46 protein-coding genes, 1 pseudogene and 1 riboswitch (1 of these 48 only partly in view) are annotated in these 57390 nt (G+C 75.0%); of the genes and pseudogenes, 28 read left to right on the top strand and 19 right to left on the bottom strand.

All coding sequences use genetic code 11. The features are described 5' to 3' along the window. The 3 genes and pseudogenes from ABGB16_RS11190 to ABGB16_RS11180 form a co-directional block, all read right to left on the bottom strand. A pseudogene (locus tag ABGB16_RS11190) lies at positions 1-216 on the bottom strand (hypothetical protein); its annotated part reaches 63 nt to the left of the window's first position; the annotation flags it as partial. A gap of 389 nt (positions 217-605) precedes the next feature. Beyond that, a complete protein-coding gene (locus ABGB16_RS11185; RefSeq protein WP_347667921.1) occupies positions 606-2774 on the bottom strand; it encodes a YbjN domain-containing protein in 2169 nt (722 codons plus the stop codon). After that, positions 2771-3250 carry a YbjN domain-containing protein gene (locus tag ABGB16_RS11180; RefSeq protein WP_347667920.1) on the bottom strand — a complete coding sequence of 160 codons (480 nt, stop codon included), beginning with the start codon at positions 3248-3250 and terminating at the stop codon, positions 2771-2773. Before ABGB16_RS11180 ends, ABGB16_RS11185 begins: the two co-directional genes overlap by 4 nt. Positions 3251-3362: 112 nt before the next feature. Between ABGB16_RS11180 and ABGB16_RS11175 the strand changes: the two genes are divergently transcribed. Next, positions 3363-5822, top strand: a complete 2460-nt coding sequence (locus ABGB16_RS11175; protein ID WP_347667919.1) for a DNA translocase FtsK 4TM domain-containing protein — start codon at positions 3363-3365, stop codon at positions 5820-5822. Positions 5823-5886: 64 nt separating this feature from the next. Here the strand turns inward: ABGB16_RS11175 and ABGB16_RS11170 are convergent, their stop codons facing one another. Both ABGB16_RS11170 and ABGB16_RS11165 read right to left on the bottom strand, forming a co-directional pair. Continuing rightward, positions 5887-6132 carry a hypothetical protein gene (locus ABGB16_RS11170; RefSeq protein ID WP_347667918.1) on the bottom strand — a complete coding sequence of 82 codons (246 nt, stop codon included), beginning with the start codon at positions 6130-6132 and terminating at the stop codon, positions 5887-5889. A 92-nt stretch (positions 6133-6224) separates the two neighbouring features. Then, complete coding sequence (locus ABGB16_RS11165) at positions 6225-6539, bottom strand: SMR family transporter (protein ID WP_347667917.1); 315 nt, start codon at positions 6537-6539, stop codon at positions 6225-6227. Positions 6540-6600: 61 nt separating this feature from the next. Continuing rightward, positions 6601-6665: riboswitch (guanidine-III (ykkC-III) riboswitch) on the bottom strand. Between the two features lie 272 nt (positions 6666-6937). On the opposite strand from ABGB16_RS11165, the gene ABGB16_RS11160 reads away from it, so the two are divergent. The 7 genes from ABGB16_RS11160 to ABGB16_RS11130 all read left to right on the top strand — a co-directional run bounded on the left by ABGB16_RS11160 (position 6938) and on the right by ABGB16_RS11130 (position 13388). Then, positions 6938-7861, top strand: coding sequence for an ornithine cyclodeaminase family protein (locus ABGB16_RS11160; RefSeq protein ID WP_347667916.1), 924 nt, complete (start codon positions 6938-6940; stop codon positions 7859-7861). Positions 7862-8079: 218 nt separating this feature from the next. Then, positions 8080-9567 (top strand): 30S ribosomal protein S12 methylthiotransferase RimO, encoded by a 1488-nt coding sequence (rimO, locus tag ABGB16_RS11155; protein ID WP_347667931.1) that lies wholly within the window; start codon positions 8080-8082, stop codon positions 9565-9567. A gap of 77 nt (positions 9568-9644) precedes the next feature. Continuing rightward, entirely contained in the window at positions 9645-10235 is a 591-nt protein-coding gene (gene pgsA, locus ABGB16_RS11150) for a CDP-diacylglycerol--glycerol-3-phosphate 3-phosphatidyltransferase (RefSeq protein ID WP_347667930.1), read from the top strand. A 51-nt stretch (positions 10236-10286) separates the two neighbouring features. Next, on the top strand, positions 10287-10868 hold the full coding sequence (locus tag ABGB16_RS11145; protein ID WP_347667915.1) for a CinA family protein: 582 nt from the start codon (positions 10287-10289) through the stop codon (positions 10866-10868). A gap of 158 nt (positions 10869-11026) precedes the next feature. Then, on the top strand, positions 11027-11485 hold the full coding sequence (locus tag ABGB16_RS11140) for a helix-turn-helix transcriptional regulator (protein WP_347667914.1): 459 nt from the start codon (positions 11027-11029) through the stop codon (positions 11483-11485). A 224-nt stretch (positions 11486-11709) separates the two neighbouring features. Next, the gene (locus tag ABGB16_RS11135; protein WP_347667913.1) at positions 11710-12579 is read left to right on the top strand and encodes a PspA/IM30 family protein; all 870 of its coding nucleotides are present in this window, start codon (positions 11710-11712) and stop codon (positions 12577-12579) included. Positions 12580-12602: 23 nt separating this feature from the next. Next, positions 12603-13388: a hypothetical protein gene (locus ABGB16_RS11130; RefSeq protein WP_347667912.1), complete on the top strand. Its 786-nt coding sequence runs from the start codon at positions 12603-12605 to the stop codon at positions 13386-13388. A gap of 30 nt (positions 13389-13418) precedes the next feature. Here the strand turns inward: ABGB16_RS11130 and ABGB16_RS11125 are convergent, their stop codons facing one another. The 5 genes from ABGB16_RS11125 to ABGB16_RS11105 all read right to left on the bottom strand — a co-directional run bounded on the left by ABGB16_RS11125 (position 13419) and on the right by ABGB16_RS11105 (position 24537). Continuing rightward, positions 13419-17090, bottom strand: coding sequence for a multicopper oxidase domain-containing protein (locus tag ABGB16_RS11125; RefSeq protein WP_347667911.1), 3672 nt, complete (start codon positions 17088-17090; stop codon positions 13419-13421). Between the two features lie 661 nt (positions 17091-17751). Beyond that, positions 17752-18564 carry a zinc finger domain-containing protein gene (locus tag ABGB16_RS11120; RefSeq protein WP_347667910.1) on the bottom strand — a complete coding sequence of 271 codons (813 nt, stop codon included), beginning with the start codon at positions 18562-18564 and terminating at the stop codon, positions 17752-17754. Between the two features lie 39 nt (positions 18565-18603). After that, complete coding sequence (locus ABGB16_RS11115; RefSeq protein ID WP_347667909.1) at positions 18604-18858, bottom strand: CPCC family cysteine-rich protein; 255 nt, start codon at positions 18856-18858, stop codon at positions 18604-18606. Between the two features lie 61 nt (positions 18859-18919). Continuing rightward, complete coding sequence (locus tag ABGB16_RS11110) at positions 18920-19708, bottom strand: SAM-dependent chlorinase/fluorinase (RefSeq protein WP_347667908.1); 789 nt, start codon at positions 19706-19708, stop codon at positions 18920-18922. A gap of 275 nt (positions 19709-19983) precedes the next feature. Next, on the bottom strand, positions 19984-24537 hold the full coding sequence (locus tag ABGB16_RS11105) for an ATP-dependent helicase (protein WP_347667929.1): 4554 nt from the start codon (positions 24535-24537) through the stop codon (positions 19984-19986). Positions 24538-24797: 260 nt separating this feature from the next. Here ABGB16_RS11105 and ABGB16_RS11100 point away from each other — a divergent pair, with 260 nt between their 5' ends. The 4 genes from ABGB16_RS11100 (at position 24798) to ABGB16_RS11085 (ending at position 28897) form a co-directional block, all read left to right on the top strand. Next, complete coding sequence (locus tag ABGB16_RS11100; RefSeq protein WP_347667907.1) at positions 24798-25181, top strand: hypothetical protein; 384 nt, start codon at positions 24798-24800, stop codon at positions 25179-25181. A 235-nt stretch (positions 25182-25416) separates the two neighbouring features. Next, positions 25417-26784 (top strand): hemolysin family protein, encoded by a 1368-nt coding sequence (locus tag ABGB16_RS11095; RefSeq protein WP_347667906.1) that lies wholly within the window; start codon positions 25417-25419, stop codon positions 26782-26784. Further along, positions 26781-27848 carry a hemolysin family protein gene (locus tag ABGB16_RS11090; RefSeq protein ID WP_347667905.1) on the top strand — a complete coding sequence of 356 codons (1068 nt, stop codon included), beginning with the start codon at positions 26781-26783 and terminating at the stop codon, positions 27846-27848. Before ABGB16_RS11095 ends, ABGB16_RS11090 begins: the two co-directional genes overlap by 4 nt. A gap of 125 nt (positions 27849-27973) precedes the next feature. Then, on the top strand, positions 27974-28897 hold the full coding sequence (locus tag ABGB16_RS11085) for a sporulation protein (RefSeq protein WP_347667904.1): 924 nt from the start codon (positions 27974-27976) through the stop codon (positions 28895-28897). Between the two features lie 183 nt (positions 28898-29080). Here ABGB16_RS11085 and leuE read toward each other — a convergent pair whose 3' ends face one another. Further along, a complete protein-coding gene (gene leuE, locus ABGB16_RS11080; RefSeq protein ID WP_347667903.1) occupies positions 29081-29749 on the bottom strand; it encodes a leucine efflux protein LeuE in 669 nt (222 codons plus the stop codon). Continuing rightward, positions 29746-30990, bottom strand: a complete 1245-nt coding sequence (locus ABGB16_RS11075; RefSeq protein WP_347667902.1) for a bifunctional pyridoxamine 5'-phosphate oxidase family protein/GNAT family N-acetyltransferase — start codon at positions 30988-30990, stop codon at positions 29746-29748. Before ABGB16_RS11075 ends, leuE begins: the two co-directional genes overlap by 4 nt. A gap of 38 nt (positions 30991-31028) precedes the next feature. On the opposite strand from ABGB16_RS11075, the gene ABGB16_RS11070 reads away from it, so the two are divergent. From ABGB16_RS11070 to rny, 8 genes are all read left to right on the top strand, one after another. After that, on the top strand, positions 31029-32366 hold the full coding sequence (locus tag ABGB16_RS11070) for an aminotransferase class I/II-fold pyridoxal phosphate-dependent enzyme (RefSeq protein WP_347667901.1): 1338 nt from the start codon (positions 31029-31031) through the stop codon (positions 32364-32366). A 229-nt stretch (positions 32367-32595) separates the two neighbouring features. Next, a complete protein-coding gene (locus tag ABGB16_RS11065; protein ID WP_347667900.1) occupies positions 32596-33297 on the top strand; it encodes a UdgX family uracil-DNA binding protein in 702 nt (233 codons plus the stop codon). Positions 33298-33390: 93 nt separating this feature from the next. After that, positions 33391-34533, top strand: a complete 1143-nt coding sequence (locus ABGB16_RS11060) for an acyl-CoA dehydrogenase family protein (protein WP_347667899.1) — start codon at positions 33391-33393, stop codon at positions 34531-34533. 92 nt (positions 34534-34625) lie between these two features. After that, a complete protein-coding gene (locus ABGB16_RS11055; protein WP_347667898.1) occupies positions 34626-35999 on the top strand; it encodes an MFS transporter in 1374 nt (457 codons plus the stop codon). Positions 36000-36003: 4 nt separating this feature from the next. Then, complete coding sequence (locus ABGB16_RS11050; RefSeq protein ID WP_347667897.1) at positions 36004-36204, top strand: DUF3046 domain-containing protein; 201 nt, start codon at positions 36004-36006, stop codon at positions 36202-36204. Between the two features lie 184 nt (positions 36205-36388). Further along, complete coding sequence (gene recA, locus ABGB16_RS11045) at positions 36389-37435, top strand: recombinase RecA (protein ID WP_347667896.1); 1047 nt, start codon at positions 36389-36391, stop codon at positions 37433-37435. A gap of 14 nt (positions 37436-37449) precedes the next feature. Continuing rightward, positions 37450-38154: a regulatory protein RecX gene (locus ABGB16_RS11040; RefSeq protein WP_347667895.1), complete on the top strand. Its 705-nt coding sequence runs from the start codon at positions 37450-37452 to the stop codon at positions 38152-38154. A gap of 856 nt (positions 38155-39010) precedes the next feature. Beyond that, on the top strand, positions 39011-40777 hold the full coding sequence (gene rny / locus ABGB16_RS11035) for a ribonuclease Y (RefSeq protein ID WP_347667894.1): 1767 nt from the start codon (positions 39011-39013) through the stop codon (positions 40775-40777). A 61-nt stretch (positions 40778-40838) separates the two neighbouring features. Here rny and ABGB16_RS11030 read toward each other — a convergent pair whose 3' ends face one another. Genes ABGB16_RS11030 through ABGB16_RS11015 form a run of 4 tightly spaced genes read right to left on the bottom strand, consistent with a single transcriptional unit; the run spans position 40839 to position 44240 of the window. Continuing rightward, positions 40839-41807 carry an amino acid ABC transporter permease gene (locus ABGB16_RS11030; protein WP_347667893.1) on the bottom strand — a complete coding sequence of 323 codons (969 nt, stop codon included), beginning with the start codon at positions 41805-41807 and terminating at the stop codon, positions 40839-40841. After that, entirely contained in the window at positions 41804-42511 is a 708-nt protein-coding gene (locus tag ABGB16_RS11025; RefSeq protein WP_347667892.1) for an amino acid ABC transporter permease, read from the bottom strand. Before ABGB16_RS11025 ends, ABGB16_RS11030 begins: the two co-directional genes overlap by 4 nt. Before the next feature lie 39 nt (positions 42512-42550). Beyond that, positions 42551-43426, bottom strand: a complete 876-nt coding sequence (locus ABGB16_RS11020; protein ID WP_347667891.1) for a glutamate ABC transporter substrate-binding protein — start codon at positions 43424-43426, stop codon at positions 42551-42553. A 58-nt stretch (positions 43427-43484) separates the two neighbouring features. Then, positions 43485-44240 carry an amino acid ABC transporter ATP-binding protein gene (locus ABGB16_RS11015; protein WP_347667890.1) on the bottom strand — a complete coding sequence of 252 codons (756 nt, stop codon included), beginning with the start codon at positions 44238-44240 and terminating at the stop codon, positions 43485-43487. Between the two features lie 197 nt (positions 44241-44437). Between ABGB16_RS11015 and selD the strand changes: the two genes are divergently transcribed. Both selD and ABGB16_RS11005 read left to right on the top strand, forming a co-directional pair. Further along, positions 44438-45427: a selenide, water dikinase SelD gene (gene selD, locus ABGB16_RS11010; RefSeq protein ID WP_347667889.1), complete on the top strand. Its 990-nt coding sequence runs from the start codon at positions 44438-44440 to the stop codon at positions 45425-45427. Between the two features lie 290 nt (positions 45428-45717). Beyond that, positions 45718-46197, top strand: coding sequence for a hypothetical protein (locus tag ABGB16_RS11005; RefSeq protein WP_347667888.1), 480 nt, complete (start codon positions 45718-45720; stop codon positions 46195-46197). A 141-nt stretch (positions 46198-46338) separates the two neighbouring features. On the opposite strand, the gene ABGB16_RS11000 is transcribed toward ABGB16_RS11005, so the two are convergent. Next, on the bottom strand, positions 46339-46572 hold the full coding sequence (locus tag ABGB16_RS11000) for a DUF2277 family protein (RefSeq protein ID WP_347667887.1): 234 nt from the start codon (positions 46570-46572) through the stop codon (positions 46339-46341). 52 nt (positions 46573-46624) lie between these two features. Between ABGB16_RS11000 and miaB the strand changes: the two genes are divergently transcribed. Continuing rightward, complete coding sequence (miaB, locus tag ABGB16_RS10995; protein WP_347667886.1) at positions 46625-48229, top strand: tRNA (N6-isopentenyl adenosine(37)-C2)-methylthiotransferase MiaB; 1605 nt, start codon at positions 46625-46627, stop codon at positions 48227-48229. A 167-nt stretch (positions 48230-48396) separates the two neighbouring features. On the opposite strand, the gene ABGB16_RS10990 is transcribed toward miaB, so the two are convergent. Then, positions 48397-49605: a DUF349 domain-containing protein gene (locus ABGB16_RS10990; RefSeq protein WP_347667885.1), complete on the bottom strand. Its 1209-nt coding sequence runs from the start codon at positions 49603-49605 to the stop codon at positions 48397-48399. 163 nt (positions 49606-49768) lie between these two features. On the opposite strand from ABGB16_RS10990, the gene ABGB16_RS10985 reads away from it, so the two are divergent. From ABGB16_RS10985 to dapF, 3 genes are read left to right on the top strand one after another with little or no spacing between them, the layout of a single operon-like run. Next, positions 49769-50527, top strand: coding sequence for a hypothetical protein (locus ABGB16_RS10985; protein ID WP_347667884.1), 759 nt, complete (start codon positions 49769-49771; stop codon positions 50525-50527). After that, a complete protein-coding gene (miaA, locus tag ABGB16_RS10980; protein WP_347667883.1) occupies positions 50524-51435 on the top strand; it encodes a tRNA (adenosine(37)-N6)-dimethylallyltransferase MiaA in 912 nt (303 codons plus the stop codon). Before ABGB16_RS10985 ends, miaA begins: the two co-directional genes overlap by 4 nt. A gap of 7 nt (positions 51436-51442) precedes the next feature. After that, positions 51443-52297 (top strand): diaminopimelate epimerase, encoded by an 855-nt coding sequence (gene dapF, locus ABGB16_RS10975; RefSeq protein WP_347667882.1) that lies wholly within the window; start codon positions 51443-51445, stop codon positions 52295-52297. Positions 52298-52431: 134 nt separating this feature from the next. Here dapF and ABGB16_RS10970 read toward each other — a convergent pair whose 3' ends face one another. After that, the gene (locus ABGB16_RS10970) at positions 52432-53904 is read right to left on the bottom strand and encodes an NAD-dependent malic enzyme (RefSeq protein WP_347667881.1); all 1473 of its coding nucleotides are present in this window, start codon (positions 53902-53904) and stop codon (positions 52432-52434) included. A 199-nt stretch (positions 53905-54103) separates the two neighbouring features. Here ABGB16_RS10970 and hflX point away from each other — a divergent pair, with 199 nt between their 5' ends. Together hflX and ABGB16_RS10960 are read left to right on the top strand one after the other, a co-directional pair. Further along, on the top strand, positions 54104-55552 hold the full coding sequence (hflX, locus tag ABGB16_RS10965) for a GTPase HflX (protein WP_347667880.1): 1449 nt from the start codon (positions 54104-54106) through the stop codon (positions 55550-55552). Positions 55553-55660: 108 nt separating this feature from the next. Beyond that, on the top strand, positions 55661-57319 hold the full coding sequence (locus tag ABGB16_RS10960; protein WP_347667879.1) for a hypothetical protein: 1659 nt from the start codon (positions 55661-55663) through the stop codon (positions 57317-57319). Positions 57320-57390: the final 71 nt, after the last annotated feature.

Here is a 57390-nt window from a genome sequence, read left to right as displayed (position 1 = left end):
GGGGTACGCCGACACCTGCACAGTCTGGGCGGCGTCGGTCAGCGGCATGTCCTGCCACCCGTCGACCTGCTTCAGGCCCTTCAGGAAAGCGGTCGTCGAGTACTGCGGGTCGGTGCCCCAACCCGACGACGGGCGCTGCTGGAACAGGCCCAGCGAGTCGTGGTCGTTGCGGTCACCCAGGTGTCCCAGGTTATTCAACGACCGGCGGCCCGCCGTCATTCCGGGCCCAGGTCACCCCAACCCGCGGGGTGCCTTCCTCGGTCGTGCACCGGTGTTCAACGCCCCACCCCGGCCCCGATTCCGCCCTGCCGGCCCCCGGCCATACCCGAAACCGGACACATCGTGCATCAGGGTGTGGGCGGACGGGCAAGATCCGGACAACTTCCAGGAAGTTGTGGCCTCGAAAAGGTGAGGAGGCAACAGTTTCCAGGAAAGTGCGCGGATCTTGAAGCGGACGCGGCGGAGCGAAGCGGACGCGCGGAGCGAAACGAACGCGCGGAGCGAAGCGGACGCGCGGACCGAAGCGGACATGCGGGTCTTGACCCGGGCGCCCAACGGCCCACCCCCCGAGCGTCAGGCGGGCCGGCGTCGGTGCCCCGGGCCGGTCAGGGGAGGGCGGCGACCGCCTCGGCGTACGCGACGCCGGTGGCGACGGCCGCGGTCACCAGGACGTCGAGCTGCGCCGGGGCCACCCCGTGGGCCAGGTCGGTGGTCACGTCGCCGGCCAGCACCAGTTCGCCGTCGCCGGGGTCGTGCACGTACGCCTTCGGCAGCAGCCGGTCGTGGTTCCAGGCGTTGCAGAACGCGTACGCCTCGGCGCGCCGCCCCGCCGGCAGCCGCCGGGTGGCCAGCACCCGGGCGTGCAGGATGTCGCCGCGCTCGCCGGCCCGCCGGAACTCGACGACCGCCGGGTCCCACCGCCCGACGACGGCGCCGCCCCGCACCGTCCAGGCGTCGCCGCGCCGGTCCAGCGCGGTGGTGATCATGGCGACGGTCAGTGCGCCCAGCTCGTCGGCGGCCAACCCGTCGCCCCCGTCGGCGTCGTGCCCGTCGCCCCAGCCGGCGGCCAACCCGTCACCCCAGTCGGCGTCGCGCCCGTCGCCCCCGCGGATGTCCCGCCCGTCGCGCCCGTCGCCCCCGCGGATGTCCCGCCCGTCGCGCCCGTCGCCCCCGCGGATGTCCCGCCCGTCGCCCCCGTCGCCTCCGCCGACGTCCCGCCCGTCGCCCCCGGCGGCGCTCCTGTCGGTGCCGTCCAGGGCCTGGGGGCCGTCGTCGGGGTCGGGCGGCAGCGGGACCGGGTCGCCGGCCGGCCGCTCGGCCAGCCAGGCGGCGATCCGGCCGGACTGGTGACCCGTGCCGTTGCGGGCGTCGAAGCTGCCGGCGAGGCCGGTCGCCACCTCGGCCAGGAGCCCACCGAGCCGGGCCACCTCGACGTCCTCGGCCGGGCGGCCGGCGTGCGCGGGACGGTGGATCCGCCGGCTGCCCCGGCCCGCCTCGGCGGCCAGCGCGCAGAGCAGCGCCCCCGCGGCGGCGAACTCCATCGCCGCGAGGTCGTCGGACGGCTGGTCGAGCCGGGGCAACTGCTCGGCCAGGATGTCCAGCCCCCGGTCCAGGTGCCCGCCCAGCGCGCAGAACCGCAGGTGCGCGGCGAGGTACGGGAAGGCGTTCCGCTCCCGCCGGTGCCGCCGGTACGCCGCGACGTGCGCCCGGGCGGCCCGCTCCGGCTCCCCGGCGCGCAGCAGCGGCAGCAGCGCCCCGGCCAGCGCCCGCTCGGGCTGGTCGGTGCAGTACGCCGCCCCGGGGTCGGCCCCGCCGGCCCCGCCCGATTCGGCGGAGTCGCCGGGCCGGCCCGAGCCGCCGGCCCCGCCCGCTTCGGCGGAGTCGCCGGGCCGGCCCGAGCCGCCGGTTCCGCCCGAGCCGCCGGTTCCGCCCGAGCCGCCGGTTCCGCCCGAGCCGCCGGTTCCGCCCGAGCCGCCGGTCCCGCCCGAGCCGCCGGTCCCGCCCGAGCCGCCGGCCCCTCCGGACCCGCCCGGCCCGCCCGGCCCGCCCGGCTCCCCGAATACCGGGCGCAGCTCGGCCAGCGCGGCGGCCCACTCGCCCCAGCCGGACAGCAGCTCGGCGCGGCGGGACGGGGCGCAGCCCGGACAGCCGGCGGCCGGGTCGGCCGGGGCGGCGCGCCAGCGTTCGTACCAGCGGCGGGCGGCCGGCTCGTCGCCCAGGTGGTCGGCCAGCCGGCAGCGCAGCTCGGCCACCAGGCCGCCGACCTCCCCGGCCCCGCCGGGCGTCCGGACGTCGTCCGCACCGGGCTCCCGACGGCCGGCCGGGCCGGGCCCGGGAGAGCCGTCGCCCCGCCCCGGAGTGCCGCCCGTCCCGGCGTGTGCCAGGTCGTCCAGCGTGGACCGTGCCTGGTCCAGCCCGACGCGGGGGGTGGCGAAGACCGCCTCGACCGCCAGGCGCCGGTAGCGACGCAGCTCCCCGCCCCGCTCGCCGGCCAGCTCGGGCGCCCGGTCGAGCAGCTCCCGGCAGCGGCGCAGCGGCTCGAACAGCCGCCACCGCGCGCCCTGCCGCAGGTACGCGTCGAGCAGCACGAGCCGGGCGGCCAACCCGGACCGGACGTCGCCGGCCGCGTCCGCGGCGGAGGCGATCCGTTCCAGCTCGACGACGCGCGGCTGGCCGTCGGGCAGGTCCCCGGCGGCGGCGAGGTCGTCGGCGGGCTCCCGGCCACCCCGGGCCCGCCCGGTCCGCCCGCGTGGCTGCCCCGGCGCTGCCGTCACGGCCGCGCCCCGCCCGCCAGTTGGCCGACGGCGGCGGCGAGCTGGCAGCCGGTCGAGATGCCGCAGTCGAGCAGTTGGTCGAGCTGGTGCGGGGTCACCCCGCGCTCCAGGTCGGCGATCACCTCGCCGCACACCAGCGCCCGCCCGTCGTCGTCGACGTGCACGAACGCCTTCGGCCAGTACCGGTCGTGGTTCCACGCGTTGCAGAAGGCGTGCAGGGTGGGGACGAACTCGATCGGGAAGGTCGGCGCGGCCACCGTGCGGACCTGCAGGATCTCGCCGGCCTCGCCGAGGCGCAGGAACCAGATGAGCGCGTCCTCCCAGCGGCCCAGCAGCCGCCCCTGCTCGTCCACGGAGACGGCGTACCCCCGGGTGTCCAGCACGGCGGCGATCAGCTCGCCGGTCAACGGCCGCAGCGCGCGCGGGTGCCCGGCCAGGGGAGCGTCCGATCCGTCCGCGAAACCGGGCGACGCCATCGGGCATCCCTTCTGAGGCGAATAACACAACCGGCGGCGTCATCCGTGCTGCGACACGCGGACACGACCCGGAAAGCGACGATCCGGCGGTTCCCGCCGTTACGGTGACTCTATGGCGGGCCGTACCTCTCAGGCGAGCCGGCGGCGCGGCGCGTCGCCGCGCGGCACCACGAACAGCCGCGCCCGCCAGCCTGCGAAGAAGACCACGAAGGCCGCCCCCCGGCGGCGCACCGCCGCCGCCCGGCCCGGCCCGGCCTTCGGGGTCGGCCGTGCGGTCGGCGCGGTGTGGATGGGGCTCGCGCACGGCGTCGGGTGGGCCGTCCGGGCCGCCGGCCGGCAGGCCGCCTCCGCCCGCGACCTCGACCCGGAGCACCGCCGCGACGGCGCCGGCCTGCTGCTGCTCGGCCTGGCCATCCTCAGCGCGGTGGGCATCTGGTTCTCCGGCGCCGGCCCGGTCGGGGCCCGGCTCGCGGACACCGTCCGGCTCTTCCTCGGCGCGATCTCCGTCGTGGTGCCGGTGCTGCTGTCGATCGGCGCGTGGCGGCTGATGCGCACCCCGGGCGACCCCGAGCACCGGGGGCGGGGCGTGGTCGGCTGGGGGTCCATGCTGGTCGCCACCGCGGCGATGCTGCACATCGGGCAGAACCCGGTCGACGCGGTCCAGCGCGACTACGCCGGGGGCCTGATCGGCGCGGGCGTGGGCAACCTGCTGGAGGCCGCGGTCACCGCCTGGGTGGCCGTGCCGTTGCTGATCCTGTTGCTGGTCTTCGGCCTGCTCGTGGTCACCGCCACCCCGATCAACAAGATCCCCGAGCGGCTCGGGCTGCTGGCCGGCGCCGTGGTCGGCCCGTCGCCGGCCGCCGAGGAGGCCGCGCCGGCCGAGAAGCCGGCCCGCCGCCGCCCGGCCAGGCGCGCCGCGCCGCCGCTGCCCGATCCCGACGACTTCGACGCGGGGTACGAGGGCGTCGACCTGCAGGAAACCGTGGTGCTGCCCCGTAAGGCCCCGGCGAAGGTGCCCGCCACCCGCAAGCCCGTCGAGCCGCCGGAGCACTCGCCCGCGCCCACACGGGCCGAGCAGCTGGCGCTCACCGGGCTGTCCGGCGACTACACGCTGCCGCCGGCCAACATGCTCGGCAGCGGCGCCGCGCCGAAGACCCGGAGCAAGGCCAACGACGAGATCATCGCCGCGCTCACCGGCGTGTTCGACCAGTTCGGGGTGGACGCCGAGGTCACCGGCTTCACCCGGGGCCCGACGGTGACCCGGTACGAGGTCGAGCTGGGCCCGGGCGTCAAGGTCGAGCGGATCACCCAGCTCTCCCGCAACATCGCGTACGCCGTGAAGTCGCCGGACGTACGGATCCTCAGCCCGATCCCGGGCAAGAGCGCGGTCGGCGTGGAGATCCCGAACACCGACCCGGAGAACGTGGCGCTCGGCGACGTGCTGCGCTCCCGGGCGGCCACCAGCGACCACCATCCGATGCTGGTCGCCCTCGGCAAGGACATCGAGGGCGGCTTCGTGGTGGCCAACCTCGCGAAGATGCCGCACATCCTCATCGCGGGGGCCACCGGCGCCGGCAAGTCGAGCTGCCTCAACACCCTGCTGGTGTCGATCCTCACCCGGGCCACCCCGGACGAGGTGCGGCTGCTGCTGATCGACCCGAAGCGGGTCGAGATGACGTCGTACGAGGGCATCCCGCACCTGGTCACCCCGATCGTGACCAACGCCAAGAAGGCGGCCGACTCGCTGGAGTGGGTCGTCCGCGAGATGGACATGCGCTACGACGACCTCGCCGCCAACGGGGTCCGACACATCGACGACTTCAACCGCAAGGTGCGCAACGGCGAGATCAAGGCCCCGCCGGGCAGCGAGCGGGAGATGCGGCCGTACCCGTACCTGCTGGTGATCGTGGACGAGCTGGCCGACCTGATGATGGTCGCCCCGCGCGACGTGGAGGACTCGGTCGTCCGGATCACCCAGCTCGCCCGGGCCGCCGGCATCCACCTGGTGCTGGCCACCCAGCGCCCCTCGGTCGACGTGGTCACCGGCCTGATCAAGGCCAACGTGCCGTCCCGGCTGGCGTTCGCCACCTCGTCGCTGGCCGACTCGCGGGTCATCCTGGACCAGCCGGGTGCGGAGAAGCTGCTCGGCCGCGGCGACGGCCTGTTCCTGCCGATGGGCGCGTCGAAGCCGATCCGCATCCAGGGCGCCTGGGTGACCGAGCGCGAGATCGCCGACGTGGTGAAGTTCTGCAAGGACCAGCGCGAGCCGGAGTTCCGCCCGGACGTGCTCGCCCCGGCCAACGACGGCAAGAAGAAGATCGACGAGGACATCGGCGACGACCTCGACCTGCTCGTGCAGGCGGTGGAGCTGGTGGTCACCTCGCAGTTCGGCTCGACGTCGATGCTCCAGCGCAAGCTGCGGGTCGGCTTCGCCAAGGCGGGCCGGCTGATGGACCTGATGGAGACCCGGGGCGTGGTCGGGCCGTCCGAGGGATCCAAGGCCCGCGACGTGCTGGTCAAGCCGGACGAGTTGGAGGAGGTCCTGGCCGGCCTGCACGGCGGCGAGGACTGACGCGCCCGGCGTACGCGACGAGGCCCGCCGGAGCTCCGGCGGGCCTCGCGGGTTGGGGCGGGGGTCAGGAGTTGAGGATCGCGGCGGTCAGCGCGATGCCGATGACGGCCCCGACGACGCTCGCGGCGGCGGCGTACCAGCCGAGCGGCTTGTCGCCCATGACCGCGCCGACGATGCCGAGGACGACGCCGACGATCCCGAAGAGCACCGGCGCCAGGAACACCGCCACGACGGCGAAGACGAAACCGAGGATGGTGCAGATCCGGGCGGCGTTGCCGCGCGGACGGGCGGTGCTGTGCATGTCGGCCATGACGTCCTCCGTGGTGAGAGCCTCGACGGTGCGTTCGGCCGCTCTCTACCCATTACCGTCGGCGACTACGCATACCGCCCGACCGGGCACGGTCAGTGGAAGACCTTCAACCCGATGACGCCCGCCACGACCAGCAGGAGGCAGGCGATCCGGGGCAGGCTGGCGGGCTCGTGCAGCGCCAGCATGCCGACTCCGGCGGTGCCGACCGCGCCGATGCCCACCCACACCGCGTATCCCGTGCCGACCGGGATCTCGCGCAACGCGTACGCCAGGCCGGCCATGCTGGCGACGAGGGTGACCGCGAAGACGGCCGAGGGGAGCGGCCGGGTGAACCCGGCGCTGCGGTCGAGGGCGACCGCCCACGCGGTTTCGAGAAGTCCGGAGACCACCAGCACGATCCAGGCCATGACGTCACCTCTGCGCGAGCGCCCGGACCGCCGGGGCCGGGACGAGTGGGAACCGCTGTCCACGCGGGCGTCTTGGCCTGACCGGGTACGCCCACCCTCGTCCGGGGCGACCCGCCGACCGCTCGCCGAGCGCCTCGGGCCACCGCCGGCGACGGTAGCACGGAGCGGTTGCCGGGTCCGGCGGCCGCGGCACCGGTGTGTGCATGTCGCCGACATGGTGGGGTCCGGGCGGGCAGGAAGGCGCCATGTCGGCGACATGGCGCCGAGCGGCACCCCGGGGCGCCTGGGCCGGATGGCCGTGCGCTCGGGCGGCACCGGTGGGACCCGGTCGGCGACGCCGGTGAGGCCGGCCACCCGGCGTTGACGTGAAGTTCACTTCAAGTAGCAGTATTGCCGTCATGACGTTGCTCATCTCCGACCGGGACGTCGCCGCCGCCCTGGACGCCGCCACCACCGTCGAGGCGATGCGTGACGCCCTGCTGGCCGCCCACGCCGGCCGCCTGGTCGCGCCGCCCCGGGCGTCCGCCGCGCTGGGCGGGGGCCGGATGGTCCTCACCGCCGGGCACCTCACCGGCGAGTGGTACGGCTACCGCTCGTACGACACGTTCGGGCACCCGGACGCCGAGCAGCTGGTCGTCCTGCACGACGGGCGGACCGGCGCGGTGCGGGCGGTCGCCGTCGGCGAGGAACTGGGCTCCCGGCGCACCGGCGGGCTGGGCGGCGTGGCCCTGGCGGCCCTGGCCCGCCCCGACGCGGCGACGCTCGGCGTGATCGGCTCCGGCGCCCAGGCGTGGACGCAGGTCTGGGCCGCCGCGGCGGTGCGCCCGCTGCGGGAGGTGACCGTGCACAGCCGCTCGGCCGCCCGGCGGGAGGCGTTCGCCGCCCGGGTCCGCGCCGAGCTGGGCGTGCCGGCCCGGGCCGTGGGCACCGCGCGGGCCGCCGTGGCCGGCCGCGACGTCGTGGTGCTCGCCACCACCAGCCCCACGCCGGTGCTGGCGGCCGCCGACCTCGCCCCGGGCGCGCACGTCAACGCCGTCGGCTTCAAGCAAATCGACCGGCACGAGTTCGGCCCCGACCTGCTGGACCGGGCGGAGGTCCTGGTCACCGACTCGCCGGCCCAGGCCGCCGCGTACGACCCGCCGATGCTCGCCGCGCTGCCGCCGTACGCCGACCGGCTGCGCGACCTGGGCGCGGTGCTGGCCGGCGCGGTCCCCGGCCGTACCCGGGCCGACCAGGTGTCGGTCTTCTGCTCCACCGGCCTGGCCGGCACGGAGGTCTTCCTGCTCGACCGCCTGGTCCGGGTCGCCGCCGTCCGGCGCTGACCGCCGCGGCCCCGACCCGGCGACCGCCTGTCCGGCGCTGACCGCCGCGGCCCCGACCCGGCGACCGCCTGTCCGGCGGGTGGCGGCGCGCGGGCGCGGCGGGTGACGCCGCCACCGCCGTTGCGGGATGCCGCCGCCGCGCCCGGTACCCTCGGAGGGTGCCTGCCACCCCCGCTTCCGACAACTCCAGCTCGGCGCGTCTGGCGCCGCGCCGCGACCTGGAGCCGTCGCCCGCCGCCGGCGGCCGCCGCGTCGCCCTGCTGACCCTGGGCTGCGCCCGTAACGAGGTCGACTCGGAGGAGCTGGCCGCGCGGCTGCACGCCGACGGCTGGCAGGTGACCACCGACGGCGAGGGCGCCGACGTGGTGGTCGTCAACACCTGCGGCTTCGTGGAGAAGGCCAAGCAGGACTCGATCCAGACGCTGCTCGCCGCCGCCGACACCGGCGCCAAGGTGGTCGCCGCCGGCTGCATGGCCGAGCGCTACGGCCGGGAGCTGGCCGACAGCCTGCCCGAGGCGCAGGCGGTGCTGAGCTTCGACGACTACCCGGACATCTCGGCCCGGCTGGGCGCCGTCGCCGCCGGCGAGGCGTTCGTCGCGCACACCCCGCGCGACCGGCGGGAGCTGCTGCCGCTGACCCCGGTCGCCCGTCGGGACAGCGCCGTGTCGCTGCCCGGCCACGGCACTGCGCGGCCGGCCGCCGAGACCGACGAGCACACCCCCGCCCACCTGCGTCAGGTGCTGCGGCGCCGGCTCGACACCGGCCCGGTGGCGTCGCTCAAGCTGGCCAGCGGCTGCGACCGGCGCTGCTCCTTCTGCGCGATCCCCGCGTTCCGCGGCGCCTTTGTCTCCCGTACGCCGGACGAGCTGCTCGCCGAGGCGGAGTGGCTGGCCAAGACCGGCGTCCGTGAGCTGGTGCTGGTCAGCGAGAACTCCACCTCGTACGGCAAGGACCTGGGCGACCCCCGGGCGCTGGAGAAGCTGCTGCCCCAGCTCGCCGCGATCGACGGCATCGTCCGGGTCCGGGCCAGCTACCTCCAGCCGGCCGAGACGCGGCCCGGCCTGGTCGAGGTGATCGCCACCACGCCCGGCGTCGCGCCGTACTTCGACCTGTCGTTCCAGCACTCCAGCGAGGCGGTGCTGCGCCGGATGCGCCGCTTCGGCTCCACGGACCGCTTCCTGGAGCTGCTGGCCTCCGCCCGCGCCCTGGCCCCGGAGGCCGGCGCGCGGAGCAACTTCATCGTCGGTTTCCCCGCCGAGACCCGCGCCGACGTCGACGAGCTGGTCCGCTTCCTCACCGACGCCCGGCTCGACGCGATCGGCGTTTTCGACTACAGCGACGAGGACGGCACCGAGGCGGCCGACCTGCCCGGCAAGGTCTCCGCCGCCACCGTCAAGCGCCGGTACGACAAGGTCAGCGCGCTCGCCGACGAGCTGTGCTCGCAGCGGGCCGAGGAGCGGCTCGGCTCGACGGTCGAGGTGCTCGTCGACACGGTCGACGACGGCGTGGTCGAGGGGCGGGCGGCCCACCAGGCCCCCGAGGTCGACGGCTCGACGACCCTGGTCGCCCCGGCCGGCGGCGGGGTGGACCTGGCCGCGCTGCGCCCCGGCGATCTGGTCCGCGCCACGGTCACCGCCACCGAAGGGGTGGATCTGATCGCGGTCCCGGATGAGATGATCTCCGCCGCGCCCGGCGCGACGCGGTGACGGCGGGCTCTGAGCGGGCGGGGGAGGCGCGTGGTGCGGTGCCAGGTTCGCCACGGCGGGCCGACGAGGGCACGGGCGTGACCGGGGCGGCGGAGCCGACGCCGGCCCCGGTGGCCGCCCAGGTGCCGGTGCTCAACGCGGCCAACGCGCTGACCCTGCTGCGGCTGGTGCTCGTACCGGTCTTCGCGGCCTCGGTGGTCGTCTCCGCGATGACCCACGCCGGCTGGCGGACCGTCGCCTGCCTGATCTTCGCGGTGGCGTCGGTCACCGACCTCGTCGACGGCTGGATCGCCCGCCGGTTCGGCCTGGTGACCTCCGTCGGCAAGGTCGCCGATCCGATCGCCGACAAGGCGCTCACCGGCGCCGCCCTGCTGCTGCTGTCCTGGTACGACCGGCTGCCCTGGTGGGTGACGGCGGTGATCCTCGTCCGCGAGCTGGGCATCACGGCCCTGCGGTTCTGGGTGATCCGGCACGGGGTGATCGCCGCCAGCCGGGGCGGGAAGGTCAAGACGGCACTGCAGATCCTGGCCATCGCCTGGTACCTGTGGCCGATGCCGGCCGCCCTGGCCGTCGTGGGCCCCTGGATCATGGCCGCCGCGGTGGCCGTGACGGTCGTCACCGGCTTCGACTACGTCGCCCAGGCCCTCCGCCTCCGCCGCAGGCCGTGATCTCGCCGGCAGGATGAGTAGGGCCCGCGGGCGCGGGGAAGGGATCGCGGCATGGACACGGAGACGGACGCGAACGGCCGGCGGCCGGTCGGCAACCCGGCCGCCGGGGTGGTGCACACCCTCGCCGAGCGGCGCGAGACGCTGGCCACCGTGGAGTCGCTCACCGGCGGCCTGCTCTCGGCCGCGGTGGTGGAGATCGCCGGGGTGAGCGGCGTCTACCGGGGCGGCCTGGTCGTCTACGCCACCGAGCTGAAGTCGGAGCTGGCCGGCGTACCGGCGGACCTGCTGGCCGACCGCGGGCCGGTCGACCCGGACGTGGCGCTCGCCCTGGCCGAGGGTGGGCGGCGGCGCTGCGGCGCGGACTGGGGGCTGGCCACCACGGGGGTGGCGGGGCCGCAGCCGCAGGACGGCAAGCCCGTCGGGCTGGTCTACGTCGCCGTGGCCGGGCCGGGCGGCGCCGAGGTCCGCCGGCTCGACCTCGACGGCGGCCGGGACCACATCCGCTCCGCGGCGGTGATCGAGGCGTTCCGACTGCTCACCGAGCGGATCGGCGCCGCGGATGCCCTGCCGGCGCCCGGCCCCGGGGTGACCGCCGAGGGCGGCGCGGAGCCGGCCGGGACGGGACGGCGCTGAGCGGGCCCGGCCAGATGGGCGGGCGGGGTGGGATGTCACGGAGCCCGGCAACGGGTACGGTTGCGGGAAGGTTCCGACGCGTGACGTCGACCGGCGCGGTCCGCCGCGCCCGGCGCGACGGCGGCAACGGAGAGGTGAGACCCGTCAGGGGAGGTGCGATGGTCCTGCTACGCCGGGTGATCGGTGACGCATTGCGGGCGCGCCGGCAGGGGCAGCAGCGCACCCTGCGCGAGGTCTCCTCCGCGGCGAACGTCAGCCTGGGCTACCTGTCCGAGATCGAGCGCGGCCAGAAGGAGCCCTCCAGCGAGCTGCTGGCCGCCATCTGCGACGCCCTCGGCGCCCGCCTCTCCGAGCTGCTGCGCGAGGTCAGCGACACGGTCGCGCTCGCCGAGCAGATGCCCGGGGTGCTGGTGCCGGTGCAGGGCGAGCCGGCGGAGTCCGCCGCGTCGGGCCCCGTCGCCCGCGCGGCCGTCCCCAAGCCGGCCAACCGGGGCGTCCGCCAGGTCACCTCCGGCAACGGCCCGGTGGTCACCGTGCACCAGGAATCGACGCTGAAGGCCACCCTGCGCAGCAAGCGGGTCCGGCCCAGCGACCGCGACGTCGTCTGCGCCGCCTGACGGTCGCCGCGTTCCCCCTCCCGACCCGCGCCGGCCGGCGTACGAGGCCGTGGCCGGGGTCTTCCGGGCCGCGTACTGTTGATCAGACGATGGCGCTCGGCGCCGCGCGGCGTACGGATGCCGGGGTGGCGCCCGGCTGCGACGATGGGATCACTGCCGCGCGACCGCCCGCCGGACCGCCCGGCATCGGGGGCGGCGCGACTAGCTGAGGGGATACCGCGGAGATGGCGAACCCGTTCGTCAAGGGCTGGAAATACCTGATGGCGCTGTTCGGGGCCCGGATCGACGAGCACGCCGACCCGAAGGTCCAGATCCAGCAGGCCATCGAGGAGGCGCAGCGCCAGCACCAGACCCTCGTCCAGCAGGCGGCGGCCGTGATCGGCAACCAGCGCCAGCTGGAGATGAAGCTGTCCCGCCAGATGTCCGAGGTCGAGCGGCTCCAGGGCAACGCCCGGCAGGCCCTGGTCCTCGCCGACCAGGCCCGGGCCCGGGGCGACGAGGCGGAGGCCAGCCGGTACGAGCAGTCGGCCCAGGTGCTGGCCACCCAGCTCGTCGCCGCCGAGCAGGCCGCCGAGGACCTGAAGACCCTGCACGACCAGGCGCTCGGCGCCGCCGCCCAGGCCCGCCGGGCCGTGGAGAACAACTCGATGATCCTCCAGCAGAAGCTGGCCGAGCGCACCAAGCTGCTCAGCCAGCTGGAGCAGGCCAAGATGCAGGAGAGCGTGGCCCGCTCGCTGGAGTCGATGTCGGCGCTCACCGCCCCCGGCACCACCCCCTCGCTTGACGAGGTGCGGGACCGGATCGAGAAGCGCTACGCCACCGCGATGGGCCGGGCCGAGCTGGCCGGCAACTCCGTCGAGGGCCGGATGCTGGAGATCCAGAAGGCGACCCTGGACTCGGCCGGCTCGTCCCGGCTGGAGCAGATCCGGGCGAGCATGGCCGGCGAGCAGCTCGCCGGCCGGCAGGACCGCCCGGCCGTGCCGCAGGGCCAGCCCGCGCCGGCCGCCGACCCGGCCGCCGCGGCCCGGCTCGACCAGCTCCGGGCCAGCCTGGGCCAGGAGCGCCCGACCGGGGACACCAGCGCCGCCGGCTGAGCGGCCGCAGACAGGAGGCAGGGGTGGCGGACGAGCGGGCACGACACTTCCGTCGGCTGCGCCGGCTGCGGCGCTCCGCCCGCCGGTGGAGCGTCCTCGCGGGCGGGTTGACCGGCACGGCCGCGGTGCTGACCCCGTACGCGGGGCTCGGGCTGCCGGACGCGGCCTGGGCCGGCGCCGCGGGCAGCACCCTGGTGCTGGCCGCCTGGCGCTGGGTGGACCTGCGCGCCCTCGCCGCCCGCCCCGCGCCCCCGGCGCTGGACCCGGCCGAGGCCGCCGCCCGGTCCCGGGCCCGCCTCGTCGCCGCCGTCGAGCGGCTCCCGGCCGGCCCCGGGGTGTTGGCCGAGGTACGCCGGGCCCGGTCCCGGCTGGCCCTGCGCGGCACCAGCGCGGCCGAGCCGTGGGCCCGGCTGGACCGGGCCGCCCTCACCCTCGGCGGGATGGCCGGCCGGCTGGGCGGGCTCGCCGAGCCGGCCGTGCGGGAGGCCGCCGACGCCGACCGGTCCCTGCGCGAGCTGGCCGGGCGGGTGGCCAGCGTCGAGCGGGCCCTGCGGCTCGCCCCGGCCGACGCCCGCGCCCCCCTCGCCGAGGCGCACCGCGAGCTGGCCGCCCAGCTGGAGAGCGGGGTGGCCGCGTACGAGCGGCTGGTGGTCGCCGCTGCCGGGTACCTGGCCGAGGACGCCCGCCCCAGCGGCGAGCACGTCGCCGCGACCCGGCTCGCGGAGGCCACCGACCTGCTGCACGGGGTGGCCTCGGCGCTGGCCGAGCTGCGCGCCGTCGGGGATCCGCTGCGCGCGCCCACCCGCTGAAGTCGCCCGCCGCGGTCACCGACACTCCGCTCAGTCCGGGGTGGTCACGGTAACCGCCCGCCCGTACGCCGAGGTGCCGACGACGTTGAACGCGCGCACCCGGTAGTGGTACGTCACGCCCCGGGCCAGCCCGGTGTTGGTGAACCCGCGCCCGCGCACCGTGAACGTGGCGACCTCCCGGGCGAACGCCGGGTCGAGGGCGCGCTGCACCACGAACCCGGAGCCGGGGCCACCCGGGGCGTCCGCCGCCCACGTCAGCGCCACGGTCGCGGTGTCCGGGCCGGGTGTGCCCGCCATGGCGGCCAGGGCCGTCGGCGGGGCCGGTCGGGGCGGGGTGGTCACGGAGGCGACCGTCGACCACGGCGACGCCGCCCCCAGGTACGTCGTGCGCACCCGGTAGTAGTACGTGGTGTCCGGCGCGACCACGGCGTCCAGGTGCTGCTCGTGCACCCCGACGGCGGTGGTGGCCGGTCCGCTGGTGAACGTCGGGTTGGTGGCCCGCTGCACGTCCACGCCCGTGGCGAAGGAGCGGTTGGCCCAGCGCAGCCCCACCCGCAGCGGAGCGGTCGGCGGGATCACGGCGGCCAGCCCGTGCGGCGCGGCCAGCCGCACCGCCGCGGGCACCCCGTTGGACCAGGCGGAGCAGCCCACCTCGTTCTCCGCCCGGATCCGGTAGTGGTACGTCACCCCGGGGGTGACGCTCGCGTCGGTGTGGCGGGTCGCCGCGGCGGCCACGGTGATCGTGGTGACCCCCTCGGTGAACGCGGGGTCGGTGGCCCGTTGCAGCAGGTGGCTGGCCGCCGGCGGGCGTCCGCCGCCGCCGGTCCAGGTCAGCGCGATGGCCGGCAGGACGGTCGCCGAGCCGGGTACGGGCGTGGCGGTCAGCCCGGTCGGGGCCTTCGGGGCGACCCGCAGCACCAGCGGCCGGCTCATGCCCTGGTCCCGGTGGCCGCCGAGCTGGCTGTGCCAGCGGTACTCCCACCCCATGTTGACCAGCTGGTTCACCACCGACGCGGGCCGACCGTCGACGGGGCTCACCGTGGTCGAGCCGATCCGGGCGCCGGCCGGCCGGGTCGGGTCGAGCAGCCGGACGCTGTCGCCGAGCTTGAACGGCAGGACGGGCGCGACGGGCCGCAGCGCGACGATCACGTCCTCCCGGGGGTTGACCCGGACCGTCTCCTTCCAGCCCAGCTCGTTCGGCTCGGGCGGGCGGATGCGGCCGTCCCAGCCGACCCGGTTGACCACCTGCACGTCGCAGCCGCCCACGTGCACCGGGTGGGTCTGCCGGGCGTTGCCGCTGATCCGCCAGAGCTGCGTGCCATCGGCGGGCGCGCCGACGGTTACCGACTCCTCGGCGACCACCAGGGTCTCGGTGGCCGGGTCGACCGGGCCGAGCGGCAGCGTCGCCGGGCCGAGGGGCCCCGCGTGCGGGTGGGCGACGCCCAGCCGGCCGGCGGCCCGCCCGTACGCCGGCTCGAAGACCTGCTGCACCGCCTTGACGTGCAGCGGCAGGGTCACCGGGGCGGTCGCCCCGGCCGGGGTGAAGGTGACCGTCGTGGCGTGCGCCGGCACCAGCGTCTCCCGGGCCGTGCGGGTGCCGAACGCCCGGTCGTACGCCGGCTGGGGCACGATCGGCGGGCGCTGGCTGGCCGCGTACGCGCCGGGCAGCCGCTCCGCGAGCCGGTCCACGTCGTACGGCTCGGCCGGCTCGCCGGCGACCCGGAACTGCAGCAGGGTGCGGGTGTTCGGCCCGTACCCGGGCAGCGTGCCGGGCAACCCGCCGACGCCGGTGCGGTCCGGCGCCCCGGTGTGCTGGTCGTACCTCGGGTCGAAGCGGGGCAGCGGGGCGGGACAGTCGTTGTACAGGATGAGCGTGGCCCCGGGCGGTACGGCCGAGAAGTCGACGACCACGTCGGCCCGCTCACCGGGGGCGAGCAGCAGGGCGTGCCCGTCGACGTTGAGCACGGTCGGGTCCTGCCGGTCGTACCGGTAGCCCACCGGGCGGCTCGGCAGCACCACGGGCGCCGGCAGCAGCCCGCACTCGTTGCCCACCTGGACGAACGCCGGCCCGGCGGCGCGCGGGTCGGGCACCCCGCCGTCCCGGCCGTCGGCCGGCCAGCCGGGGGGCCGGTCGGGGGAGCGGACGGCGTCCACCATGGGCACCTCGCCCGCGTCGGCGTCGCGCAGCCGGCCGTCCGGATCCCACATCGTCCCGTCGGAGCGGGCCCGGTAGAGCTGGAGGTTGAGGCTGCGGTCCGCGCAGGCGTTCAGGATCCGGAACCGGTACGCCTTCGGCGCCACCGTCAGGTACGGGTACGCGACGCCGTTGACCAGCGGCGTGTCCCCGTACGCCTCGGGCACCGCCGACGGGTGCGGCACGCCCGGCCGCAGCGGCGGCTCGTCGGGCGCGGCGACCGGGTCGTGGTACGGGTTCGGCACCGGGGCGGGTCCCGCCACCGCCTCGTCGGTCAGCGGGGCACGCGCCCACGGGCCGTAGTCCCAGCGGCCGGTCGGGTTGGTGCCCGCCGGCCGGTACGGGTTCTGCCGAGGCTGGTACACGTGCGGGTGCCACAGGCTGCCGAGGGCTCCCCACCGGTCCCGGTCCCAGGTCGGGTCCTGGGCGGCGAGCTGGGTGTCGTCCGGCACGAACGTCTTGTCCTCGACGACCAGCGGCAGCTGTTCGGCGGGGAGTACCCCGTCGGCGACGAGCTGTTCCTCGGCCGGGTCGGTGAGCAGGTAGAGCGCGAGCTGACCGGAGTGGACGGTCAGCCGGGACAGGCCGAGCGTGTTGTCGTGCAGCCACATCAGGCGGCCGCTCTGCTCGTTCGGGTAGTACAGCGTGGTCGCTCCGGGCCCCGGACGCGGCATGTCCGGGACGTGGGTCAGCCCCACCCCCGTCGGGTACGGGGTGATCTCCTGCGGCGGGGTGACCCACTGCCAGGGGTTGCCGGCGCTCGTCCAGCCGGTCTGCCCGCCGTACAGGTGCAGGACCGCCCGGTTCTGCGGGTACGGCGCCGGGCCGTCCAGCGGGCCGGCGCCGGCCCCGTCCAGGGTCGGATCGACCGGCAGGAACAGGTCGCCCGCTCGGCCGGTGGGCAGCTGGTTGATGAACTTGATCCGCACCGGCCGCCCGCGCCGGGCCATGATCACTGGTCCCAGGTGGTACGGCCGCTCCGGCGGGCGCACGGTGTTGTGCCCGGAGTCGTCGGTGCCGAGATTGAGCTGCCGGTAGCCGCGTAGCCGGGTCGCCGGCAGGTCCCGGTGCAGGCGCTGGGCGTACTCCTGGAGGCCGATCTCGTAGTAGTCGCAGCCCGGCCAGGTGATCGTGTCCGGCACCGCCACCGGCAGGTACCCGCCGAGGTCGGTGCGGCCGGCCTCGCCGGGCAGCGGGAGCGCGTCGACGAACTTGCGGATGCCGGTGCCGGGAACGACCCCGCCCCGCCCGTCCGGCACGGGCAGCGGGCTGCTGGCGAAGTTGGGCACCGGGCCGAAGCAGCGCGGAACCTCGGCCGGGTCCAGGGTGGTCGCGTCGGTGGCGTCTCCGGCGGCCCGGGCGGCGTCCTCGGCGGTCCGGGCGGCGTCCTCGGCGGCCCGGGTGGCGTCTCCGGCGGTCCGGGCGGTCGGCACCGTCGGTACCGCCTCCCGGCCGGCGCGGAGGACACGCTCCGTCCAGCTGGAGCGCAGTCTGCGGAACAGGACCATGGCCCTCCCCCGGGTCGGGGCGCTCCGGCCGCTGTCCCAGATGGGAACGGCCGGCCGCGCCCGGCGGGCTGCGACGATCGGTGAGCACTCAACCGCAGCATGCGACGCCGGGCGGGTGGTTAGGAATTACCCAATCGTCCCATTCTGGACCTGCTCGTGTCCGATGTCCGACGCCACCGCTTCGGGCCACGTCGCCAGACCAGCCCCAGTCGCTGCGCCCGCCGCCTCACGGTGTCGAATCGAGCCGCTCTCGATGTCCCGCGATCCGGTCCACGCCGGGTCACCCTGCGTAACGGTCGGCGGCATTTATCACGGACGGTGGCAACCGTGCGGGGTGGGCGAATCTTGTTTGCCTCCTTTGCTCTGCACCCGCCGAGGCAACCCCGGCGTGACCAGGCCCGACCGCGGTGGACCTGCCGCAGGCGGGCACAGCCGCCACTACTCAGCGTCCTTGTTGCGTGGATGAGTGCAGAGCAAAGTGGCTATGACTTGTCGTTGCTGCCGGGCGAGCGGTGACGCCGGGTGACGGCGGCCCGAGCGGTCAGGGTCGAGCCCGGGGGCGGGCCCGGGGGCGGGCCGGGCGGTCAGGGTCGGGCCCGGGGTCGGGCCCGGGGTCGGGCCCGGGGTCGCGCCCGGGGGCGGGCCGGGTGGGCAGGGCGGGTCAGGACGGCGGGGCGGGTTGGCAGACCGGGCACCAGTAGGTCACCCGATCGCCCAACTCCTCCTTGCGGATCGCCGTGCCGCACCGGCGGCACGGCTGCGCCCGCCGGCCGTACACGTAGTTGGTCTGCCCGCGGTGCAGCGACCCCGTGGTGCTCTGCGCCCACCGCCCCCGGTTCGCGGCCAGCAGTCTCTGCGCGAGGGCGACCGTGCCGGCCAGGTCCTGTACCGCGCCGACCGGGGTCCACGGTGAGATCCCGCGCAGGAAGAGCACCTCGCACTTGTACAGGTTGCCCACGCCGGCCAGGTTGCGCTGGTCGAGCAGTGCCTCACCGATCGGCGCCCCGGGGTGGGCGGCGAGCCGCCGGACCGCCTCGGCCGGGTCCCAGTCGGCGCCGAGCAGGTCCGGCCCGAGGTGCCCGACCAGCGTGTGCTCCTCGGCCGTCGGCACCAGGGCCAGCTCGTGCAGGTGGTAGCCCACGGCGACCGCGCCGGCGGTGCGCAGCACCGCCCGGATCAGCTGCGCCGGCCGGGCGGCCCAGCGCTCGCCCGGGGCGTACGCGCGCCAGGCGCCGTCCATGCGCAGGTGCGAGTGCAGCGTCCAGTCGGTGACGTCGGCGGGGCCGACCGGTCCCGGAGCGGCCAGCCGGAGCAGCAGGTGCTTGCCCCGGCTGGTCGACGCCCGGACCGTCCAGCCCGTCAGGTCGGTGGCGGCCAGCCGCGGCACCCGGAAGTCCGAGCCGGTCAGCCGGGCCCCGCCGAGGGCGCGCTCCAGCACGCGGGCGGTGTTCCAGACGGTGTCGCCTTCGGGCACCCCGTCATTGTCTCCCCGAACGTGGACCGGCTGCCCGGGTCAGGGGCGCTCCTCGGGGCGCGGCGGGCGCACCATGTCCTGGTAGCGGGGGTGGCTGGCGCCGTAGATCGCGAAGTTGAGCCGGGCGTGGGACAGGCTCAGGTCGCCGTTCGGGCCGCCCCGGACCACGTCGGCGTCGGCGTCGCCCTGGCCGTCGTCGGTCCAGAAACAAACCGGGCATGTGCCGCCGCCGGTCAGGTAGAGGCAACAGGGGCAGGCCGAGGGAACCCATTGATCACCCACCTGGTCAAGCATTCCACAATCACCCGGACGGCAGCAGCCCGGCCCGGTGGCCGGTCCGGACCGGCCGGAAGGGTCAGCCGAGCGCCGTGACCGGCACGAGGTCGCCCGGGGCCACCGCGAGCACGTCCGCCGCCCGGCCCCCGTTCACCGCGACGGCGACCAGGCCGGCGGAGTCGACGTACACGACCAGCTCGCCGGGCGGCGCGTCGCCGAACGTCCGCCCGTGCGCCGCCGGCCGCCCCGCTGCCGAGAGTCGGCCCGACAGCGGCGCCAGCAGGCTCCCGGGCGCCGCGAGCTGTACGTTGCCGAAGTGGTCGACGGTCAGCACCTCGGCGGCGAAGCCGTCGGCGGTGGCCCGCACCACCGGCTCGGGGAGCCGGACCAGCGTGGCGGGGTCGACGGCCGGACCGGCGTCGGCCAGCGGCGCGCCGAGGGCCAGCCGGGCCGCCACCGGGGCGAACACGTCGCGGCCGTGGAAGGTGCGGAACACCTCCGTCGCCAGCCACCGCGGGTTGGTCAGCTCGACGGCATCGGTGACCCCGCCCAGCGCGGCGGCGGCGTCCAGCAGCAGCCCGTTGTCCGGCCCGACCAGCACGCCGCCCGGGGCGGCCACGGCGATCCCGCGCCGGCTGGTGCCGACCCCGGGGTCCACCACCGCGACGTGTACGCCCGTCGGCAGGTACGGCACGGCCTGGGCGAGCACCGCCGCGCCCCGGCGTACGTCGGCCGGCGGGACCAGGTGGGTCACGTCGATCACCCGGGCGTCCGGCGCGATGCGCCCGATCACCCCGTGGCAGGCCGCCACGAACCCGTCGGTGAGTCCGTAGTCCGTCGTCAACGAGATCCACGCGGTGGCACCCATGCCGGGCACCCTAGTCGCCCGGCCGGCGCCCCGCTGCGGGCCATGGCCCCGGCCGGCTGCCGGGACCATGGCGCCCAGCGACAACAGGCCGCCCCACCAGACGCCCGCCGCGTCGACGTCGAGCTGACCGAGGCGGGCCGGGCCGCCTGGCGCGCCAGCGGCGCGGTGCCGACGCCGCCGGCGGGCCGTCAGCCGCGCAGGCGCAGGCCGCGGGGCGTCAGCCGCGCAGGCGCAGGCCGCGGGGCGTCAGCCGCGTAGACGCAGGCCGCGGGGCGTCAGCCGCGCAGGCGCAGGCCGCGGGGCGTCGGCCGGAAGCCGGCGGCGGTCAGCGCGTCGCGCAGCGGGGAGGAGGCGACCGCCTCCCCGTCGGCCCGCTCCACCGACATCGCGCCGAGCGCGCCGGAGTGCACCGCGTCGGCGAGGGCCTTGCCGGCCGTGGCGAGGGCGTCGGGGTCGGCGGTGAACGACAGGATCGTCCGCCCGCCCCGCTCGACGTAGAGCACCAGGTCGCCGCCGGCCAGCACCACCAGGGCACCCGCCTTGCGGCCGGCCCGGTGCCCGCTCGCCGGGGCGGCCCCGTCGCCGGAGTCGACCGCCCGCTCCGGCCAGGGCAGCGCGGCCCCGTACGGGTTGGCGGGGTCGGTGGCGGCGAGCACCACCGGCGCCGCGCCCCGGCCCCGGCCGCCCTCGGCGGGGTCGGCGAGGGCGCGGAGGCGGTCCACCGCCCCGGGCACCGCGAACTGGGCCGCGCCCAGCCCCTCGACGAAGTAGCCGCGCCGGGCCGCGCCGCGCTCCTCCAGCGCGGCCAGCACCGGGTAGACGGCGGCGAACCCGCCGCTCACCTGCTCGGCCGCGACCGCGCCCCGGGTCACCACCCCGTGCCGTTCCAGCAGCACGTCGGCGAGCGCGGCGGCCCGCCGGGTCGGGTCGAGGTCGCGCTCCGGCAGCCGGGACCAGCGGCCGGCCACGGTGGGCGGGCCGCTGCGACTGGGCAGCGCGAGGCGGCCGGGGCGGCGGTAGCGGGTACGCGGCGCGGACGGCCGGGACCGGTGCGCCCCGCCGCCGCCGAGCGCCGCGCGCAGCGGGGCGAGGGTGTCGTTGGTGAGGTGCCCGGCCCAGACGAGGTCCCAGATCGCGGCGGCGAGGGCGGCGTCGTCGGTCGAGGCGACCCGATCGGACAGCGACCGGAAGAACAGCGCCTGCCCGTCGGCGAGCGCGTCGAGCACCGCCTCGTGCAGCGGGGTGCGGGCGAGCGCGTCGTCCGGCGGGGGAAGCAGCAGCGGCGCCGCGTCGGCGTACGCCAGGGTGACCCAGCCGTCCCCGCCGGAGATCGCGCCGGAGCCGGCCCACACCACCTCGCCGCTGGCGCACAGCTCGTCGAGCTGGGCGGGGGAGTAGTCGGCGACGCGGCCGGGCAGCACGAGGCGTTCCAGCGCGGACGCCGGCACGGCCGCGCCCTGCAACTGCTCGACGGCGGCGGCCAGCGCCTCCACGCCCCGGGCCGACGAGCCGACCTGCTGCCAGCGGGGCAGGAACGCCGCCAGGGCCCGGGGCGGCACGGGCTCGATCTCCCGCCGCAGCGCGGCCAGGGACCGGCGGCGCAGCAGCCGCAGCACCTCGGCGTCGCACCACTGGGCGCCCACCGTGTCGGGGGCGAACTCGCCGGACACGACCCGCCCGGCGGCGGCGAGCCGGCGCAGCGCCTGCTCGACGACGGCCACCCCGAGGCCGAACCGGGCGGCGCAGGTGGCGGCGGCGAATGGGCCGTGGGTACGGGCGTACCGGGCGACCAGGTCGCCGAGCGGGTCGGCCACCGGCGCCAGGTACGCCTCGGCCACCCCGACGGGCAGCGCCACGCCGAGCGCGTCGCGCAGCCGGGCGGCGTCCTCCACGACGACCCAGCGATCCTCGCCGGCCACCCGCACCCGCAGCACCCGCCGGGCGGCCTCCAGCTCGGCGAGCCAGCCGATTGGCGCGCCGCGCACGGCCAGCTCGGCCTCGGACAGGTCGCCGAGCGTGCGCAGCAGCTCGATCACGTCCTCGGCGTCGCGGGGGCGACGCTGCTCGGTGAGCCAGCGCAACTGCCGCTCGGTCTCGGCCAGCACGGCCGGATCGAGCAACTCGCGCAGGTCGACCCGGCCCAGCAGCTCGCCGAGCAGCGCCGAGTCCAGCGCCAGGGCGGCGGCCCGCCGCTCCGCGAGGGGCGCGTCACCCTCGTACAGGAACGCGCCGACGTACCCGAACAGCAGCGAACGGGCGAACGGCGACGGCCGGTCGGTCTCCACCTCGACCAGGCGCACCCGACGGGCGGCCAGGTCGCGCATCAGGCCGGCGAGCGCGGGCTGGTCGAAGACGTCCTGGAGGCACTCCCGGGCGGCCTCCAGGGTGACCGGGAAGTCGGCGTACTCGCGGGCGACGTCGAGCAGTTGGGCCGCCCGCTGACGCTGCTGCCACAGCGGCTGGCGGCGGCGCGGATCCCGGCGGGGCAGCAGCAGAGACCGGGCCGCGCACTCGCGGAACCGGGCGGCGAACAGCGCGGACGTGCCGACCGACTCCTCGACCAGCTGGGCGATCTCGTCGGGGTCGAAGGCGATCACGTCCGCGCCGGGCGGCTCCTCGGCCGTGTCCGGCAGCCGCACCACGATGCCGTCGTCGGAGGACATCACCTGGGCGTCCACGCCGTACCGCTCGGCGAGCCGCCGGCCGATCGCCAACGCCCAGGGGGCGTTCACCCGGGCGCCGAGCACCGAGTGCACGGCGAGCCGCCAGTCGCCCAGCTCGTCGCGGAACCGCTCCACCACCACCGTCCGGTCGTCGGGCAGGGACCGGGTCGCGGCCTGCTGCTCCCGCAGGTACGCCATCAGGTTGCCGGCGGCCCAGTCGTCCAGCCCGCCGGCGCGCAGCGCGGCGACCGCCGCCTCGTCGCCCTGGCGGAGCAGGCCGCGCACCCGCGCGCCGATGGCCCGGCCCAGCTCCACCGGCCGGCCGGGCTGGTCGCCCTTCCAGAACGGCATCCGGGCGGCCTGGCCGGGGGCGGGAGACACCAGCACCCGGTCGGGGGTGATGTCCTCGATCCGCCACGACGACGAACCGAGCAGGAAGACGTCTCCGACCCGGGACTCGTAGACCATCTCCTCGTCCAGCTCGCCGACCCGGGCGGCCCGCTCCGCGCCGGCCAGGAAGACGCCGAACAGGCCCCGGTCGGGGATGGTGCCGCCGCTGGTCACCGCGAGCCGCTGGGCGCCGGGGCGGCCGGTGAGCACGTCGGCGGCGCGGTCCCAGACCAGCCGGGGGCGCAGCTCGGCGAACGCGGTCGACGGGTACCGGCCGGAGAGCATGTCCAGCACGGCGTGCAGGGCGGAGTCGGGCAGCTCGGCGAACGGCGCGGCCCGGCGCACCACGGCGGCCAGATCGCCGACCCGCCACGGCTCCAGCGCGACCATGGCGACGACCTGCTGGGCGAGCACGTCGAGCGGGTTGCGCGGGTGGCGCAGCTCCTCGATGGCGCCGTCGGCCATCCGCTCGGCGACGACCGCGCAGGAGAGCAGGTCGCCCCGGTGCTTGGGGAAGACCACCCCCCGGGAGACGGCGCCCACCTGGTGCCCGGCGCGCCCGACGCGTTGCAGGCCGGCGGCGACGCTGGGCGGCGCCTCGATCTGCACCACCAGGTCGACCGCGCCCATGTCGATGCCCAGCTCCAGGCTGGAGGTGGCCACCACGGCGGGCAGTTGCCCCGACTTCAGTGCCTCCTCGATGTGCCGGCGCTCCTCCCGGGACACGCTGCCGTGGTGCGCGCGGGCGATCACCGGTGGCGCGCCGGCCGTCGCGCCGGACTGGGCCATCACCTCGGCCGGCGGCCGGGCCGGGGCCGGGGGGCGCTCCCCGGCCAGCTCCTCGGCGGCCAGCTCGTTGAGCCGGGCGCACAGCCGCTCGGCGCCGCGCCGCGAGTTGGTGAAGACGATGGTCGAGCGGTGGGCCCGGACGAGCGAGAAGACCCGCTCCTCGACCGCCGGCCAGATCGAGGGCCGGCGGGGGCCGTCGAGGTCGCCTGCGGGCGCCTCCTGCTCGTCGAGGCGGGTCATGTCCTCCACCGGGACCTGGACGCTGACCTCGATCGTCTTCGGGGTGGCGGGCTGGACCACGTCGACCGGGCGGGCCCCGCCGAGGAACCGGGCGCAGGCGTCGACCGGGCGGACGGTGGCGGACAGGCCGATCCGCTGCGCCGGGGCGGGCAACAGCTCGTCGAGCCGCTCCAGGGACAGCGCCAGGTGTGCCCCGCGCTTCGTCCCGGCCACCGCGTGGACCTCGTCGACGATCACCGTCTCGACGCCGCGCAGCGAGTCCCGCGCGGCGGAGGTGAGCAGCAGGAACAGCGACTCGGGTGTGGTGATGAGGATGTCCGGCGGGGTGCGCGCGAAGGCCCGTCGCTCGTCGGCGGGGGTGTCCCCGGTGCGCATCCCGACGGTGATGTCCGGCGGCGCGACGCCCAGCCGGCTGGCGGCCTGCCGGATGCCGGCAAGGGGCGCGCGCAGATTGCGCTCGACGTCGACGGCGAGGGCCTTGAGCGGGCTGACGTAGAGCACCCGGCACCGCTGCCGGGCCTCGGCCGGGGGCGGTGCCTGGGCGAGCCGGTCCAGCGACCAGAGGAACGCGGCGAGCGTCTTGCCGGAGCCCGTGGGGGCGACGACCAGTGCGTTCCGGCCAGCCGCCACGGATCGCCAGGCGCCGGCCTGGGCGGCGGTGGGTGCGGCGAAGGCCGCGCCGAACCACTCGCGCGTCGCCGCGCCGAACCCGGCGAGCGCCTTCGCGGCGCCGGTCGCGCCGGGCACCCCCGCCGCGCTGGCCGCGCCGGGCACCCCCGCCGCGTCGGTCGCGCCGGGCCCGTCCGTCAATTCCGCCACCCGCCAATCCTGCCTCGCGGATGCGACACTCCGCCCCGCCGGGCGCGCCACCTGGCGGGCGTTTTAACCGTCTGGTACGTACATGAGATGTAAAGGGCGCTACAGCCGTTACGTCTTACTTAACAGCTTGCTTGTGCTCGGCAACATAAAGTAACTTCACCCGCAGCGCGAGGTGCGGAGGAGGGGCCATGGGCGAGGAGCGAGGCTGCGGGCCCGGCACCGACGTGCTCATCCGCAAGGTCGACGGTCACCTCGCCGCGCTCCGCGCCGGCCTGCAGGGCCCCGAGTTGGAGCTCGCCGAACGGCTCGCCTTCTGCCTGCGCGAGCTGGTCCGGCAGACCGCCCACTCCAGCGCGGCCGACCGCGGCCAGGTCCGCGCCGCGGTGCACTACTTCGTGCTGCGCCGGGAGAGCCGGGGCCGGTTGCTCTCCGTACGCTCCCTGGCTGCCGCCCAGCGCGTGGTCAACAAGGTGGTGCTCCAGCTCGGCCGTCCCGACCTGCTCGTGGAGGTGGGCCGCGACCACCCGCTCCTGGAGCCGGCGCTGCCGGCCGGCGACGTCTCCGCGCGGTGACCGACCCGGGCCGCCGCCCGTCCCGGATGCCCCTTCGGAGGGCACCGGTGCGAGGGTGCCCTTCCGTGCCGGAGGTGTTGACCAGGGGCCCTTCCCTCCTCCTTCAGCGAAAGCTCAGCCGACGCCGATAAAATGGCCGCATGATCGACTCCTCTGCCCAGGAGGGCAGCAGTAGCCAGCCGGGTCAGCCCCGGCATCCCCACGACCCGACGACCCCGGGAGCCCTGAGCGACCCGTGCTGATCGTCGTCGGACTCGTTCTCATCGTCGTTCTCACCGCCGCCACCGGTTACTTCGTGGCCCAGGAGTTCGGCTATGTCGCCGTGGACCGCGGCCGGCTCAGGCAGCTGGCCGACGGTGGCGACCAGGCCGCCGCCCGGGCCCTGGAGGTGACCGGCCGCCTCTCGTTCATGCTCTCCGGCGCGCAGCTCGGCATCACGGTGACCGCGCTGCTCGTCGGTTACGCCGCCGAGCCGTACCTGGGCGAGGGGCTGGCCGACCTGCTCGGCGTTGCCGGGGTCCCCACCGCGGTGGCCCTACCGCTGTCGGTCGCGCTGGCCCTGGTCATCGCGACCGTCGTGCAGATGGTCCTCGGCGAGCTGGCCCCGAAGAACCTGGCCATCGCCCGCCCCGAGCCGCTGGCCCGGGCGCTGGCCCGGTCGACCCTGATCTACCTGCGGATCGCCGGGCCGGTGATCACGCTGTTCGACAAGGCTGCCGTGCGGCTGCTGCGCCGGGTCGGCATCGAGCCGATCGAGGAGCTGCCCAGCGGCGCCACCCCGGAGGACCTGGAGCAGATCATCGCCGAGTCCCGCGACGAGGGGCACCTCGACGCGGAGATGTCCACCCTGCTCGACCGGGGGCTCGACTTCCGGGAGCTGACCGCCGGGGAGGCCATGGTGCCCCGGGTCGACGTGCACACCGTCCGGGCGGACGAGCCGCTGAGCCGGGTGGTCGAGCTGCTCGACACCGGGCACTCCCGCTTCCCCGTACGCGGCGCCGAGGGCGTCGACGACCTGGTCGGCGTGGTCGGCATCGCCGACGTGCTGGCCGTACGCCCGGCGGAGCGCGCGACCACCCCGGTCAGCGCGGTGGCCGTACCCCCGCTGCTGGTGCCGGAGACCCTGCCGCTGCCGACGGTGCTGGACCGGCTCCGGGTCGGGCACCGGCAGCTCGCCTGCGTCGTCGACGAGTACGGCGGTTTCGCGGGCGTGATCACGCTGGAGGACATCGCCGAGGAACTGGTCGGCCCGATCCGCGACGAGGACGACCCGCCGGAGCGGGCCCCCGCCCGGCAGGACGACGGGTCGTGGGTGGTCCCCGCGCGCTGGCGGATCGACGAGGTCGCCGACAGCACGGGCATCGCCCTGCCCGAGGCGCCCGAGTACGACACCCTGTCCGGCCTGGTCATGCGGGAGCTGGGCCGGGTGCCCGAGGTCGGCGACCGGCTGGAGATCGCGTTGCCGGTCGACGGCGAGGCCGAGGTCGAGCCGCGCGCCCTCGTCGAGGTGCTCGCGGTGGACCGGCACGTGGCCGACTCGGTCCGGCTCCAGCTCACCGGCGCCGCGGCCGGTGCGGGCGGGCACGAGGAGGAGGCCGCATGAGCCCGGGTGTGGCGCTGTTCGTCTCCGTGGTGCTGCTCGCGCTGAACGGGTTCTTCGTGGCCGCCGAGTTCGCGCTGGTGGCCAGCAAGCGGTACCGGCTGGAGCAGGCGGTCGCCACCGGCGGCGGCCGGGGCGCCCGCGCGGCGCTGGACGGCGTACGCGAGCTGTCCCTGATGCTGGCCGGCGCGCAGCTCGGGATCACGCTGTGCACGCTGGGCCTGGGTGCGCTCGCCGAGCCGGCGATCGAACACCTGCTCAGCCCGGTGCTGCACGCCGTGGGGCTGCCCGAGGCGGCCAGCCACGTCGTGGCCCTGGTCTTCGCCCTGGCGCTGGTCACCTTCCTGCACCTCGTGGTCGGCGAGATGGCCCCGAAGTCGTGGGCGATCACCGACGCGGAGCGCTCGGCGAGCCTGCTTGCGCTGCCGTTCCGGGCCTTCGCCCGGGTCGCCCGGCCGGTGCTGTCGATGCTGAACGCGCTGGCCAACGCGATCCTGCGGCTGGTCCGGGTACGCCCGCAGGACCAGCTCGCCCAGGTGCACGGGCCGGACGAGCTGCGCATGCTGCTGGAGCAGTCCCGGGAGCACGGGCTGCTCGGCGCGGAGCAGCACCGGATGCTCACCAGCATGCTGGAGTTGCAGGGCACCACGGTCGCGCAGGTGATGGAGCCCTTCGACCAGATCGTCACGGTCCACCGGAACGACCCGGCGGAGCGGATCGAGCAGGTCTCCCGGGACAGCGGCCGGTCCCGGCTGGCCGTCCTGGACGACGGCGGCGAGGTGTGCGGGCTGGTGCACGTCCGGGAGGCGGTGCGGGCCACGACCACGGGCCGGCCGGCCACCGCGGGTGAGCTGATGAGCGCCGCGTTCACGCTGCCGGCGGCGGCCTCGGTGACCGAGGCGGTGGCCGCGATGCGCGGCCGGCAGTCGCAGCTCGCCCTGGTCCGCAACGGCGGCGGCCCGACCCGCCCGATCGGCTTCGTCGCGCTGGAGGACCTGCTGGAGGAGGTCATCGGCGAGTTCGACGACGAGACCGACCCGGTGCCCCGGGGCCGCCGGATGCGCTGACCGTCTCCTCCCGCCGGCCCGCCGGCGCCCGGATGGGCGCTGGCGGGCCGGCGGCCTTCCTCGGGGGGCGATCGCGAGGACTGCCCTGCCCCTCGCGGGGAACCCGCGAGGGGGAGGCGAGCGGCGTGCGGCTGACGGGGGTGTCACCGGAGTCCGGCTGGACCGGACTGGCGGTACGTACCACGCTGCCCAATCCGAGCACCTGCCCGGGACTGCGGCTGCCCGGCCGGGTGACGCTCACCGCCGGCCCGGACGACGTGCCGGTCCGGCACGTCCGGCTGGGCCTGGTCACCCAGGTCGAGCCCGACGACCCGGGGGCGCCCCGCAAGCTCGTCCAGTTCCACCAGGTGCCGATCGCCGGGGCGTTCGTGGTGCCGGCCAATCGGCGGCGGGCGGTCGACTTCGCGCTGCCGCTGCCCTGGGAGACCCCGGTGACGATCTTCGGCGGGGTGCCGCTGATGAGCCTGCGGATGGGCCTGCGGACCGAGGTGTCGATCGACGTGGACCTGGAGCAGGGCGCCATGGTGCCGGTCTTCGTGCATCCGCTGCCGACCCAGCGGCACGTGCTGGCCGCGCTGGACACGCTCGGCTTCACCATGCGCCAGGCCGGGCTGGTGCAGGGGCGGCTGCCCGGGGTGGCGCAGACCCTGTCGCTGCACCAGCGGCTCGGCTGGTGGGTGGGGCCGCTGTACGCCGGGCCGATCACCGAGCTGGAGGTGATCTTCGTGGCGAACGCGGCCGGCCTGGAGGTGATCCTCTGGGCCGACCGGCGGCTCGCCCTGGCCGGGGTCACCCACCAGAGCATCAGCCGGTTCCGCGTCTGGCACACGGGAGCCGACCAGGCCGACTGGGTCGCCGTGGTGGACGGCTGGCTGCGGCAGACGATCAACCGGCACGCCGACATGGCGTCCGACGCCCACTGGTCGGCCCGGATCACCGAGTCCGCGCACGTCAGCCGCCATCCGGACGAGCCGGTCCGCCCCGGCTACGGCCTGGGCGGCACGGCCGGCGGCGCCGGCATCGGCGGCGGCTCCGGCGACGGCACCTGACCGCCCGCGGCCGGTGGGTTCCGGGCGCAACTTCAGGGAAGTTGTCCCCTGCGCACAGCGCGGAGGCCGCAACTTCCCCGAAGTTGCGGCCTCCGCGCCTACACCGTGGCCGCGCCTACACCGTGGCCGCGCCTACACCGTGGCCGCGCCTACACCGTGGCCGCGCCTACACCGTGGCCGCGCCTACACCGTGGCCGTGGCTAGCTTGATGCTGAAGCCGAGGAAGAGGGCCGCCACGCCCGTCGTCGCGCCGGCCGCGAGCCGGTGCCGGCGGCGGAACTGGGCGGCCAGGAACGTCCCGGCGAAGATCAGCACGGTCAGGTACAGCGCGCTGGTGATCTGCGCGACCAGCCCGAGCAGCAGGAACGACAGCGCCGGCCAGGCGTACCCGGGGTCGACGAACTGGATGAAGAACGAGATGAAGAACAGGATCGCCTTGGGGTTGAGCAGGCTGACCACCAGCGCCCGCCGGAACGGGCTGCGCAGCTGCGCCGGCTCGGCGGCGTCGATCAGGCGCGGCGTGGCCGGGTCGTTGCGGTCGCGCCAGCGCCGCCACGCCCCGCGCAGCATCGTCAGCGCGATGTAGCCCAGGTACGCCGCGCCGGCGTACTTCACCGCGAGGAACAGCGGCGGGTACGCCTTGAGCAGCGACGCCACCCCGGCGGCGGAGAGGAACATCAGCACCCCGTCGCCGACGAAGACGCCACTGGCGGCGCGGTAGCCGGCCCGTACCCCGCGCTTGGCCGCGGTGGAGAGCACGAACAGCGAGTTGGGGCCGGGGAGCAGCACGATCGCCACGGTCCCCAGCAGGTACGTCCAGATGTCGGTGATACCCAGCACGCCGGACATCATCGCGCCGTCGCGTTCGCGGCGCGAAGCCGGTCCCGGAGCCGGAGCTGTGCGCTCGGCCACTCGTCGACCGTCATCGCGTACTGCACCGTGTCCCGCCACGAGCCGTCGGGCCGCAGCCGGTGCTTCCGCAGCACCCCCTCGCGGCTGGCGCCGAGCCGCTCGATCGCCCGCTGGGAGCGCTCGTTGCGGAGGTCGGTGTGCCAGACCACCCGTACGGCGCCCAGCTCGTCGAACGCCCGGGCGAGCAGCAGCAGCTTGGCCTCCGTGTTGATCCCCGTCCGCCACCAGGGCCGCCCCAGCCAGGTGTGCCCGATCGCGACCGACCGGCGCTCCGGGTCCACCTCGTAGTACGAGGTCGTGCCCACCACCGCCCCGGTGACCGCGCAGCGCTGCACCCACGGCACCCGGTCGCCCCGGTGGTGCGCGGCCAGCGCCGCCCGGACGATCTGCGCCGTCTCGGCCGGCTCGCCGGGCAGCGGGCTGCCGAGGTGCCGCCAGACCTCCGGGGCCGCGGTGGCGGCGTGCAGCTCGTCGGCGTGGGCGAGGTCGAGCGGTTCGAGGACGACGTGTGCGCCGCGCAGCGTCACCGGCTCCAGCCAGGGCGAGCGGGCCGGCCGCAGGTACGCCGGCAGCGGCGCGGTCACTCCCGCGTCCGGCTCCGGCTGCCCGGCGGTCAGCCGCAGCGGCACCACCCCGGCCCAGTACGGCAGGTCGCGGTCGCTCCCGTCGTCGCCCACCCCGTGGGCGCGGGCGCGCACCGACACCTCGCGTAGCGGCAGCGCCAGCACGGCGGTCTCGGCCAGTTCCTTGCGGCTCGGCGGCCGGCTGTCCGCGGCGCGTCCGGCGCCCACCTTCTCGACCAGGGCGGTCATCGCGGCCGCCTTCTCCGCCGGGTCGGTGACCAGGTGGGCGGTGCCGTGGGCGACCACCGACCGGTAGTTGGCGCTGTGGTTGAACTGGGAGCGCGCGTAGACCAGCCCGTCGAGCAGGGTCACCGCCACGCAGACCGGCAGGCCGTCGCCGCGGGCGGCGAGCAGCGGCCGGGCGCCGGTGGAGCCGTGCAGGTAGAGGGTGTCGCCGACGCGGACGTGCAGGGTGGGCAGCACGCGCGGCTCGCCGTCGACGATGAACCCGAGCGTGCAGTGGTGCGCCTCGTCGAGCACCGCGTGGGCGGCTGCCCGGTCGTAGCTCATCCGGTCCCGCATCCGGGTGGCGGTGGTCGGGGGGGTGGGTGGGTACATGCGGCAGCCACCTTTTGTGCTAGTACAATCTCTGGTTTGTGTCAGCACGCTATCAGGTCACCGGCGCGACGGCCGCCGCGATTTCGGCCAGCATCGAGTCGGGCATCCGGGCCGGCGCGCTCCCGGCCGGCGCCGCCCTGCCGCCGGTGCGGGGCCTCGCCGCCGAGCTGGGCGTCAGCCCCGCCACCGTCGCCCGCGCGTACCAGGAACTGCGCCAGCGCGGCCTGCTCGCCACCGCCGGCCGGCACGGCACCAGGGTGCGGCCCCGGCCGCCCGTGGCCACCCGCCGCGCCCGGCGGCCGTCCCCGGCGCCCGGCGCCCGCGACCTGTCCCTCGGCGAGCCCGACACCCGGCTGCTGCCGCAACTCGGCCCGCACCTGGCCGCCCTCGCCGCCGACGCCGGCGCCCCCCTCGGGTACGCCTCCGTCGGCGTCCTGCCCGAGCTGGCCGACGCCGCCCGGGAGCGGCTCGCCGCCGACGGGGTCCCGGCCGACGAAATCACCGTGACCGGGGGCGCGCTGGACGGCATCGAGCGGCTGCTCGCCGCCCACCTGCGCCCCGGCGACGCGGTGGCGGTGGAGGACCCGAGCTGGGCCAACCTGCTCGACCTGGTCGCCGCGCTCGGGCTGCGCCCGATCGGGGTGCCCGTGGACGACGAGGGGCCCGCGCCGGCCGGGGTGGCCGCCGCCCTCGCCGCCGGGGCGCGCGCCCTCGTGGTGACCAGCCGGGCGCAGAACCCGACCGGGGCGGCCGTCTCCGCCGACCGGGCCGCCGAGCTGCGCGCGCTCCTCGCCGGCCGGCCCGACCTGCTGCTGATCGAGGACGATCACGCCGCCGAGCTGGCCCGCGTACCGCTGCACCCGCTCGCGGGGGCGACCCCGGCATGGGCCTTCGTCCGGTCGGTCAGCAAGCCGTACGGGCCGGACCTGCGGCTCGCCGTGCTGACCGGCGACGAGGCCACGGTCGCCCGGGTCGCCGGCCGCGCCCGGCTCGGCGCCGGCTGGGTCTCCACCGTGCTGCAACGCCTCGTCCTGGCGCTCTGGCGCGACCCGGCCACCGCCGGCCTGGTGCGGCGGGCCGCCGAGAGCTACGACCGGCGGCGCGTGGCCCTGCTCGGCGCGCTCGCCGCGCGCGGCCTGCCCGCCCGCGGCCGCACCGGCATCAACGTCTGGCTTCCCGTGCCGGACGAGACCGGCGCGCTGACCGCCCTGCGCGACGCGGGCTGGGCGGTCGCCCCGGGCGCGCTGTACCGGATCGCCGCCGAGCCCGGCCTGCGGATCACGGTCAGCCCGCTCGACGACGCCGACGTCGGGCCCCTCGCCGACGCGGTGGCCGCCGCCGTACGCCCGGACGGCCCGCCCGGTTTCGCCGCCTGACGGCCCGCCCGGTTTCGCCGCCTGACGGCCCGCCCGGTTTCGCCGCCTGACGGCCCGCCAGGCTCCACTGCCTGGCCCGCCTGGCGGCCCGCCCGGCACCTGCCGGCCTCGCCCGTCGTCGGCGTGTCGTGCTCCGTTGCCAGGTGGCGGCCGGTGCCCGGAGCCCGCCCGCGGGCCCGCCCGGCCCGCCTGCCGCGTGAGTCCCGCCCGACGGGGTAGAACATTCGCCATGGCCGAGACCGAGATCGCCCCGGGCGCCCAGCAGTTCATCCCGCCGCAGGCCGACACCATCGACGCGCTGCGCGCCGCCGCGGGCGGCTGCCGGGGCTGCGAGCTGTACCGGGACGCCACCCAGACGGTCTTCGGCCGCGGCGGCGAGGACGCGCGGGTGGTGCTCGTCGGCGAGCAGCCCGGCGACATGGAGGACCAGAAGGGGCTGCCCTTCGTCGGCCCCGCCGGCCGGCTGCTGCGGCAGGCCGTCGACGACGCGGGGCTGGACCCGACCGAGCTGTACCTGACGAACGCCGTCAAGCACTTCCGCTTCGAGCTGCGCGGCAAGCGCCGCATCCACCAGACCCCCGACCGGGTGCACGTCACCGCCTGCCGGCCCTGGCTGGTGGCCGAGTTCGCCCGGCTGCGTCCCGAGGTCGTGGTGGTGCTCGGCGCGACCGCCGCCAAGGCGCTGCTCGGCCCGTCGTTCCGGGTCACCCGGCAGCGCGGCACGCTGATGCCGTGGCCGGCCTCGGCCCAGCAGCCGGAGGACTTCGCCCGGGTTCCGGTGGACTCCGCGGGGAAGGTCGCCGACGCCCCGGCGGCCCAGCTGCTGGCCACCATCCACCCGTCGGCCGTGCTGCGGGCCGACGACCGGGACACCGCGTACGCCGGCCTGGTCGCCGACCTCACCGTCGCCGCCCGCGCCCTGACCGCCTGACCGGCGGCCGGGGGTCGCCCCCTGGCCGCCCCGACCGGCTGCCGAGGTTCGCCCCCTGGGCAGGGCGGGTGAGCGGTGCCACACTCCTGAGGCATGGAGCAGCATCTCTACGAGCCCGTCCACGAAGAGTTCCGGGACCTCTGCCGGCAGTTCCTGGCCCGGGAGGCCGCCCCGCACCACGCCCGGTGGGAGGCCGCCGGCCTCGTCGACCGGGAGGTCTGGCGCTCCGCCGGGGCGGCCGGCCTGCTCGGCATGGACGTCGACGCCGAGTACGGCGGCGGCGGGCAGCGCGACTTCCGGTTCAACGCGGTGCTGGTCGAGGAGATCGTCCGGGCCGGCTGCACCGGACTCGGCTTCGGACTGCACAACGACGTGGTGGCGCCGTACCTGACGGAGCTGACCACCGACGACCAGCGCAAGCGGTGGCTGCCCGGCTTCTGCTCCGGCGACCTGGTGACGGCGATCGCGATGAGCGAGCCCGGCGCGGGCTCCGACCTGGCCGGGGTCCGCACTGGCGCGGTACGCGACGGCGACCACTGGGTGCTCAACGGGCAGAAGACGTTCATCACCAACGGCGAGCTGGCCGACCTGGTGATCGTGGTGGTCCGCACCGACCCGGACCGGGGCGCGCACGGCGTGAGCCTGATCGCGGTGGAGACCGGCACCCCCGGGTTCAGCCGGGGCCGCCGGCTGGAGAAGGTGGGCCTGAAGGCCAACGACACCGCCGAGCTGTTCTTCGACGACTGCCGGGTGCCGGCGGAGAACCTGATCGGCACCGAGAACAACGGCTTCTACCATCTGATGGCCAACCTGCCCCGGGAGCGGCTGAGCATCGCCGTCTCCGCGGTCGCCGCCGCCGAGCGGCTGCTCGCCCTGACCCTCGACCACGCCCGCACCCGGGAGGCGTTCGGCCGGCCGATCGGCGCCTTCCAGCACAACCGGTTCCTGCTGGCCGAGCTGGACACCGAGGTCACCATCGCCCGGACCTTCCTCAACCACTGCGTCGCCGAGTTCCTCGCCGGCCGGCTCTCGGCGACCGACGCGGCCAAGGCCAAGTGGTGGACCACCGAGCTGCAGAACCGGGTCGCCGACCGCTGCGTCCAGCTGCACGGCGGGTACGGATACATGCTGGAGTACCCGGTGGCGAAGGCGTGGCTGGACGGGCGGGTGCAGACCATCTACGGCGGCACCACCGAGATCATGAAGGAGATCATCGGCCGCGGGCTCGGCCTGTAACAGAACCGGGGTGCCGGCGCGGCGGCGGCTGCGCAAGGATGGCGACGGCACGGCACCCCTTACCGAGCAGCCGCCGCCCCGAGGAGCCCCGATTGGCCACCGACCTGACCCTGCCGGCCCCGAGCCGGCCCGACGTCGCCCGGATCCAGCGCCGGACCGTGCGGCTGCTCGTCGCCACCCAGACCATCGGCGGGATCGGCGTCACCATCGGCTTCTCGGTGGGCCCGCTGCTCGTCGCCCGGATGGCCGGCACCGCCATGGCCGGCCTGGCCCAGAGCGCCGGCGTGGTGGGCGCGGCGCTGCTCGCCGTACCGGTCACCCGGATCATGAGCGGGCACGGCCGCCGGCCGGGGCTGGTCACCGCGTACCTGGTCGGGGCGGTCGGCGGCGTCCTGGTGGTGCTCGCCGCCGCCACCGGCCAGGTGCCGCTGCTCTTCCTCGCCATCCTGTTCTTCGGCGGGGGCTCGGCGGCCAACCTCCAGGCCCGCTACACCGCCGTCGACCTCGCCGAGCCGGCCCGCCGGGGCCGGCAGCTGTCGCTGGTCGTCTGGGCCACGACGATCGGGGCGGTGGCCGCCCCGAACTTCGCCGCGCTCGCCGATCGGACCACCTCCGGCTGGGGGCTGCCGCCGCTGGCCGGCCCGTTCGCGTTCAGCGCCGCGGCGTTCGCGCTCGCCGCCGTCGTACTGCTGGTGGCGTTGCGGCCCGACCCGCTGCTGACCGCGCGCCGGCTCGCCGCCGCCGAGGCCGTCGCCGTCGCGCCGGCCGCGGCCATCCCCGTCGCCGCCGCGCCGGCCGCGGCCCCGGAGCCCGGCGCGGCCGACGGCGGGCCGGCGGGGACCGGCCGGCGCGGCGCGGGCCTGCGGGCCGCCTGGCGTGTCGTCCGCGAGCGCCCGGCTGCCCGGCTGGGCATCGCGGCCGTCGCCGTCGGCCACCTGGTGATGATCGCGGTGATGTCGATGACCCCGGTACGCCTCGGCGAGTACCACGACGACACCGCCGTGCTGCGGGTGGTGGGGATCGTGCTCAGCCTGCACATCGCCGGCATGTACGCGCTCTCCCCGGTGGTGGGCTGGCTCACCGACCGGGTCGGCCGCCGCCCGGTGATCCTCGGCGGCCTCGCGCTGCTGCTCGCCGCCTGCGCGGTCGCCGGCAGCGCCGGGCACCACACCCCCGGGCTGACCGTCGGCCTGGTCCTGCTCGGGCTGGGCTGGTCCGGCACCATGGTGGCCGGGTCCACCCTGCTGTCGGAGTCGGTGCCCACCGAGGTGCGGACCGCCGTGCAGGGGCTCTCCGACCTCACCATGGGGCTGGCCGGCGCCGGGGCCGGCGCGCTCAGCGGGTTTGTCATGCAGGCGGCCGGTTATCCGACCCTCACCGTGCTGGCGGCGATCGCGACGGTGCCCCTCCTGGCGCTAGCGTTGCGTCCGGCGGCGCCCGGGCGGGCGTCGGACGAGGAGGGTTGATTCCGTGCGGCTGACCGACTTCTGGGCCCGGTTGGACGAGGCGTTCGGGCCGGGGTACGCGGCCAGCATCGCCTCCGACCAGGTGCTGTCCCAGCTCGGCGGGCGGACGATCACCGAGGCGCTCGCCGCGGGTGAGGAGACGCACGTCGTGTGGCGGGCGGTGGTCGCCGCGTATCCCGACCGGGTGCCCGCGCGGCTACGCTGAGCAGCCTTTTCGGCCGTTCCGCGTGTCGCTTGCCGGGTCGTACAAGTGTTCGGCTATTGTCCACAGCGGGGTGCTCGTCCACAGCTCGCGGCCCGTCGGCTGGTTTTCTGTCGGACCCAGCGCCTAGCGTGTCCGCGTGACGCGAAGCTCAGGAAAGACGCCGGCGAAGGCAGGGGTGGCAACGATGGCGGCAGGGCCTGACCGGGAGAAGGCGCTCGACCTTGCTCTCGCTCAGATCGACAAGCAGTTCGGCAAGGGATCGGTGATGCGGCTGGGGGAGCGGCCGGTCGTGCAGACCGCCGTGATCCCGACCAGCTCCATCGCGCTCGACGTCGCGCTCGGCGTGGGTGGCCTGCCCCGCGGCCGGGTCATCGAGATCTACGGCCCGGAGTCCAGCGGTAAGACGACGGTCGCCCTGCACGCGGTGGCCAACGCCCAGCGGGCCGGCGGCATCGCCGCGTTCATCGACGCCGAGCACGCGCTCGACCCGGAGTACGCGAAGGCCCTCGGCGTCGACACCGACGCCCTGCTGGTCTCCCAGCCGGACACCGGCGAGCAGGCGCTGGAGATCGCGGACATGCTGGTCCGCTCCGGCGCGCTCGACATCATCGTGATCGACTCGGTGGCCGCCCTGGTGCCGCGTGCCGAGATCGAGGGCGAGATGGGCGACAGTCACGTCGGCCTCCAGGCCCGGCTGATGAGCCAGGCGCTGCGGAAGATCACCGGTGTGCTGAACAACACCGGCACCACGGCGATCTTCATCAACCAGCTCCGCGAGAAGATCGGGGTCATGTTCGGGAGTCCCGAGACCACCACCGGTGGTCGGGCGCTGAAGTTCTACGCCTCGGTCCGGCTCGACGTGCGCCGCATCGAGAGCCTCAAGGACGGCACCGACGTGGTCGGCAACCGCACCCGGGTCAAGGTCGTGAAGAACAAGGTCGCGGCGCCGTTCAAGCAGGCCGAGTTCGACATCATGTACGGCAAGGGCATCTCCCGCGAGGGCTCGCTCATCGACGTGGGCGTCGAGCAGGCGATCATCCGCAAGTCCGGCGCCTGGTACACCTACGACGGCGACCAGCTCGGCCAGGGCAAGGAGAAGGCCCGCGAGTTCCTCCGGGAGAACCCGGACGTGGCCGCCGAGATCGAGAAGAAGATCCTGGAGAAGCTCGGCGTCGGGGTCGGCGCGGGCGACGCCGCTGGCGGCCCGGAGCTGCCGCCGGTCGACTTCTGACCGGTCGCTGACCCATGGCAGGACGACGCGCCCGTACGGGGCGGGGCTGGGACGCGAGCCCACCCCGTACGGGCGACGCGGGCACCCCGCCCGGCCCTCGGCGTCAGCGACGCGGGCGGCCCGACGGGGAGCACGAACCGGGGGCCGGTGCCGAGGCCCCGCCCCGGGACGAGGCGGAGATCGCCCGGGAGATCTGCCTGCGCCAGCTCGCCGTGCGGCCGCGTACCCGGGCAGAGTTGGCCGGGGCGCTCGCCCGGAGGGAGATCTCCGAGGAGGTCGCCGCCGAAGTCCTCGACCGGTACGACGAGGTCGGCATCGTCGACGACGCCGCCTTCGCCCGCGCCTGGGTCACCAGTCGGCACGCCGGCCGGGGGCTGGCCCGCCGGGCGCTGGCCAACGAGTTGCGCCAGCGCGGCGTGGACGGCGACGTGGCCAGCGAGGCGCTCGGCGCGCTGGACGCCGAGACGGAGGCCGAGACGGCCAGGGCACTGGTGGAGCGGAAGCTGCGTACCGTCCGGGGCGAGCCAGAGGCCGTCTTCCGCCGGCTGGTCGGCATGCTCGCCCGCAAGGGCTACCCGCCCGGCGTGGCGATCCGGGCGGTGAAGGACGCGCTCGCGGCGCAAAGTGCGGAGGCGGCCGAGTTCGCCGACCAGATCGACGCGGACGCGCTCACCGAGGCCGAGACGGATCCGGATCGGGACGGCCGTCCGCTGGGCTGACCCACGGCTCCCCGGCACGGCACCGCGCCCCCGGTCCGGCCACTCCCTCTGCCGAGCGTTGCCCTTCGTGCCTCCGCCAGGCGGCGTGATCAAGAAGTTCGCGTCAGCGGGTTACGGGATCCCGACGCAAGCCTCTTGATCACCAACCCGAGCGAGAGCAGGGAGTGCCGCGTCAGGGCGAGGCCGGCGCGCCGAGGCTCCCTGTCCGGTGATCATGGACTTGGCGACGGATTCGATCGCCGTGCGTGCCGTCACCTCCATGATCTTCGGATGGGCGGGGCGGGTGGCGTGGGCTGGGGTGGAGCGGGCGGGGCGGGTGGGGTGGCATGGGTGGGGCGGGTCGGTCAGCCCGGGTGGCATCGGTGAGGCGGAGCACCGGGCCGGGTGGGCGGGCTGCCGGTTTGTCCCCGGTTGTCCGGCATTTCTTGGGCGCTGGGTGACGTGCCAACTTCTCTCCGTTCGGGGGGTTTGATCATGAGTTCTTGACCAGACGGCCCCCGGAGACCTAGCCTCGCCATACAGGCTCACATTGCCCGACCGGCGCAGGCTAAGCGCACAACATAGATCGCGTAACAGAACAGCATCACTTTGGCCGGCTCGCCGGCCTGCGGTGCCAGCTTCGGACAGGCCGGTCCGGAGCTGGTGCGACAACTGCACCCGGCCGCCGGCGATGCCCCATGGGCACCGTCGGCGGAGAGCTACCCCACGGTCAGCCGCTCAGGTCGGGCGTCTCAGAGCCGCAGCGCGTGCCCACCGGCACGGCACTGCGGCGCCGACGTTCTTCAGGGGAGGCGGCCATGACGGGGCGGCACAGGTTGACCGGTGGTCTCCACCGTTCGGGCGGGGCGGCCCGGCCATGAGCGGCTTCGACATCGTCATCCTCGCGGTGGTGGTGGTCCTCACCCTGGTCGTGGTCGGCGCGGTGCTGGTGGGCCTGCGCACCCTGCGCCGGCTCGGCACGGCGCCCCGGCCGGAGGACCCGGCCTTCATCGCGGAGAAGGACCGCCAGGAGCAGTCCCTCGCCGCCCTGCGCAGCGCCGCCGACGAGGCGAACAGCACCATCGACGTGGCCAAGTCGGCGGCCGCGGCGGCGCGGACCGAGGCCGCCGCCGCCAAGGCGGAGGCGAAGGCGGCGCGGGCCGAGGCCCGCCGGGTGCTCGACGACGCCCGCGCCGAGGCCGACACGATCCTGGAACGGGCCCACAAGCAGGCCGAGGTGGACGCCGAGCAGTTGCGTACGGCGGCGCGGCGCAGCGGCGAGCGCGAGGTGGCGGTGCTCGCCGCGACCACCCGGGAGCAGGCCGCGGAGGTGGAGCGGCGGGCGGCCCGGATGGACGAGCGGGAGCGGCTGCACACCGAGGAGGTGGAGCGGCTGGCCGAGCGGGAGCGGCAGTTGACCGCCGCCAGCGCGGCGCTGGCCGCCCGTGAGTCCGCGCTGGCCGAGCGGGAGCAGGCCCTCGTCGAGGCGGAGGAGCAGCGGCGGCGCGAGCTGGAACGCGTGGCCGGGCTGACCGCCGACGCCGCCCGTGCCGAGCTGATCGACGCGATCGAGAGCCAGGCCAAGCGGGAGGCCGCGCTGCTGGTCCGGGACATCGAGTCCGACGCCCGCGGCACCGCGGAGCAGCGGGCCCGGCACATCGTCGTCGACGCCATCCAGCGGGTGGCCAGCGAGCAGACCGCCGAGAGCGTGGTCAGCGTCCTGCACCTGCCCGGCGACGAGATGAAGGGGCGGATCATCGGCCGGGAGGGCCGCAACATCCGCGCGTTCGAGTCCGTCACCGGCGTCAACCTGATCATCGACGACACCCCCGAGGCGGTGCTGCTCTCCTGCTTCGACCCGGTACGGCGCGAGGTCGGTCGGCTCACCCTGGAGAAGCTGGTGCTCGACGGGCGGATCCACCCGCACCGGATCGAGGAGGTCTACGACCTGGCCCGGCACGAGGTGGACGCGCTCTGCCACCGGGCCGCCGAGGACGCGCTGGTCGAGGTCGGCATCACCGAGATCCACCCCGAGCTGGTCACCCTGCTCGGCCGGCTGCGCTACCGCACGTCGTACGGGCAGAACGTGCTCAAGCACCTCGTGGAGACCGCGCACATCGCCGGGATCATGGCCGCGGAGCTGCGACTGGACGTGCCGATCATCAAGCGCGCGGCGTTCCTGCACGACATCGGCAAGGCGCTCACCCACGAGGTGGAGGGCAGCCACGCCATCATCGGCGCCGACCTGGCCCGCAAGTACGGCGAGAGCGAGGACGTCGTCCACGCCATCGAGGCGCACCACAACGAGGTGCCCCCGCAGACCATCGAGGCGGTGCTGACCCAGGCGTCGGACGCCTGCTCGGGCGGGCGGCCGGGGGCGCGCCGGGAGAGCCTGGAGGCGTACGTCAAGCGGCTGGAGCGGATCGAGGAGATCGCGGCCGGGAAGGTCGGCGTGGAGAAGGTCTTCGCCATGCAGGCGGGCCGGGAGATCCGGGTGATGGTCAAGCCGGAGGACGTCGACGACATCGGCGCCGCGGTGCTGGCCCGGGACGTGGCCAAGCAGATCGAGGAGGAGCTGACGTACCCGGGGCAGATCCGGGTGACCGTCGTCCGGGAGTCCCGGGTCACCGAGATCGCCCGCTGACCCCACGGACGCGAAGAGGGCCGGCCCGGATGTCCGGGCCGGCCCTCTTTCGGCGTACGCGTCAGACGCCCTGGCTCTCGGTCTGTGCGGTCAGCGCCGCGGGCGGCGGGTTCTGCGCTGGCGTACCGGCGGTCTTGCGGCCGCGGGAGAGCCGGTGCTGGACGTACTGGGCCAGCTTCGACAGCGAGTAGTTCACCACGATGAACAGCGCCCCGATCACGACGTACACCTGGATCGGGTTGTTCAGCACGCCGATGATCTGCTTGCCGATGTTCAGGGTCTCCTCGTAGCTGATGATGAAGCCGAGCGAGGTGTCCTTGAGTACCACGACGAGCTGGCTGATCAGCGCCGGCAGCATGATCCGGAACGCCTGCGGCAGCAGGATCATCCGGGTGGTCTGCAGCGGGGAGAGGCCGATCGCGGCGGCCGCCTCGGCCTGCCCGCCGGGCAGGCCCTGCATGCCGGAGCGGAGGATCTCGGCGATCACCACGGAGTTGTAGACGGTCAGGCCGATGACCAGGTACCACAGGTTGTCGAACGTGATGCCGAACTCGGGGAAGCCGCGGGCCACGAAGAAGATGGTGAGCACGACGGGCAGGCCCCGGAACACCTCGACGCAGACCCGGGTGACCGCCGACAGCAGTAGGCTCAGCCCGCGTACCAGGTAGGACAGCGGGGTGGCGAGCCCGGTGAAGCGCCGCCTGGTCAGGCTCTTGAGCTGGATTCGCAGCACCGCGAGCAGGGTGCCGACCACCAGCGACGAGACGATGGCCAGTGCCGCCGCGATCAGCGTGTTCTTGAAGCCGAGACCGATCCGGTCCCAGACCTGGGAAAAGTTCTCGTTGGAGGGGTCAACGAGCGGCCCCCAGAGCTCCATCGAGAGCTGGCCCTTGTCGTCCAGCGGTTTGTAGATCAGGAAGTACGCCCCGACCAGCACCGCCACAGTGGCGACGACACTGCCGATCAGCGTGATCCGCCGCTGTCGGGGGCCGGGGATGTCGTAGAGGACGCTCGTGGTCTGCTGGCTCATCGGGCCACCGCCTGCCGCTTCTCGATCCGGTCGAGCAGGGCGCCGAGGGGTACGGTCATGATCAGGTATCCGATCGAGATCCCGATGGCGACCGGGACGAAGGCGTAGCCCCCGGCCGAGGTGAGCTGGTCGGCCGACTGCGACAGGTCACCGACGACGCCGAAGAACCCGATCAGCGCCGAGTTCTTGATCATCGCGATGATCACCGACCCGAGCGGCACGACGGACGCCTTCCAGGACTGCGGCAGGACCACGTACCGCAGGTTCTGGCCGAAGGTGAGGCCCAGCGACCGGGCGGCCTCCGCCTGCCCGGCCGGGACGGCGTTCACTCCGGACCGCAGCGCCTCGCAGACGAACGCCGCGGTGTAGAGCACGAGCGCGATCAGGGCGAATCGGAAGTACGGCAGGTCGGTGCCTAGGCGGCGGAACACGAGGTCCAAGCCGGGGATGCGCAGGAAGTCGGCGTTGGAGCCGAGTGCCGGCAGGCCGAACGCGGCGAAGAACATCACGACGGTCAGCGGCATGTTGCGGAAAACGTTCACGTACGCGGTGCCGACGGCGCGCAGCGGTGGCACCGGGGAGATCCGGAGCACCGCCACGACGGCGCCCAGGAGCAGGGCGCCGATCGCGGCGAGGACGCAGATCTGGAGGGTGAGCCAGAAGCCCCCCGCGAAAACGTCGAACTTGTCGATGAGCACACTCACGGGTTGGTCTTCCTCCCCACCCTCCAGGTCAGCAGGGGATCAGTAACGGACGACGGTCGGCGGGGTGCCCAGCTCGGCACCGAACTTGCCGGCGGTGCCGTCCCAGGCCTTCTTCCAGCTGCCGTCGGCGAACGCCTTCTCCAGGATGTCGTTGATGAAGTTGCGGAAGACGGTGTCCTCCTTTTTCACGCCGATGCCGTACGGCTCCTTGGTGAAGTTCGCACCGGCCAGCTTGAAGGCCGCCTCGTCCTTTGCGATGTAGCCGAGCAGGATCACGTTGTCCGTGGTGACGGCGTCCACCTGGCCGCCCTTGAGGGCGTCGCGGCACTTGTCGTAGGTGTCGAAGAGCACCAGCTGGGTGGCGACGTCCTTGACGTACTTCTTGATCTCCTCGGCCGGGGTCGAGCCGGTCACCGAGCAGACCTTCTTGGTGCCGTCCTTGAACGAGTCCGGGCCGGTGATGGTGGCGTCGTCCTTCTTCACCATGATGTTCTGGCCGGCCTCGTAGTACGGCCCGGCGAAGGAGATTCGCTCCTTGCGCTCGTCCTTGATCGTGTAGGTCGCCGCGACCAGGTCGACCGTGCCGTTGACGATCACGTCCTCGCGTACCTTCGACGGCGTCTCGACCCACTCGATCTTGTCCTCGGGGATGCCGAGCTCCTTGACCACGAGCTTGGCAATCTCGACGTCGAAGCCCTCGGGCTTGCCGGAGAGGCCCTTCAGGCCGAAGCCGGGCTGGTCGAACTTCGTGCCGATCTTGATCTTCTGGGCCTTGTTCAGTTTCTCCATGGTGCTGCCGGCGGCGAAGGACTTGCTGCCCGCGCCGGTGCCCTCCTCCGTGGAGTCGCCGCACGCGGTGACCCCGAGGGACAGTGCGGCGACTGCGGCGATTGCCGCGACGCGCGTGAAACGCATGTTCTCTCCTTCTTCGACTGGAGCCCGCCGGGGGACGACGCGCTCCTCGGACGGACGCCTAGTGCGTCAGGATCTTCGACAGGAAGTCCCTGGCCCGCTCGCTGCGGGGGTTGGCGAAGAACTCGGCCGGCGGCGCATCCTCCACGAGCTGCCCGTCGGCCATGAAGATGACCCGGTTCGCCGCGTGCCGGGCGAAGCCCATCTCGTGGGTGACGACGACCATGGTCATGCCGTCGCGGGCCAGCGAGGTCATCACCTCCAGCACCTCGCCCACCATCTCGGGGTCGAGGGCGCTGGTCGGCTCGTCGAAGAGCATCGCCTTGGGCTTCATGGCCAGCGCGCGGGCGATCGCCGCCCGCTGCTGCTGGCCGCCGGAGAGTTGGGCCGGGTACTTCTCGGCCTGGTTGGCGATGCCGACCCGGTCCAGCAGGGCCAGCGCGCGCTCCCGCGCGGCGGCCGGCTTCTCCCTGCGGACCTTGACCGGGCCGAGGGTGACGTTCTCCAGGATGGTCTTGTGCGCGAAGAGGTTGAATGACTGGAACACCATGCCGACCTCGCTGCGCAGCTTGGCCAGCGCCTTCCCCTCGGCAGCCAGCGGCCGGCCGTCGAAGGTGATGGTGCCGGAGTTGATCGGCTCCAGCCGGTTGATGGTGCGGCACAGCGTCGACTTCCCGGAGCCGGACGGGCCGATCACCACGACCACCTCGCCCTTGCCGATGGAGAGCGAGACATCGTCCAACACGTGCAGCGGCCCGAACCACTTGTTGACCGAGTCCAGCACGATGAGCGGTTCGCCCGTCGTCACGTCGTCCACCGTCCCTGTCGCTCGCCTGCGCCGGCGGGTCGGATGACCCCCGGTGCGGCAACTTTAGGCGGGCCGACGTGGCAGAACGCAACCTGGTTGGTCACGGAGCCGTAACACCGGTCCCGATCGGCGTCGCGAGTCCGAAATTCGTCGCGCCAGGGGCGATCCGAGTGGCGAGGTTAACGCTCCACCGAGATCATGTGGGCATGACTGGACCAGTGCGCCTGACCGAGTATGCCCGGGGCGGCGGCTGCGCGTGCAAGATCCCGCCGGGCGAGCTGGAGGCCATGGTCGCCGGGCTCGGCCCGGCCGCCGGCGCCGCCGAGCTGCTGGTCGGGCTGGAGAACGGCGACGACGCCGCGGTGGTCCGGCTCGACGAGCGTACGGGGCTGGTCAGCACCGCCGACTTCTTCACCCCGGTCGTTGACGACCCGTACGACTGGGGTCGGATCGCCGCGGCCAACGCGCTCTCCGACGTGTACGCGATGGGCGGGACCCCGCTCGTCGCCCTGAACCTGCTCTGCTGGCCACGCGAGAAGCTGCCGCTGGAGCTGGCCCGCGAGGTGCTGCGCGGCGGCCAGGACGTGGCCCGGGAGGCCGGCTGTCACCTGGCCGGCGGGCACAGCGTCGACGACGACGGCCCGAAGTACGGGCTCGCGGTCACCGGCGTCGTCCGCCCGGAGGAGCTGATCACCCTCGACGCCGGGCGGCCCGGGCTGCCGCTGTCGCTGACCAAGCCGCTCGGCGTCGGTGTGCTCAACACCCGGCACAAGGCGACCGGCGAGCGCTTCGCCGAGGCCGTGGCCTCGATGGCCGCGCTGAACCGGGACGCCGCCCGCGCGGCGGTCGCCGCGGGCGTCCGCTGCGGCACCGACGTGACGGGCTTCGGGCTGCTCGGCCACGCCTCGAAGCTGGCCCGGGCGAGCGGCCTCACGGTGGCCGTCGACGCGGCCCGGGTGCCGTATCTGCCGGGCGCCCGGCAGGCCGTCCAGGACGGGTACGTCAGCGGCGGCACCCGCCGCAACCTGGACTGGGTGACCCCGTGGACGGACTTCGGCGCGGCCGGCGAGGCGGAGCGGCTGCTGCTGGCCGACGCGCAGACCTCGGGCGGGCTGCTCGTGGCCGGCGAGCTGCCGGGGGCCACCGTGATCGGGGAGCTGCTGCCGCGCGGCGAGCACCTGGTGATCGTGCGCTGACCGCCGTGTCAAGGGCGCCGGCAGGGCACGAGACGCCGTGCTCAGGGGCACCGGCAGGGCACGAGACGCCGTGCCAAGAGCACGAAACGCGGTGAGCAAGGGCGCCGAAAGGCGCACCATACCCGATAAACTGTCATCTTCCCGCTACTTGGAGCAATGGCGCTCTAGGAAATTTTGCCCGGAATGGTCACAGACCGGTAACTTGCCCCCGGCTGAGGTCATATGCCCCCCACCATCGTCAGTAAGGCCCGATCCGGAGGCCGGTGGGACGAACGCAGCGAGGAGGCGGCATGACCGAGCTGTGGAACTGGAGAATCGACCGGGTACCCCCGGTGGAGGTCTACCCGGCGCTCGCCGAGGCGCTGGGGCGGGTGGTGATGCCGCTCGCGGTGGCCGACCCGATGCGACTGCCCAGATACGCGGTGATCTGCGACGTCTGGCAGGCGCCGGGGGAGTTCGGCACGGTGGTGGACTGCTACGGGGTGCCCGAGCGCCTGCCCGAGCTGCCCAGCGTCGCCGCGCTGGCCCGCCTGCTCGACCGCAACTGCCTGCTGCGCGACGACACCCTCGACGCGGGCCGGCACCTGCTCGTCGCGCCGGACGGCACGATCCGCCCGGTGCACTTCGAGGTCACCGAGACCGACGACGGCGAGGTGCTGCGCGGGCAGCGCCTGTGCACGCTGGCCCACCCCGCCTGCCGGGGCTGGTCGCGGTGCCACCGCTCGAAGTGGGCCCCCGACTCGGTCGTACCGGCCCGGGCCGCGGCCTGACCGCCCGCCGCGGGCGGTCGCGGTCGCGGCCGGGCGGCAACCCGCTCGACCCGGCCCCGCCGCGGCCGGGCGGCAACCCGCTCGACCCGGCCCCGCCGCGGCCGGGCGGCAATCCGCTCGACCCGGCCCCCGCCGTGGCGCTCAGCTCTGGGCGGCCGGCTGCCGGCCGCCGCCCCGGACCACCAACTGCTCCAGCAGGGTCGCGGTGGCCTCGGCGACGGCGGCCACCGCCGCGTCGAAGGCCGCCGCGTTGTGCGGGGCGGGCGCGCGGAATCCGGAGATCTTCCGGACGTACTGCAACGCGGCTGCCTCGATGTCGGCCTGGGTCACCTCGGGCGCGTACGGCTCACGCAGGGTCTTGATGCTCCGGCACACGGCTCCTCCTCGTTCGGTCGGACAGGTCGGGCCCGGATACGCTGTCCGGGTCATGACTACCGCAGCGGCGGGCGGCCCGCGCACCTACCAGGTGCGCACGTACGGCTGCCAGATGAACGTGCACGACTCGGAGCGCATCTCCGGCCTGCTGGAGCAGGCGGGCTACGTGCGCGCGGCCGAGGCCGACGACAGCCCGGACGTGGTGGTGTTCAACACCTGCGCGGTCCGGGAGAACGCCGACAACCGGCTCTACGGCAACCTGGGTCATCTGCGCCCCGTGAAGGACCGGCACCCGGGGATGCAGATCGCCGTCGGCGGCTGCCTCGCCCAGAAGGACCGCGGCGACATCGTCCGCAAGGCCCCCTGGGTGGACGTGGTGTTCGGCACGCACAACATCGGCTCGCTGCCGGTGCTGCTGGAGCGGGCCCGGCACAACACCGCCGCCGAGGTGGAGATCCTGGAATCCCTGGACGTCTTCCCCTCCACGCTGCCGACCCGGCGCGAGTCGACGTACGCCGGCTGGGTGTCGATCTCGGTGGGCTGCAACAACACCTGCACGTTCTGCATCGTGCCCGCCCTGCGGGGCAAGGAGAAGGACCGCCGCCCCGGCGACATCCTGTCGGAGGTACGCGCCCTGGTCGACGAGGGCGTGCTGGAGGTGACCCTGCTCGGGCAGAACGTCAACTCCTACGGCGTCGCGTTCGGCGACGCTGGCGAGCCGAACTGGAAACGCGGTGGCGGTCGGTCGGCTTTTGCCGAGCTGCTGCGCGCCTGCGGGGACATCGAGGGGCTGGAGCGGGTCCGGTTCACCAGCCCGCACCCGAAGGACTTCACCGACGACGTGATCGCGGCGATGGCCGAGACGCCGAACGTCTGCCACTCGCTGCACATGCCGCTGCAGTCGGGTTCGGACGACGTGCTCCGGGCGATGCGCCGGTCGTACCGGGCCGACAAGTACCTGGGGATCATCGAGAAGGTCCGGGCGGCGATGCCGGACGCGGCGATCACCACCGACATCATCGTCGGGTTCCCCGGCGAGACCGAGGCGGACTTCCAGCGCACCCTGGACGTGGTGCGCGAGGCCAGGTTCGCCTCGGCGTTCACCTTCCAGTACTCCAAGCGCCCCGGCACCCCGGCCGCGACCATGCCCGACCAGCTGCCCAAGCAGGTCGTGCAGGAGCGCTACGAGCGGCTGATCGCCACGGTGGAGGAGATCACCTGGGCGGAGAACAAGAAGCTGGTCGGGCAGACCGTGGAGGTGCTGGTCGCCGTCGGCGAGGGGCGCAAGGACGAGCGCACCGGCCGGATGTCCGGCCGGGCCCGCGACGGCCGCCTCGTTCACTTCGCGACGGGCGCGCCCGGAGCGAACGGTCTGCACGGCGCGACGGGCGCGCCCGGAGCGAACGGCCAGCACGGCGACGCGGGGAGCATGGCGGGGCGGATCCGCCCCGGGGACGTCGTGCACACCACCGTCACGTACGCCGCCCCGCACCACCTCAACGCCGACGGCGAGCCGCTGTCGCACCGGCGTACCCGGGCCGGTGACGCGGCGGAGGCCGGCCGTTCCCCGCGTACCCCCGGCGTGCTGCTCGGGCTGCCCACGATCGGCGCGCCGGCCGCGGCGCCCGCACCGGCGACCGGCTGCGCCGCCCACTGACGCCGGTCGGGGCCGACCCCGGCCGGCCCGTGCTCGATCCTGGATGTTGTGGCCTCGGGCCGTGCGCGATTCCACTACACCCCCGATGTAGCACGGACGCGGCGCGGCCCCGGACACGCGGAAGGCCCGGCCCCCCGCAGGGACCGGGCCTTCCGGGGCTGCTCAGCTCAGCTGGACTGCTCGGCGAGCTGGAGGAACTGCCGCTTCGAGGCAAGCGCCTGCTCGGCCTCCTTGATCCGCCGGGCGTCGCCGGCGGCCTGGGCCCGGGCCAGCCGCTCCTCGGCCTCCGCGACCTGCGCGCGCATCTGCGCGAGCAGCGGGTTGTCCTCCTTGGTGGTCCGCCGCCACGCCGAGTCCATCACCTCGCGGACCCGCTCGTCGACCGCCCGCAGCCGCCGCTCCAGGCCGGCCGCGGCCTCCCGCGGCACCCGGCCGGCCTCGTGCCACTGCGCCTGGATCTCCCGCAGCTTGGCCTGGGCGCCCTTGGGGTCGGCGTCGACGTCCAGCGCCTCCGCCTCGGCCAGCAGCGCCTGCTTGCGCTCGAGGTTGGCCCGCTGCTCGTTGTCCCGGGCCGAGAAGACCTCGCTGCGCCGGGTGAAGAAGTGGTCCTGGGCCGCCCGGAACCGCTCCCAGAGCCGCTGCTCGGCCTCCTTCGAGGCGCGCGGCGCGGCCTTCCACTGGGTCATCAGGTCCTTGAGCTGGTTGGCGGTGGCCGCCCAGTCGCTGGAGTCCTGCAGCTTCTCCGCCTCGGCGACCAGCTCCTCCTTGGCCTGCTGCGCCTGCTTGCGCTGCGCGTCCAGGGAGGCGAAGTGGGCGCCCCGGCGGCGGGTGAAGCCGTCCCGCGCGGCGGCGAACCGCTTCCACAGCTCGCCGTCGGTCTTCTTGTCGACCCCGCGGATCGTCTTCCACTCGTCGAGGATCTCCTTGAGCCGGTCCCCGGCGGTCTTCCAGCCGGTCGACTCGGCGGCCAGCTTCTCCGCCTCCTCGACGAGAGCGGTCTTGCGGGCCAGCGCCTCACTCCGCGCGGCGTCCCGGGCGGCGCGCGCCTCCCCGGCCTTCTCCTCGGCGATCGCGGCGAGCTTGTCCAGCCGCGCGGCCAGCGCGTCGATGTCGCCGACGACGTGCGCCTCGGCCAGCGAGGCGCGGATCCGGCGGATCGTGCTCAACGAACCGCCGGCGTCCGCCGCGCCCGAGTTGAGCCGTGCCTCGGTCAGGTCAACCTCGGTGACGAGGTCCGCGAAGCGCCGGGCGAAGTGCGCCAGGCCCTCCTCCGGCGCCCCCGCCTGCCAGGAACCGACCACCCGCTCGCCCTCGGCGGTCTTGACGTACACGGTGCCGTCCGCGTCCACCCGTCCGAAGGCCGTCCAGTCGCTCATGTGCCCATCCTCGTTCTCCCGGCGTCGACGGGCAGCCCCCTCGATCGCCGCCACGGCGCAGCAAAGTTACTCCCGGCATTGTCACAGGTCCGACCCGGCCCACGTCGAGCGCCTGTCGTCGACCGTGACCATACGGTGTCCTAGAGCTCGGACGCCCGGATCGATGCGGGGACGCACCGGTCGGTACGGCTACGGTGGACGCGTGCCTCTGGTCGCCGCCGCCGTCTGCCCGCACCCGCCCCTGATCGTGCCCGAGCTGGCCGGCGCCGCCGCCGGTGAGCTGGACGAACTCCGCGCCGCCGCGGACGCCGCGCTGGCCCGGCTCCTCGCCGCCGGCCCGGACGAGATCCTGCTCGTGGGCGCCGGTCCGCGGACGGAGCGGTTCGGGCACGCCGACTACGGCTCGCTGCGCGGGTACGGGTTGAGCCGGTACGTCCGGCTGTGGAAGACCAACTGTTCGGGCACGGAGACGCTGCCGCTGAGTCTGACCATCGGCGCGTGGCTGGTCGGTCGCACCGGCACCGACCTGCCCCGACTGGCCCATTCCGTCGCGGAGGGGACGTCCCTGGCCGAGTGCGCCGAGCTCGGGGCGAGGCTCGGCGGCGAGTCCGGGCGGCGTACCGCGCTGCTGGTGCTGGGGGACGGGTCGGCCTGCCGCGGGCGGCAGGCGCCCGGCTACGACGACCCGCGCGCGCCCGCGTACGACGACGGGGTGGCCCGGGCCCTGGCCGACGCGGACGCCGAGGCCCTGCTCGGCCTGGACCCGGTGCTGTCGGCGGAGCTGAAGGCCGCCGGGCGGGCGCCCTGGCAGGTGCTGGCCGGCGCGGCCCGGGCGGCCGGCGGCGACTGGCGCGGCCACCTCGGCTACCACGAGGCCCCCTACGGCGTGTCCTACTTCGTGGCCAACTGGGCCCCGGCATGACGGGCCCGGTCGTCGCGGTGGTCGGGCCGACCGCGGCCGGCAAGTCCGCGCTGAGCGTCGCGCTCGCCCACGCCCTCGACGGCGAGGTGGTCAACGCCGACTCGATGCAGCTCTACCGGGGCATGGACATCGGCACCGCGAAGCTCACCCCGGCCGAGCGGCAGGGGGTGCCGCACCACCTGCTGGACATCTGGGAGGTCACCGAGCCGGCCAGCGTCGCCGAGTACCAGCGGCTGGCCCGGGCGGCGGTCGACGACATCCTCGCCCGCGGGAAGGTGCCGCTGCTGGTCGGCGGCTCCGGGCTGTACGTGCGGGCGGTGCTGGAGCGGTTCGAGTTCCCCGGCACCGACCCGGAGCTGCGCGAACGGCTCGAACGGGAGTTGGCCGAGGCCGGGCCGGCCCCGCTGTACGCGCGGTTGCGGGAGGCGGACCCGGCGGCGGCGGCCGGCATCCTGCCCGGCAACGGCCGGCGGATCGTCCGGGCGCTGGAGGTGATCGAGCTGACCGGCGCCCCGTTCACCGCGTCGCTGCCCGAGCCGACCCCGTACTACCCGTCGGTGCAGCTCGGGGTGGACCTGGACACCGCGCTGCTGGACGAGCGGGTCGCGCTGCGGGTGGACCGGATGTGGGCCGACGGCCTGGTCGCCGAGACCCGGGACCTCGTCGGCCGGGGCCTGCCCGGGGGCCGGACGGCCAGCCGGGCGCTCGGCTACCAGCAGGTGCTGCGCTTCCTGGCCGGCGAGCTGACCGAGGCGGAGGCGCACGACGAGACCGTACGGGCGACCCGGCGCTTCGTGCGCCGGCAGCGCTCCTGGTTCCGCCGCGACCCGCGCATCCACTGGCTGGACTCGGCCGCCCCGGGGTTTGCCGAGACCGCCCTGCGCCTGGTCACGGTGGGTGCGCAATGATGGGGGCGTGGAGTTCACCAAGGGCCACGGCACCGGCAACGACTTCGTCGTCCTGCCCGATCCGGACGGCACGCTCGACCTGACCCCCGGCCTGGTGGCCGCGCTCTGTGACCGGCGGCGCGGGCTGGGCGGGGACGGCGTCCTGCGGGTGGTCCGGGCGGCGAAGCACCCCGAGGGCGCCGGCCTGGCCGGCGAGGCCGAGTGGTTCATGGACTACTGGAACAGCGACGGCTCGTTCGCCGAGATGTGCGGCAACGGCGCCCGGGTCTTCGTCCGCTACCTCGTGGCGACCGGTCTGGCGGCGCCCACCGGCGGGGCGCTGCCGGTGGCCACCCGGGCCGGCGTCGTGCGGGCGCGCGTCGAGGGGGAGTCGATCGCCGTCGAGATGCGCCGCCCCCGGCTGTACGACACGGCCACCGCCACCCTGGGCGGGCTGACCCTGCCCGGCACGGCGGTGGACGTCGGCAACCCGCACCTGGTCTGCGCGCTGCCGGCCGGGCTGGAGCTGGCGTCGCTGGATCTCACCCGGGCCCCCGACGTCGACCCGGCGGCCTTCCCGAGCGGGGTGAACGTCGAGTTCACGGCCCCCGGCGGCCCGGTCGAGGGCACCGCGGCGCACGCGCTCATGCGGGTGTACGAGCGGGGCTCCGCCGAGACCCTGTCCTGCGGCACCGGCGCGTGCGCGGTGGGTGCCGTGGCGCTGCGCGACGCCGGCCTCGACACGGGCACGGTGGCGGTCGACGTGCCCGGCGGCCGCCTCACGGTCACCGTGACGACCGACACGTGCTGGCTGTCCGGCCCGGCGGTCCTGCTGGCCACCGGCGAGCTGGACCCGACCGCGCTCCGCCCTGGGCCCGCCTAGCCCGCGCCTCGCCCCGCCCCGACTCGCCTTGTTGATCAAGAGGTTTGCGTCGGAGTCCGGACTCCCGGATGACGCAAACCTCTTGATCAACTGTCCGTGCCGTGACCGGCGGCGCGCCCGGAGCGCGGGCGGCGTCAGGGGGTCGCGGACGCCTCGGCGGCCAGCTCCGGGAGGTCGGCCGGGCCCGGGTCCGCGGCCGGGGGCGGCGTGGCCCCCGGATTCTGGGCGGCGGCACGGACGGCCGCGGCGACTGCCGGGGCGACCCGGGAGTCGAAGACGCTCGGGACGATGACCGTCGGGTTGATCTTGTCCTCGCCGACCACGTCCGCGATGGCCCGGGCCGCCGCGATCGCCATCTCCTCGGTGAACTCCTCGGCGTGCGCGTCGAGCATGCCGCGGAACACGCCCGGGAAGGCGAGCACGTTGTTGATCTGGTTCGGCTGGTCCGAGCGGCCAGTGGCGACGACGGCGGCGTGCTTGCGGGCCTCCCGCGGGTCGACCTCCGGGTCCGGGTTGGCCAGCGCGAAGACGATCGCGTCCTTGGCCATCGTGGCGATGTCCTCGCCGGTGAGCAGGTTCGGCGCGCTCACCCCGATGAACACGTCCGCGCCCCGGACCGCCCCGGGCAGGTCCCCGGAGTAGTTCTCCTTGTTGGTGTTCTCCGCCAGCCACTGCCAGGCGGGGTTCAGGTCGGTCATCCCGCGGTGCAGCGCGCCCTTCCGGTCGTACGCGATGATGTCGCCGACGCCCTGGCGCAGCAGCAGCTTCATGATCGCGGTGCCCGCCGCGCCGGCCCCGGAGACGACCACCCGGACGTCCGCCAGCTGCCTGCCCACGACGCGCAGCGCGTTGGTCAGCGCGGCCAGCACGCAGATCGCGGTGCCGTGCTGGTCGTCGTGGAAGACCGGGATGTCCAGCGCGTCGCGCAGCCGGGCCTCGATCTCGAAGCAGCGCGGCGCGGCGATGTCCTCCAGGTTGATCCCGCCGTACGCGGGCGCGATCGCCTTGACGATCGCCACGATCTCGTCGGTGTCCTGGGTGTCGAGCACCACCGGCCAGGCGTCCACCCCGCCGAAGCGCTTGAACAGGGCCGCCTTGCCCTCCATCACCGGCAGCGACGCGGCCGGCCCGAGATTGCCCAGGCCCAGCACGGCCGAGCCGTCGCTGACCACCGCGACCGTGTTGCGCTTGATGGTGAGCCGGCGGGCGTCGGCCGGGTTCTCCGCGATCGCCTGGCACACCCGCGCCACCCCGGGGGTGTACGCGCGGGACAGCTCGTCACGGGTGCGCAGCGCCACCTTCGAGCTGACCTCGATCTTGCCGCCGAGGTGCAGCAGGAACGTCCGGTCGGAGACCTTGCGGACGTCCACCCCGTCGAGCGCGGTCAGCGCCTTCACCACATGGTCGGCGTGGCCGGCGTCGGCGGTGTCGCAGGTCAGGTCGACCAGCACGCGGGTCGGGTCGGAGTCGACGACGTCCAGCGCGGTGACGATCGCCCCGGCCTCGCCCACGGAGGTGGTCAGCCGGCCGATCGAGGAGGCGTCGGCGGGGACGGCGATCCGGATGGTGATCGAGAATCCCGCACTCGGAAGTCGGGTGATGGCCACTGCGGATCCCTCCGTCGACGCTGGGTCGTCATGTCGTTCGCATTTCTACCCGCTCTGCGAGGTCGCGCCGCATTCGACCCCGGTTCTGGTGATGCATTCGACGGGCATATAGCGGGTGCGTCGGGCGTTGGCACATGTCAGGATTGCTGACACGCGCCAGAAACGCCCGGCGCGGGACACAACGGACAGGAGACACAGCTTGCGAGACCAGGAGACCTACGTTCACCTCGAGGACGACGAGCTCGACGTCACCACCGGCGAGTACGAGCTGTCGGAGCGGCAGGCGTTGCGGCGGGTCCCGGGCCTCTCCACCGAGCTGACCGACATCACCGAGGTCGAGTACCGCCAGCTCCGGCTGGAGCGGGTCGTCCTCGTCGGCGTCTGGACCGAGGGTACCCAGGCCGATGCGGAGAATTCCCTCACCGAGCTGGCGGCGCTGGCCGAGACGGCCGGCTCGCAGGTGCTCGAGGGGCTGATCCAGCGCCGCAACCGCCCCGACCCGGCCACCTACATCGGCCGGGGCAAGGTCGACGACCTGGGCGCGGTGGTCCTCGCCACCGGCGCCGACACCGTGATCTGCGACGGCGAGCTGTCGCCGTCCCAGCTGCGCAACCTGGAGCAGCGCACCAAGGTCAAGGTGGTCGACCGCACCGCCCTGATCCTCGACATCTTCGCCCAGCACGCCAAGAGCAAGGAGGGCAAGGCGCAGGTCGAGCTGGCCCAGCTCGAGTACCTGCTGCCCCGGCTGCGCGGTTGGGGCGAGACGCTGTCCCGGCAGACCGGTGGTTCCGGTCGCGGCGGCGGCGCGGGCGGCGGCGTGGGCCTGCGCGGCCCCGGTGAGACCAAGCTGGAGACCGACCGGCGCCGGATCCGGCACCGGATCGCGCGGCTGCGCCGCGAGATCAAGGGCATGACGACGGTACGGCAGACCAAGCGCGCCCGCCGCTCCCGCAACGCCGTCCCGGCGGTGGCCATCGCCGGGTACACCAACGCCGGCAAGTCCAGCCTGCTCAACCGCCTGACCGGGGCCGGGGTGCTGGTGGAGAACGCCCTGTTCGCCACCCTCGACCCGACGACCCGCCGGGCGACCGCGGCCGACGGCCGGGTCTACACCCTCTCCGACACGGTCGGGTTCGTCCGGCACCTGCCGCACCAGATCGTCGAGGCGTTCCGCTCCACGCTGGAGGAGGTCGCCGACGCGGACCTGGTGGTGCACGTCGTCGACGGGACCCACCCCGACCCGGAGGAGCAGGTCCGGGCGGTCCGCGAGGTGCTGGCCGAGGTCGGCGCGGACCGGCTGCCCGAGCTGCTGGTGGTCAACAAGACCGACGCCGCCGACGAGGAGACGCTGCTGCGGCTCAAGCGGCTCTGGCCGGACGCCGTGTTCGCCTCCGCCCATTCCGGGCAGGGGATCGACGAGGTGCGGGCGGTGATCGAGCAGCGGCTGCCCAGCCCGGCCGTGGAGGTCCGCGCGGTGCTGCCGTACGACCGGGGTGACCTGGTCGCCCGGGTGCACCGGCAGGGCGAGGTGCTCAGCGCCGCCCACCTGCCGGAGGGGACGCTGCTGCACGTACGCGTCGGCGAGGCGCTCGCCGCCGAGCTGGCCCCGTACGCCGCGGAGGAGCGCCTCGTCGCCCACGCCGGGTGAGACCGCCCGGCGGCACCGGGTCGTCGCCGACGACCCGGTGCACCGTGGCCGCCGGGGTCGATGTCCCGGCGGAACGTGGCGGCAATCCCGGCATGCGACACTGACCCCATGCGCCGCGCTGTTTCCTCGGTCACGGTCACGGTTGCCCTCGGCGTGCTCGGGGCGACCGTGGCGGTTCCCGGAGTCGCCCTGGCCGCCCCCGCCCTGGGGGCCGCGCCCGAGCCCGGCAAGAAGCGCTGCACGGTGACCGACGAACGGCTGCGGGAGCTCTCCGGCCTGGTGGCCACGAAGAGCGGTTACCTCGTCGTCAACGACTCGTCGCAGATCGAGGCGCGCAAGCGGGTCTTCTTCCTCGACACCAAGTGCAAGCCAGCGAGGGAGCCGGTCCGGTACTCGGGCAACGGCCCCTTCGACACCGAGGACCTGGCGCTGTCCCCGGACGGCGAGACGCTGTGGATCGCCGACACCGGGGACAACATCACCAGCGCCCAGCGGCGCGAGCGGGTGGCCGTGTGGACCATGCCGGTCGACGGCTCGGAGAGGCCGGTGCTGCACCGCCTCTCGTACCCCGAGGGCAAGCCGCACGACGCCGAGGCGCTGCTGATCGGCGACGACAACAAGCCGCTGATCATCACCAAGGTCGCCAGCGGCAAGGCCGAGATCTTCACCCCGTCCGGGAAGCTGAAGAGCGGGGACACCGACCCGGCCCCGATGACCAAGGTCGGCGAGGTCTCGCTGCCGAAGACGAACACCCCGAACCTGCTCAACACCATCGGCCGGGTCGCCATCACCGGCGCGGCCCGCTCGCCGGACGGCAGCAGGGTGGTGCTGCGCACGTACGCGGACGCCTTCGAGTACGACGTCGCCGGCGGGGACATCGTCGGGGCGCTGACCAAGGGCAAGCCCAAGGTCACCCAGTTGACGGACCCGTTCGGCGAGGCGATCTCGTACACCACCGACGGCAAGTCGTTCGTCACCGTCTCGGACGGCGGCGAGCTGGCCGAGGACGATCCCATCGAGATCCTGGCCTACACCCCCTCGACGAAGGGGGCGGAGGCGCTGGCCGGCGACGACGGCGGCCCGCCGAAGCCGACGGCGCAGAAGTCCTGGATCGAGGGACTGAGCCTGAACGAGATCACCTATCTGATCGCGGCCGTCGGCGTGATCGGCGCGCTCATGGTAGGCGCGGGTGTCGTCGGCATCCTGCGGGCCCGCAGGCGCCCGGCAGCCGACCCGAAGGGCGGCGCCGACCCGGCCGAGTGGGACGGCGGCGCGGGCGGCCGTTACCCCGACCAGCCTCCCCGCAGGCGCGACGGTTCCCCGGACGGTGACGGCGCGCGTGGCGGTGTGTACGGCGGGGCGGCCGGCGGCGTCTACGGCGGCGACGCGGCGGGCCCCGGCCCCGCCCGGGGCGCGTCGGGCGGGGTGTACGGCGGTGGCCGACCTGCCGGTGGCCCCCAGGGCGGCCGGCCAGCCGGCGGCGGCCGCCCCCAGAGCGGGGGCGTCTACGGCGGTGGTCGGCCCGCGGGCGGCGGCGTGTACGGCGGCGGCCAGCCCGCGGCCCGGCCTCCGGCGGGTGGCCGTCCCGCCCGGGGCGGACAGCCCGGTGGCGGCGGTGGGGCCTACGGTGGTGGCCGGCCCGAGCCGCCGCGCGCGGCGGGCCCGCGGGACCCACGCCCGGGACGGCCGGGCGACGGCGGTTGGGACGACGGCCGGGGCGGCTACGGCCCCCCGCCGGGCCGTGGGCGCCGGGGCGACCGGCACTGACCGGCACCCCGCCCCCGGCGATCTTGCACTTTCGGCCCCCCCCCCCCCGGTATGAATCGTTCGCCCGGTTC

This window comes from Micromonospora sp. B11E3, from assembly GCF_039871625.1.
Taxonomy (GTDB): domain Bacteria; phylum Actinomycetota; class Actinomycetes; order Mycobacteriales; family Micromonosporaceae; genus Micromonospora.
The sequence above is the reverse complement of the archived record's forward strand: the minus strand, read 5'-3'. Positions and strand labels throughout refer to the sequence as shown.

Excerpts from the sequence above, each read along its gene's own strand:
- ABGB16_RS11180 (WP_347667920.1), bottom strand. The coding sequence starts at position 3,250 with ATGGCGTCGCCCGGTTTCGCGGACGGATCGGACGCTCCCCTGGCCGGG.
- ABGB16_RS11175 (WP_347667919.1), top strand. The coding sequence starts at position 3,363 with ATGGCGGGCCGTACCTCTCAGGCGAGCCGGCGGCGCGGCGCGTCGCCG.
- ABGB16_RS11170 (WP_347667918.1), bottom strand. The coding sequence starts at position 6,132 with ATGGCCGACATGCACAGCACCGCCCGTCCGCGCGGCAACGCCGCCCGG.
- ABGB16_RS11165 (WP_347667917.1), bottom strand. The coding sequence starts at position 6,539 with ATGGCCTGGATCGTGCTGGTGGTCTCCGGACTTCTCGAAACCGCGTGG.
- ABGB16_RS11160 (WP_347667916.1), top strand. The coding sequence starts at position 6,938 with ATGACGTTGCTCATCTCCGACCGGGACGTCGCCGCCGCCCTGGACGCC.
- ABGB16_RS11145 (WP_347667915.1), top strand. The coding sequence starts at position 10,287 with ATGGACACGGAGACGGACGCGAACGGCCGGCGGCCGGTCGGCAACCCG.
- ABGB16_RS11140 (WP_347667914.1), top strand. The coding sequence starts at position 11,027 with ATGGTCCTGCTACGCCGGGTGATCGGTGACGCATTGCGGGCGCGCCGG.
- ABGB16_RS11135 (WP_347667913.1), top strand. The coding sequence starts at position 11,710 with ATGGCGAACCCGTTCGTCAAGGGCTGGAAATACCTGATGGCGCTGTTC.
- ABGB16_RS11125 (WP_347667911.1), bottom strand. The coding sequence starts at position 17,090 with ATGGTCCTGTTCCGCAGACTGCGCTCCAGCTGGACGGAGCGTGTCCTC.
- ABGB16_RS11115 (WP_347667909.1), bottom strand. The coding sequence starts at position 18,858 with ATGCTTGACCAGGTGGGTGATCAATGGGTTCCCTCGGCCTGCCCCTGT.
- ABGB16_RS11110 (WP_347667908.1), bottom strand. The coding sequence starts at position 19,708 with ATGGGTGCCACCGCGTGGATCTCGTTGACGACGGACTACGGACTCACC.
- ABGB16_RS11100 (WP_347667907.1), top strand. The coding sequence starts at position 24,798 with ATGGGCGAGGAGCGAGGCTGCGGGCCCGGCACCGACGTGCTCATCCGC.
- ABGB16_RS11090 (WP_347667905.1), top strand. The coding sequence starts at position 26,781 with ATGAGCCCGGGTGTGGCGCTGTTCGTCTCCGTGGTGCTGCTCGCGCTG.
- leuE (WP_347667903.1), bottom strand. The coding sequence starts at position 29,749 with ATGATGTCCGGCGTGCTGGGTATCACCGACATCTGGACGTACCTGCTG.
- ABGB16_RS11075 (WP_347667902.1), bottom strand. The coding sequence starts at position 30,990 with ATGTACCCACCCACCCCCCCGACCACCGCCACCCGGATGCGGGACCGG.
- ABGB16_RS11065 (WP_347667900.1), top strand. The coding sequence starts at position 32,596 with ATGGCCGAGACCGAGATCGCCCCGGGCGCCCAGCAGTTCATCCCGCCG.
- ABGB16_RS11060 (WP_347667899.1), top strand. The coding sequence starts at position 33,391 with ATGGAGCAGCATCTCTACGAGCCCGTCCACGAAGAGTTCCGGGACCTC.
- recA (WP_347667896.1), top strand. The coding sequence starts at position 36,389 with ATGGCGGCAGGGCCTGACCGGGAGAAGGCGCTCGACCTTGCTCTCGCT.
- ABGB16_RS11040 (WP_347667895.1), top strand. The coding sequence starts at position 37,450 with ATGGCAGGACGACGCGCCCGTACGGGGCGGGGCTGGGACGCGAGCCCA.
- rny (WP_347667894.1), top strand. The coding sequence starts at position 39,011 with ATGAGCGGCTTCGACATCGTCATCCTCGCGGTGGTGGTGGTCCTCACC.
- ABGB16_RS11030 (WP_347667893.1), bottom strand. The coding sequence starts at position 41,807 with ATGAGCCAGCAGACCACGAGCGTCCTCTACGACATCCCCGGCCCCCGA.
- ABGB16_RS11020 (WP_347667891.1), bottom strand. The coding sequence starts at position 43,426 with ATGCGTTTCACGCGCGTCGCGGCAATCGCCGCAGTCGCCGCACTGTCC.
- selD (WP_347667889.1), top strand. The coding sequence starts at position 44,438 with ATGACTGGACCAGTGCGCCTGACCGAGTATGCCCGGGGCGGCGGCTGC.
- ABGB16_RS11005 (WP_347667888.1), top strand. The coding sequence starts at position 45,718 with ATGACCGAGCTGTGGAACTGGAGAATCGACCGGGTACCCCCGGTGGAG.
- miaB (WP_347667886.1), top strand. The coding sequence starts at position 46,625 with ATGACTACCGCAGCGGCGGGCGGCCCGCGCACCTACCAGGTGCGCACG.
- ABGB16_RS10990 (WP_347667885.1), bottom strand. The coding sequence starts at position 49,605 with ATGAGCGACTGGACGGCCTTCGGACGGGTGGACGCGGACGGCACCGTG.
- ABGB16_RS10985 (WP_347667884.1), top strand. The coding sequence starts at position 49,769 with ATGCGGGGACGCACCGGTCGGTACGGCTACGGTGGACGCGTGCCTCTG.
- miaA (WP_347667883.1), top strand. The coding sequence starts at position 50,524 with ATGACGGGCCCGGTCGTCGCGGTGGTCGGGCCGACCGCGGCCGGCAAG.
- ABGB16_RS10960 (WP_347667879.1), top strand. The coding sequence starts at position 55,661 with ATGCGCCGCGCTGTTTCCTCGGTCACGGTCACGGTTGCCCTCGGCGTG.